The organism is Enterobacter cloacae complex sp. P38RS, assembly GCF_014930775.1.
Classification (GTDB): domain Bacteria; phylum Pseudomonadota; class Gammaproteobacteria; order Enterobacterales; family Enterobacteriaceae; genus Enterobacter; species Enterobacter bugandensis.
In genome coordinates this window covers 1-57,671 of the sequence record NZ_JADBRS010000008.1, presented here as the reverse complement: position 1 = coordinate 57,671, position 57,671 = coordinate 1, and the positions used below count along the sequence as shown (strand labels likewise).

At 56.0% G+C, this 57,671-nt stretch carries 51 protein-coding genes, 1 pseudogene and 1 other annotated feature (1 of these 53 running past the window's edge); of the genes and pseudogenes, 17 read left to right on the top strand and 35 right to left on the bottom strand.

The annotated features are described in order from the left end of the window. The 3 genes from polB to rluA form a co-directional block, all read left to right on the top strand. Positions 1-157, top strand: partial view of a DNA polymerase II gene (gene polB, locus IM303_RS12450; protein ID WP_193359991.1) — the final stretch only. Its footprint begins 2,201 nt before the window's first position; only the last 157 of its 2,358 coding nucleotides appear in the window; its start codon lies beyond the left edge, outside the window; it ends in the stop codon at positions 155-157. Positions 158-285: 128 nt separating this feature from the next. Then, on the top strand, positions 286-3,192 hold the full coding sequence (gene rapA / locus IM303_RS12445) for an RNA polymerase-associated protein RapA (protein WP_028015485.1): 2,907 nt from the start codon (positions 286-288) through the stop codon (positions 3,190-3,192). 12 nt (positions 3,193-3,204) lie between these two features. Next, positions 3,205-3,864, top strand: coding sequence for a bifunctional tRNA pseudouridine(32) synthase/23S rRNA pseudouridine(746) synthase RluA (rluA, locus tag IM303_RS12440; protein WP_028015484.1), 660 nt, complete (start codon positions 3,205-3,207; stop codon positions 3,862-3,864). 30 nt (positions 3,865-3,894) lie between these two features. Here rluA and djlA read toward each other — a convergent pair whose 3' ends face one another. Then, positions 3,895-4,710, bottom strand: coding sequence for a co-chaperone DjlA (gene djlA, locus IM303_RS12435; RefSeq protein WP_028015483.1), 816 nt, complete (start codon positions 4,708-4,710; stop codon positions 3,895-3,897). A gap of 239 nt (positions 4,711-4,949) precedes the next feature. On the opposite strand from djlA, the gene lptD reads away from it, so the two are divergent. The 6 genes from lptD to apaH are packed head-to-tail and all read left to right on the top strand — an operon-like array spanning position 4,950 to position 11,679. After that, a complete protein-coding gene (gene lptD, locus IM303_RS12430) occupies positions 4,950-7,301 on the top strand; it encodes an LPS assembly protein LptD (protein ID WP_048999034.1) in 2,352 nt (783 codons plus the stop codon). Positions 7,302-7,354: 53 nt separating this feature from the next. Then, complete coding sequence (gene surA, locus IM303_RS12425; protein ID WP_048999032.1) at positions 7,355-8,641, top strand: peptidylprolyl isomerase SurA; 1,287 nt, start codon at positions 7,355-7,357, stop codon at positions 8,639-8,641. Beyond that, entirely contained in the window at positions 8,641-9,627 is a 987-nt protein-coding gene (gene pdxA, locus IM303_RS12420; RefSeq protein ID WP_193359990.1) for a 4-hydroxythreonine-4-phosphate dehydrogenase PdxA, read from the top strand. The genes surA and pdxA overlap by 1 nt, the downstream gene beginning before the upstream one ends. Continuing rightward, a complete protein-coding gene (rsmA, locus tag IM303_RS12415; protein WP_028015479.1) occupies positions 9,624-10,445 on the top strand; it encodes a 16S rRNA (adenine(1518)-N(6)/adenine(1519)-N(6))-dimethyltransferase RsmA in 822 nt (273 codons plus the stop codon). The genes pdxA and rsmA overlap by 4 nt, the downstream gene beginning before the upstream one ends. Before the next feature lie 3 nt (positions 10,446-10,448). Then, positions 10,449-10,826, top strand: a complete 378-nt coding sequence (apaG, locus tag IM303_RS12410; RefSeq protein WP_014882505.1) for a Co2+/Mg2+ efflux protein ApaG — start codon at positions 10,449-10,451, stop codon at positions 10,824-10,826. 4 nt (positions 10,827-10,830) lie between these two features. Next, on the top strand, positions 10,831-11,679 hold the full coding sequence (gene apaH, locus IM303_RS12405) for a bis(5'-nucleosyl)-tetraphosphatase (symmetrical) ApaH (RefSeq protein WP_048957865.1): 849 nt from the start codon (positions 10,831-10,833) through the stop codon (positions 11,677-11,679). Between the two features lie 35 nt (positions 11,680-11,714). Here apaH and folA read toward each other — a convergent pair whose 3' ends face one another. The 13 genes and pseudogenes from folA to IM303_RS22265 form a co-directional block, all read right to left on the bottom strand. Further along, the gene (gene folA, locus IM303_RS12400; RefSeq protein ID WP_006173915.1) at positions 11,715-12,194 is read right to left on the bottom strand and encodes a type 3 dihydrofolate reductase; all 480 of its coding nucleotides are present in this window, start codon (positions 12,192-12,194) and stop codon (positions 11,715-11,717) included. A 114-nt stretch (positions 12,195-12,308) separates the two neighbouring features. Beyond that, entirely contained in the window at positions 12,309-14,174 is a 1,866-nt protein-coding gene (kefC, locus tag IM303_RS12395; protein ID WP_048999031.1) for a glutathione-regulated potassium-efflux system protein KefC, read from the bottom strand. Further along, positions 14,167-14,697, bottom strand: coding sequence for a glutathione-regulated potassium-efflux system oxidoreductase KefF (kefF, locus tag IM303_RS12390; protein WP_048999030.1), 531 nt, complete (start codon positions 14,695-14,697; stop codon positions 14,167-14,169). The genes kefC and kefF overlap by 8 nt, the downstream gene beginning before the upstream one ends. 103 nt (positions 14,698-14,800) lie before the next feature. Continuing rightward, a complete protein-coding gene (locus IM303_RS12385) occupies positions 14,801-15,034 on the bottom strand; it encodes a YgdI/YgdR family lipoprotein (RefSeq protein WP_003856439.1) in 234 nt (77 codons plus the stop codon). A 140-nt stretch (positions 15,035-15,174) separates the two neighbouring features. Continuing rightward, on the bottom strand, positions 15,175-18,399 hold the full coding sequence (carB, locus tag IM303_RS12380) for a carbamoyl-phosphate synthase large subunit (protein ID WP_041911263.1): 3,225 nt from the start codon (positions 18,397-18,399) through the stop codon (positions 15,175-15,177). 18 nt (positions 18,400-18,417) lie between these two features. Beyond that, positions 18,418-19,566 carry a glutamine-hydrolyzing carbamoyl-phosphate synthase small subunit gene (carA, locus tag IM303_RS12375; protein WP_193359989.1) on the bottom strand — a complete coding sequence of 383 codons (1,149 nt, stop codon included), beginning with the start codon at positions 19,564-19,566 and terminating at the stop codon, positions 18,418-18,420. Positions 19,567-20,020: 454 nt separating this feature from the next. Beyond that, the gene (dapB, locus tag IM303_RS12370) at positions 20,021-20,842 is read right to left on the bottom strand and encodes a 4-hydroxy-tetrahydrodipicolinate reductase (RefSeq protein WP_048999028.1); all 822 of its coding nucleotides are present in this window, start codon (positions 20,840-20,842) and stop codon (positions 20,021-20,023) included. Positions 20,843-21,047: 205 nt separating this feature from the next. Beyond that, positions 21,048-21,998 carry a 4-hydroxy-3-methylbut-2-enyl diphosphate reductase gene (gene ispH / locus IM303_RS12365; protein ID WP_048999027.1) on the bottom strand — a complete coding sequence of 317 codons (951 nt, stop codon included), beginning with the start codon at positions 21,996-21,998 and terminating at the stop codon, positions 21,048-21,050. A 1-nt stretch (position 21,999) separates the two neighbouring features. Then, positions 22,000-22,449 carry an FKBP-type peptidyl-prolyl cis-trans isomerase gene (gene fkpB / locus IM303_RS12360; RefSeq protein WP_003856450.1) on the bottom strand — a complete coding sequence of 150 codons (450 nt, stop codon included), beginning with the start codon at positions 22,447-22,449 and terminating at the stop codon, positions 22,000-22,002. A 57-nt stretch (positions 22,450-22,506) separates the two neighbouring features. Continuing rightward, positions 22,507-23,007 carry a signal peptidase II gene (lspA, locus tag IM303_RS12355; RefSeq protein ID WP_028015470.1) on the bottom strand — a complete coding sequence of 167 codons (501 nt, stop codon included), beginning with the start codon at positions 23,005-23,007 and terminating at the stop codon, positions 22,507-22,509. After that, entirely contained in the window at positions 23,007-25,823 is a 2,817-nt protein-coding gene (gene ileS, locus IM303_RS12350; protein WP_048999026.1) for an isoleucine--tRNA ligase, read from the bottom strand. The genes lspA and ileS overlap by 1 nt, the downstream gene beginning before the upstream one ends. A gap of 45 nt (positions 25,824-25,868) precedes the next feature. After that, complete coding sequence (ribF, locus tag IM303_RS12345) at positions 25,869-26,795, bottom strand: bifunctional riboflavin kinase/FAD synthetase (protein WP_028015468.1); 927 nt, start codon at positions 26,793-26,795, stop codon at positions 25,869-25,871. A gap of 7 nt (positions 26,796-26,802) precedes the next feature. Continuing rightward, positions 26,803-27,021 (bottom strand): annotated as a pseudogene (locus tag IM303_RS22265) (DUF2575 domain-containing protein). 101 nt (positions 27,022-27,122) lie between these two features. Here IM303_RS22265 and rpsT point away from each other — a divergent pair. Next, a complete protein-coding gene (gene rpsT, locus IM303_RS12340) occupies positions 27,123-27,386 on the top strand; it encodes a 30S ribosomal protein S20 (RefSeq protein ID WP_003856458.1) in 264 nt (87 codons plus the stop codon). 57 nt (positions 27,387-27,443) lie between these two features. Here the strand turns inward: rpsT and nhaR are convergent, their stop codons facing one another. From nhaR to dnaK, 4 genes are all read right to left on the bottom strand, one after another. After that, on the bottom strand, positions 27,444-28,343 hold the full coding sequence (gene nhaR, locus IM303_RS12335; protein ID WP_028015467.1) for a transcriptional activator NhaR: 900 nt from the start codon (positions 28,341-28,343) through the stop codon (positions 27,444-27,446). 58 nt (positions 28,344-28,401) lie between these two features. Continuing rightward, on the bottom strand, positions 28,402-29,577 hold the full coding sequence (gene nhaA / locus IM303_RS12330; protein ID WP_041911268.1) for a Na+/H+ antiporter NhaA: 1,176 nt from the start codon (positions 29,575-29,577) through the stop codon (positions 28,402-28,404). Positions 29,578-29,746: 169 nt separating this feature from the next. After that, entirely contained in the window at positions 29,747-30,892 is a 1,146-nt protein-coding gene (gene dnaJ / locus IM303_RS12325) for a molecular chaperone DnaJ (RefSeq protein ID WP_008502040.1), read from the bottom strand. Between the two features lie 87 nt (positions 30,893-30,979). After that, a complete protein-coding gene (dnaK, locus tag IM303_RS12320) occupies positions 30,980-32,893 on the bottom strand; it encodes a molecular chaperone DnaK (protein ID WP_193359988.1) in 1,914 nt (637 codons plus the stop codon). Positions 32,894-33,190: 297 nt separating this feature from the next. Here dnaK and satP point away from each other — a divergent pair, with 297 nt between their 5' ends. Next, positions 33,191-33,757 (top strand): acetate uptake transporter, encoded by a 567-nt coding sequence (gene satP / locus IM303_RS12315; RefSeq protein WP_041911269.1) that lies wholly within the window; start codon positions 33,191-33,193, stop codon positions 33,755-33,757. On the opposite strand, the gene IM303_RS12310 is transcribed toward satP, so the two are convergent. The 3 genes from IM303_RS12310 to tal all read right to left on the bottom strand — a co-directional run bounded on the left by IM303_RS12310 (position 33,734) and on the right by tal (position 36,830). Continuing rightward, positions 33,734-35,056: an MFS transporter gene (locus IM303_RS12310; protein WP_028015463.1), complete on the bottom strand. Its 1,323-nt coding sequence runs from the start codon at positions 35,054-35,056 to the stop codon at positions 33,734-33,736. The two genes, satP and IM303_RS12310, sit on opposite strands and share 24 nt — an antisense overlap. A 122-nt stretch (positions 35,057-35,178) precedes the next feature. Continuing rightward, positions 35,179-35,766: a molybdopterin adenylyltransferase gene (gene mog, locus IM303_RS12305; protein WP_028015462.1), complete on the bottom strand. Its 588-nt coding sequence runs from the start codon at positions 35,764-35,766 to the stop codon at positions 35,179-35,181. Between the two features lie 110 nt (positions 35,767-35,876). Beyond that, positions 35,877-36,830 carry a transaldolase gene (gene tal, locus IM303_RS12300; RefSeq protein ID WP_003856481.1) on the bottom strand — a complete coding sequence of 318 codons (954 nt, stop codon included), beginning with the start codon at positions 36,828-36,830 and terminating at the stop codon, positions 35,877-35,879. A 262-nt stretch (positions 36,831-37,092) separates the two neighbouring features. Here tal and IM303_RS12295 point away from each other — a divergent pair, with 262 nt between their 5' ends. Together IM303_RS12295 and yaaA are read left to right on the top strand one after the other, a co-directional pair. After that, complete coding sequence (locus IM303_RS12295; RefSeq protein ID WP_192986812.1) at positions 37,093-38,523, top strand: sodium:alanine symporter family protein; 1,431 nt, start codon at positions 37,093-37,095, stop codon at positions 38,521-38,523. Positions 38,524-38,589: 66 nt separating this feature from the next. After that, positions 38,590-39,363, top strand: coding sequence for a peroxide stress protein YaaA (gene yaaA / locus IM303_RS12290; protein WP_028015460.1), 774 nt, complete (start codon positions 38,590-38,592; stop codon positions 39,361-39,363). A 32-nt stretch (positions 39,364-39,395) separates the two neighbouring features. Here the strand turns inward: yaaA and IM303_RS12285 are convergent, their stop codons facing one another. From IM303_RS12285 to yjjY, 7 genes are all read right to left on the bottom strand, one after another. Next, positions 39,396-39,689, bottom strand: coding sequence for a DUF2502 domain-containing protein (locus tag IM303_RS12285; protein WP_028015459.1), 294 nt, complete (start codon positions 39,687-39,689; stop codon positions 39,396-39,398). A gap of 248 nt (positions 39,690-39,937) precedes the next feature. Beyond that, positions 39,938-41,224 (bottom strand): threonine synthase, encoded by a 1,287-nt coding sequence (thrC, locus tag IM303_RS12280; protein ID WP_048999020.1) that lies wholly within the window; start codon positions 41,222-41,224, stop codon positions 39,938-39,940. A 3-nt stretch (positions 41,225-41,227) separates the two neighbouring features. Continuing rightward, a complete protein-coding gene (gene thrB, locus IM303_RS12275; RefSeq protein WP_041911275.1) occupies positions 41,228-42,157 on the bottom strand; it encodes a homoserine kinase in 930 nt (309 codons plus the stop codon). 1 nt (position 42,158) lies between these two features. Continuing rightward, the gene (gene thrA / locus IM303_RS12270; protein ID WP_193359987.1) at positions 42,159-44,621 is read right to left on the bottom strand and encodes a bifunctional aspartate kinase/homoserine dehydrogenase I; all 2,463 of its coding nucleotides are present in this window, start codon (positions 44,619-44,621) and stop codon (positions 42,159-42,161) included. A gap of 24 nt (positions 44,622-44,645) precedes the next feature. Beyond that, positions 44,646-44,763: a sequence feature (Thr leader region), on the bottom strand. Beyond that, positions 44,702-44,770 (bottom strand): thr operon leader peptide, encoded by a 69-nt coding sequence (thrL, locus tag IM303_RS12265; RefSeq protein WP_015572623.1) that lies wholly within the window; start codon positions 44,768-44,770, stop codon positions 44,702-44,704. (Overlaps the previous feature by 62 nt.) A 211-nt stretch (positions 44,771-44,981) precedes the next feature. Then, positions 44,982-45,668: a tRNA/rRNA methyltransferase gene (locus tag IM303_RS12260; protein ID WP_048999019.1), complete on the bottom strand. Its 687-nt coding sequence runs from the start codon at positions 45,666-45,668 to the stop codon at positions 44,982-44,984. Between the two features lie 399 nt (positions 45,669-46,067). Then, positions 46,068-46,208 carry a protein YjjY gene (gene yjjY / locus IM303_RS12255; protein ID WP_085928893.1) on the bottom strand — a complete coding sequence of 47 codons (141 nt, stop codon included), beginning with the start codon at positions 46,206-46,208 and terminating at the stop codon, positions 46,068-46,070. 95 nt (positions 46,209-46,303) lie between these two features. Here yjjY and arcA point away from each other — a divergent pair, with 95 nt between their 5' ends. After that, a complete protein-coding gene (gene arcA / locus IM303_RS12250; RefSeq protein WP_003856501.1) occupies positions 46,304-47,020 on the top strand; it encodes a two-component system response regulator ArcA in 717 nt (238 codons plus the stop codon). 46 nt (positions 47,021-47,066) lie between these two features. Here arcA and creD read toward each other — a convergent pair whose 3' ends face one another. From creD to creA, 4 genes are read right to left on the bottom strand one after another with little or no spacing between them, the layout of a single operon-like run. Further along, positions 47,067-48,419: a cell envelope integrity protein CreD gene (gene creD / locus IM303_RS12245; RefSeq protein ID WP_048999017.1), complete on the bottom strand. Its 1,353-nt coding sequence runs from the start codon at positions 48,417-48,419 to the stop codon at positions 47,067-47,069. A gap of 56 nt (positions 48,420-48,475) precedes the next feature. Beyond that, positions 48,476-49,900: a two-component system sensor histidine kinase CreC gene (gene creC / locus IM303_RS12240; RefSeq protein WP_048999015.1), complete on the bottom strand. Its 1,425-nt coding sequence runs from the start codon at positions 49,898-49,900 to the stop codon at positions 48,476-48,478. Continuing rightward, complete coding sequence (gene creB / locus IM303_RS12235; RefSeq protein WP_048999013.1) at positions 49,900-50,589, bottom strand: two-component system response regulator CreB; 690 nt, start codon at positions 50,587-50,589, stop codon at positions 49,900-49,902. The genes creC and creB overlap by 1 nt, the downstream gene beginning before the upstream one ends. Before the next feature lie 14 nt (positions 50,590-50,603). Then, on the bottom strand, positions 50,604-51,074 hold the full coding sequence (gene creA, locus IM303_RS12230; protein ID WP_014882476.1) for a protein CreA: 471 nt from the start codon (positions 51,072-51,074) through the stop codon (positions 50,604-50,606). Positions 51,075-51,285: 211 nt separating this feature from the next. Between creA and robA the strand changes: the two genes are divergently transcribed. Then, positions 51,286-52,155 carry an MDR efflux pump AcrAB transcriptional activator RobA gene (gene robA, locus IM303_RS12225; protein WP_028015450.1) on the top strand — a complete coding sequence of 290 codons (870 nt, stop codon included), beginning with the start codon at positions 51,286-51,288 and terminating at the stop codon, positions 52,153-52,155. Here the strand turns inward: robA and gpmB are convergent. Further along, on the bottom strand, positions 52,152-52,799 hold the full coding sequence (gene gpmB, locus IM303_RS12220) for a 2,3-diphosphoglycerate-dependent phosphoglycerate mutase GpmB (protein WP_008502057.1): 648 nt from the start codon (positions 52,797-52,799) through the stop codon (positions 52,152-52,154). The genes robA and gpmB overlap by 4 nt on opposite strands. A 50-nt stretch (positions 52,800-52,849) precedes the next feature. On the opposite strand from gpmB, the gene yjjX reads away from it, so the two are divergent. Next, a complete protein-coding gene (yjjX, locus tag IM303_RS12215; protein ID WP_041911281.1) occupies positions 52,850-53,365 on the top strand; it encodes an inosine/xanthosine triphosphatase in 516 nt (171 codons plus the stop codon). Here the strand turns inward: yjjX and trpR are convergent. Next, entirely contained in the window at positions 53,356-53,685 is a 330-nt protein-coding gene (gene trpR / locus IM303_RS12210; protein ID WP_024907404.1) for a trp operon repressor, read from the bottom strand. The two genes, yjjX and trpR, sit on opposite strands and share 10 nt — an antisense overlap. 55 nt (positions 53,686-53,740) lie before the next feature. Then, on the bottom strand, positions 53,741-55,678 hold the full coding sequence (gene sltY / locus IM303_RS12205; protein WP_048999010.1) for a murein transglycosylase: 1,938 nt from the start codon (positions 55,676-55,678) through the stop codon (positions 53,741-53,743). Between the two features lie 227 nt (positions 55,679-55,905). On the opposite strand from sltY, the gene ettA reads away from it, so the two are divergent. Beyond that, complete coding sequence (gene ettA / locus IM303_RS12200; RefSeq protein WP_003856515.1) at positions 55,906-57,573, top strand: energy-dependent translational throttle protein EttA; 1,668 nt, start codon at positions 55,906-55,908, stop codon at positions 57,571-57,573. The last annotated feature ends 98 nt before the right edge of the window (positions 57,574-57,671 follow it).

Here is a 57,671-nt window from a genome sequence, read left to right as displayed (position 1 = left end):
GACAACGAACGGGCCGGAGCCCGTTGATTACCAGCAGTCGTCTCTCGATTACGATCACTACCTGACCCGCCAGCTTCAGCCGGTTGCGGAGGGAATTTTACCGTTCATCGACGACGATTTTGCTACACTTGTGACAGGGCAACTTGGCCTATTTTGACGCGTGACGAAATGGCTGCCATCCAGTACCATAGCGCCCTTTCCATTCCCGGACCCATTTTTCGATGACCGTCTTTTTTGACGGGGGTCGAACTATTGCCTGCAATTAAAGATTAGAGCCGAACAACTATGCCTTTTACACTTGGTCAACGCTGGATCAGCGATACAGAAAGCGAACTTGGATTAGGAACCGTCGTTGCCGTTGATGCGCGCATGGTTACCCTCCTCTTCCCTGCTACCGGTGAAAACCGCCTGTACGCCCGCAATGACTCCCCTGTGACCCGCGTAATGTTCAATCCGGGCGACACCGTGACCAGCCACGAAGGCTGGCAGCTAAAGGTTGAAGACGTAAAAGAAGAGAATGGACTGCTCGCCTACATCGGAACGCGTCTTGATACCGAAGAGACGAACGTCATCCTGCGTGAAGTACTGCTCGACAGCAAACTGGTTTTCAGCAAGCCGCAGGACCGCCTGTTTGCCGGGCAAATCGACCGTATGGATCGCTTCTCCCTGCGCTACCGCGCGCGTAAGTTCCAGAGCGAACAGTACCGCATGCCGTGGAGCGGCCTGCGCGGTCAGCGCACCAGCCTGATCCCCCACCAGCTGAATATCGCCCATGACGTGGGCCGTCGCCATGCGCCCCGCGTGCTGCTGGCTGACGAAGTGGGCCTGGGTAAAACCATCGAAGCGGGCATGATCCTGCACCAGCAGCTGCTCTCCGGCGCTGCCGAGCGCGTGCTGATTGTGGTGCCGGAAACGCTGCAACACCAGTGGCTGGTGGAGATGCTGCGCCGTTTTAACCTGCGCTTCTCCCTGTTCGACGACGAGCGCTATGCCGAAGCGCAGCACGACGCGGACAACCCGTTTGAAACCGAACAGCTGGTGATCTGCTCGCTGGATTTCGTGCGCCGCAGCAAGCAGCGTCTTGAGCATTTGTGCGATGCCGAATGGGACCTGATGGTCGTCGATGAAGCACACCACCTGGTGTGGAGCGAAGATGCCCCAAGCCGCGAATATATGGCGATTGAACAGCTTGCCGAGCGCGTGCCCGGCGTCCTGCTGCTGACCGCAACGCCGGAGCAGCTCGGTCTGGAAAGTCACTTCGCCCGTCTGCGCCTGCTCGATCCAAACCGTTTCCACGACTTCGCTCAGTTCGTGGAAGAGCAGAACAACTACCGTCCGGTTGCGGATGCCGTCGCGCTGCTGCTGGCGGGTAAACGTCTCTCAAACGACGAACTTAACACCTTGAGCGATCTAATTGGCGAGCAGGATATCGAGCCGCTGCTGCAGGCCGCGAACAGCGACAGCGAGAATGCGGGATCCGCGCGTAAAGAACTGATCGACATGCTGATGGACCGTCACGGCACCAGCCGCGTGCTGTTCCGCAACACCCGTAACGGCGTGAAAGGGTTCCCTAAACGCGAACTGCACACCATCAAGCTCCCGCTGCCGACGCAGTATCAGACGGCGATTAAAGTCTCCGGCATTATGGGCGCGCGCAAAACTCAGGAAGAGCGCGCGCGTGACATGCTCTACCCGGAGCAGATTTATCAGGAATTTGAAGGCGATACCGGCACCTGGTGGAACTTCGACCCGCGCGTGGAGTGGCTGATGGGCTACCTGACCGCGCACCGCTCCCAGAAAGTGCTGGTGATCTGCGCCAAAGCTGCCACCGCGCTGCAGCTGGAACAGGTTCTGCGCGAGCGCGAAGGCATTCGTGCCGCCGTGTTCCACGAAGGCATGTCCATCGTCGAGCGCGACCGCGCGGCGGCGTGGTTCAGTGAAGAGGACAGCGGCGCGCAGGTGATGCTGTGCTCCGAAATCGGTTCTGAAGGGCGTAACTTCCAGTTCGCCAGCAATCTGGTGATGTTCGATCTGCCGTTCAACCCGGATCTGCTGGAGCAGCGTATCGGCCGTCTGGATCGCATCGGCCAGGCGCATGATATTCAGATCCACGTGCCGTACCTGGAAAAAACCGCTCAGTCGGTACTGGTGCGCTGGTTCCACGAAGGTCTGGATGCGTTTGAGCATACCTGCCCAACGGGCCGCACCATTTATGACCAGGTGCATGGCGATCTGATCGGTTACCTCGCCGCGCCGGAAAATACCGACGGTTTTGACGATCTGATTAAATCCTGCCGCGAGAAACATGAAGCGCTGAAGGCGCAGCTTGAACAGGGGCGCGACCGCCTGCTGGAGATCCACTCCAACGGTGGCGAAAAAGCGCAGGCGCTTGCCGAGAGCATTGAAGAACAAGATGACGACACCAGCCTGATCGGCTTCTCCATGAACCTGTTCGACATTGTCGGGATTAACCAGGACGATCGTGGCGAGAACCTGATCGTGTTAACCCCGTCAGACCACATGCTGGTGCCCGATTTCCCGGGCCTGCCGGAAGATGGCTGTACCATCACCTTCGAGCGTGACGTGGCGCTGTCCCGTGAAGATGCTCAGTTCATCACCTGGGAACACCCGCTGATCCGCAACGGGCTGGATCTGATCCTCTCCGGTGATACCGGCAGCAGCACCATCTCCCTGTTGAAAAACAAGGCGCTGCCCGTAGGCACGCTGCTGCTGGAGCTGATCTATGTTGTGGAAGCGCAGGCGCCGAAACAGCTGCAGCTCAACCGCTTCCTGCCGCCAACGCCGGTGCGTTTGCTGCTGGATAAAAACGGTACGAACCTGGCCGGCCAGGTGGAGTTCGAAAGCTTCAACCGCCAGCTGAGCGCGGTGAACCGCCATACCGGCAGCAAGCTGGTGAACGCGGTGCAGCAGGACGTGCACGCCATTCTCCAGCAGGGCGAAATCCAGATCGAAAAAGCGGCCCGAGACCTGATTGACGCCGCGCGCAATGAAGCCGACGAGAAACTTTCTGCCGAGCTGTCCCGTCTGGAAGCGTTAAAAGCGGTCAACCCGAACATCCGCGACGACGAACTGGCGGCAATTGAAAGCAACCGTCAGCAGGTGCTGGAAAGTCTGAATCAGGCAGGCTGGCGTCTGGATGCCCTGCGTCTTATCGTTGTGACGCATCAGTAAACGGAGCGCAAGATGGTGATGGAGCCGTATAATCCGCCGCAGGATCCCTGGCTGGTCATTTTGTATCAGGATGAACACATTATGGTGGTCAATAAACCGAGCGGCCTGTTGTCCGTGCCGGGCCGTCTGGATGAGCACAAGGACAGCGTGATGACGCGCATTCAGCGCGATTATCCGCAGGCCGAGTCCGTCCATCGCCTGGACATGGCCACCAGCGGCGTGATTGTGGTGGCGCTGAATAAAGCAGCGGAGCGCGAGCTGAAGCGTCAGTTCCGCGAGCGCGAGCCGAAGAAGCAGTATGTTGCCCGCGTCTGGGGCCACCCGGCGCAGGCGGAAGGGCTGGTGGATTTACCGCTGATTTGCGACTGGCCGAACAGGCCAAAGCAGAAGGTGTGTTATGAAACCGGCAAGGCCGCGCAAACCGAATATGAAGTGCTGGAGTACGCGCCGGATAACACCGCGCGCGTCCTGCTTAAGCCGATTACCGGACGTTCACACCAGCTGCGCGTGCATATGCTTGCGCTGGGTCACCCGATTCTGGGTGACCGCTTCTACGCCCCGCCAGAGGCCCTGGCGTTAGCGCCACGCCTGCAGCTTCATGCGCAGACGCTCACCATCACCCACCCTACTTTCGGTAACGCGATGACGTTTAAAGCCCCGGTGGACTTCTGAAAAAAAAGCCCGACATTGTCGGGCTTTTTCTTATTTGAAACCTTTCTTCTCTTTAATGAGCTCGTACGCCTTCTGGATTTCCTGCGCTTTTTGCTTCGCCATCTCCATCATTTCCGGCGGTAAGCCTTTCGCCACCAGCTTGTCAGGATGATGCTCGCTCATCAGCTTACGGTAGGCACGTTTAATCGTGGTTTGATCGTCCGTGGGCTTCACGCCAAGCACGTTGCAGGCATCTTCCAGCGTCGGGCCACGCTGCGCCTGCTGCCATGCACCGCCGGAAGACTGCTGGTGATAGCCGCCGCCAAACTGGGCGCCGCCCTGCATCATGCGCAGGAACTGGTCAAACTGCATACGGGAGATACCCAGTTCTTCCGCAATAACGTACAGGACATCGCGTTCATTGGGGTGAAGCGAGCCGTCGGCAAACGCCGCCTGGATTTGGATTTCCAGAAACATCCGAATTAAATCAAAACGTCCGAAGCAGATGCTGCGGAACTGGCGCATCTTTTCACGCAGCGGATAGTTATCCGATTTACCGATGCGAAACGCATTCTGCGCCGCCAGGCGGGACTCACCATGCAGGTTCATGCGATCCATAAAAACGCTGGCAATCTGAATATCCGCTTCGGTCACGCGGCCTTTGGATTTGGTTAAGTGCCCCATGACCTCAAAGGTGGTGGAGAAAAAGAGCGACTGGCGCTCGCGCTGATTGGCAAACCAGGCCATTTTGCGGCTGCGTGCTTTATCAAACATATGGCCAATGATAAGCCCAAGCACAATTCCCCAGAACCCGGCACCCATGATGATGGCGAACGCAACGCCGATTATTTTACCCCAATACTGCATATACTCCCCGGATAGTCATATTCCCTGCCGACGCAACGTCATCATCACAGTGTTCAAGCCACGGTCAATTGAAGGACATCGCCTATAATTTGCTTTATCATACTCGTCATTCGATAGCGAGCCTAACACTCTGGCGCGCAAACGGGCAGGATTAACGCTGGTACTGCGCTGATGAGTAAGATAGTCTCTGAGCGTTTGTAAGCCGTAGCCACTGATGACGGAACAATAAAATATAACGTATGAAAAAACGTATCCCCACCCTCCTGGCCACAATGATTGGCTCCGCCCTGTACAGTCAACAGGGGCTGGCGGCCGATCTCGCCTCGCAGTGTATGCTTGGCGTCCCAAGTTATAATCGCCCACTGGTGGAGGGCGATACAAATAGCTTGCCGGTAACCATTACTGCCGATAGCTCCAAAGGTACTTATCCTGACAATGCCACGTTTACGGGCAATGTGGATATTAACCAGGGCAATAGCCGCCTGCAGGCTGATGAAGTGCAGTTGCACCAGAAGCAGCCGGAAGGCGCGGTCGAGCCGGTACGAACGGTGGATGCGCTGGGTAATGTGCACTATGACGACAATCAGGTCATCCTGAAAGGTCCGAAAGCCTGGTCAAACCTGAATACCAAAGATACTAACGTCTGGGAAGGTGATTACCAGATGGTGGGTCGCCAGGGACGCGGTAAAGCGGACCTGATGAAACAGCGCGGTGAAAACCGCTATACGATTCTGGAGAATGGCTCCTTTACATCATGTCTGCCGGGTTCAAATACCTGGAGCGTGGTCGGGAGCGAAGTTATCCATGACCGTGAAGAGCAGGTCGCAGAGATCTGGAACGCACGTTTTAAGCTGGGTCCGGTGCCGGTATTCTACAGCCCTTATCTCCAGCTTCCCGTAGGTGACAAGCGTCGCTCGGGCTTCCTGATCCCGAATGCCAAATACAGCACCACGAACTACTTTGAGTTCTACCTGCCGTATTACTGGAACATCGCGCCCAACATGGACGCCACGATCACGCCGCACTATATCCACAAGCGCGGCAACATCATGTGGGAGAACGAGTTCCGCTATCTGACTCAGGCCGGTGCTGGCCTGATGGAGCTGGATTATCTGCCGTCGGATAAGGTCTTCCAGGATGAGCACCCTACAGAAGGCGATAAACACCGCTGGCTATTCTACTGGCAGCATGCCGGAGTGATGGATCAGGTGTGGCGCTTTAACGTTGACTATACCAAAGTTAGCGACTCATCTTATTTTAACGACTTTTCGTCTAAATACGGTTCGAGCACGGATGGCTATGCCACGCAGAAGTTCAGCGTAGGCTATGCGGTGCAGAACTTTGATGCAACCGTCTCAACCAAACAGTTCCAGGTATTCTCTGACCAGTCCACGCCTACCTATGGTGCAGAGCCGCAGCTGGACGTTAACTGGTATCAGAATAATGTAGGTCCATTCGACACCCGGGTTTACGCTCAGGCGGTACATTTCGTGAACACGGATTCGGACATGCCGGAAGCTACGCGTGTTCACCTGGAGCCGACGATCAATCTGCCGTGGTCTAACAACTGGGCAAGCCTGAATACCGAAGCCAAGCTGATGGCGACGCACTATCAGCAAAAAAATGTTGATAATTACAACACCACGAACAATGCGCATCTGGAAGAGTCGGTTAACCGAACGCTCCCGCAGTTCAAAATGGACGGGAAGCTGATCTTCGAGCGTGATATGGGCCTGCTGGCGGATGGTTATACCCAGACGCTTGAGCCGCGTATGCAGTATTTGTACGTGCCATATCGCGATCAGAGCAAGATTCAGAACTACGACTCGTCTTTACTGCAGTCTGACTACAGCGGCCTGTTCCGCGATCGTACTTACGGCGGTCTGGACCGTATCGCATCCGCTAACCAGTTAACGACCGGCGTCACAACACGCGTTTATGATGATGCCGCCGTTGAACGTTTTAACGTTTCTGTTGGTCAAATCTACTATTTCACCGAGTCACGTACCGGTGATGACAACATTCAGTGGGAGAAAGACAACAAAACGGGATCGCTGGTATGGGCGGGAGATACGTACTGGCGCATGACTGACCGTTGGGGCCTGCGCGGTGGTGTGCAATATGACACTCGCCTCGATAATATCGCCACAAGCAGTGCCGCTATTGAGTACCGTCGCGATGAAGACCGCATGGTACAGTTGACGTATCGTTATGCCAGCCCGGAATATATTCAGGCAACATTGCCTTCTTATGCAGGCGCAGAACAGTATAAAGACGGCATCTCGCAGGTTGGTGGTGCAGCAAGCTGGCCTATCGCCGACCGCTGGTCAATCGTAGGCGCTTACTACTTTGACACTAACGCGAATAAGCCAGCGGACCAGATGGTAGGTCTGCAATATAACTCCTGCTGTTACGCGCTGCGCGTCGGTTACGAGCGTAAGCTTAACGGCTGGGACACTGTAAACAATCAGAGCAAATACGATAACGTGATTGGCTTTAATGTCGAACTGCGCGGCCTGAGCTCCAACTACGGCCTGGGCACGCATCAGATGCTGCGTTCGAACATTCTGCCGTACAGTAGTTCTTTGTAATGTGCTTGATTTACAACGTAATCCGCTTTGCGGTTAATTGAAATGGAAAAAGTATGAAGAACTGGAAAACGCTGCTGCTTGGTGTCGCTATGGTTGCGAATACCAGCTTCGCGGCCCCCCAGGTTGTTGATAAGGTCGCCGCTGTCGTTAACAACGGCGTCGTGCTCGAAAGTGACGTTGATGGTCTGATGAAATCCGTGAAGCTCAATTCGGGCGAAGCGGGTCAGCAACTTCCGGATGACGCCACGCTGCGCCACCAGATCCTGGAGCGTCTGATCATGGATCAGATTATCCTGCAGATGGGTCAGAAAATGGGCGTGAAGGTGACTGACGAGCAGCTCGATCAGGCTATCACTAACATTGCAAAGCAGAACAACATGTCGCCGGACCAGATGCGCAGCCGTCTGGCCTATGACGGCATCAGCTACGCTACCTACCGTAACCAGATCCGTAAAGAGATGCTGATCTCGGAAGTGCGTAACAATGAAGTGCGTCGTCGCGTTACGATCCTGCCGCAGGAAGTGGATGCGCTGGCAAAACAGGTGGGCAACCAGAACGATGCGAGCACAGAGCTGAATCTGAGCCACATTCTGATCCCACTGCCAGAGAACCCAACGTCAGATCAGGCTGCTGAAGCAGAAAGTCAGGCACGTTCAATTGTCGACCAGGCGCGTAACGGCGGCGACTTTGGCAAGCTGGCTATCACCTACTCTGCTGACCAACAGGCCCTGAAAGGCGGTCAGATGGGCTGGGGACGTATCCAGGAGCTGCCATCTATCTTTGCTCAGGCGCTGAGCACGGCGAAGAAAGGCGATATCGTCGGTCCAATCCGTTCAGGGGTGGGCTTCCACATTCTGAAAGTGAACGATCTGCGCGGTCAGAGCCAGAATATCTCCGTGACTGAAGTTCACGCCCGCCACATTCTGCTGAAGCCGTCACCGATCATGACTGACGATCAGGCGCGTGCGAAGCTGGAGCAAATTGCCGCAGATATTAAGAGCGGTAAAACGTCGTTTGCCAATGCAGCGAAAGAGTTCTCTCAGGATCCTGGCTCTGCGAACCAGGGCGGCGATCTGGGCTGGGCGGCTGCGGACATTTACGATCCTGCCTTCCGCGATGCGCTGATGAAGCTGAATAAAGGCCAGATCAGTGCCCCGGTTCACTCTTCATTTGGCTGGCATCTGATCGAGCTGATGGACACCCGCAACGTGGACAAAACGGATGCGGCGCAGAAAGACAGAGCCTACCGTATGCTGTTTAACCGTAAGTTCTCCGAAGAAGCGGCAACCTGGATGCAGGAACAGCGCGCCAGTGCTTACGTGAAAGTCCTGAGCAACTAATGAAACAGCATCGTGTTGTTATCACTCCCGGCGAACCCGCCGGGATTGGGCCTGACCTCGTTGTCCAGCTCGCCCAGCGCAGCTGGCCAGTAGAATTGGTTGTCTGCGCGGATGCAACACTGTTACAAGACCGGGCGAATCTGCTCGGTCTGCCCTTAACGCTCATCCCCTACGTTGAAGGCCAACAGCCCGCACCACAGCAGGCCGGTACGCTCACTCTTCTTTCTGTTCCCCTTCGTACTCCCGTTGTTCCAGGCCAGCTCAGCACGGAAAATGGCCACTACGTCGTGGAAACCCTTGCCCGCGCCTGCGACGGTTGCCTGAAGGGCGAATTTGCCGCTCTGATTACCGGCCCCGTGCATAAGGGCGTCATCAACGAAGCGGGCATCCCTTTTACCGGGCATACGGAGTTCTTCGAAGAGCGCTCGCACAGCCCGAAAGTGGTGATGATGCTGGCGACGGAAGCGATGCGCGTTGCTCTCGTGACCACCCATCTACCGATCAAGGCCATTCCTGATGCCATCACCCCGGAACTGCTGCGGGAGATCATCGGGATCCTGCATCACGATCTGCAGACAAAATTCGGGATCCCGCAGCCGCATGTGCTGGTCTGCGGCCTCAATCCGCACGCCGGCGAAGGCGGGCACATGGGCACCGAAGAGATCGACACCATTATTCCGGTGCTTGAAGAAATGCGCGCCAAAGGGATGAATCTCAGCGGGCCGCTGCCTGCGGACACCCTTTTCCAGCCAAAATACCTGGATAATGCCGACGCCGTCCTCGCGATGTACCACGATCAGGGTCTGCCCGTGCTAAAATACCAGGGCTTTGGCCGCGGGGTGAATATCACCCTTGGTTTACCCTTTATTCGAACGTCCGTTGACCACGGCACTGCGCTGGATCTGGCAGGCCAGAAGAAAGCGGATGTCGGCAGTTTTATTACGGCGCTTAATCTCGCCATCAAAATGATTGTTAATACTCAATGACTAATCGAGTCCATCAGGGCCACTTAGCCCGTAAACGCTTCGGGCAAAACTTTCTCAACGATCAGTTCGTGATCGACAGCATCGTGTCTGCTATTAATCCGCAGAAGGGTCAGGCTATGGTCGAAATCGGCCCGGGCCTTGCCGCACTGACCGAGCCGGTAGGCGAACGCCTCGACGAGCTGACCGTTATCGAACTGGACCGCGACCTGGCCGCACGCCTGCAAACGCACCCGTTCCTCGGACCAAAGCTGACCATCTATCAGCAGGATGCCATGACCATGAACTTTGGCGAACTGTCGGAAAAAATGGGCCAGCCGCTGCGCGTGTTCGGCAACCTGCCGTATAACATCTCCACGCCGCTAATGTTCCACCTCTTTAGCTATACTGATGCCATTGCCGACATGCACTTCATGTTGCAAAAAGAGGTTGTTAACCGTCTGGTTGCAGGGCCGAACAGTAAAGCGTATGGTCGTTTAAGCGTGATGGCACAATATTACTGCAACGTGATCCCGGTACTCGAAGTACCGCCATCAGCGTTCACGCCGCCACCGAAAGTAGATTCTGCGGTTGTGCGCCTTGTGCCGCACAAAACGAAACCGTATCCGGTTAAAGATCTGCGTGTACTGAGCCGCATCACCACGGAAGCCTTTAACCAGCGCCGTAAAACGATCCGTAACAGTCTGAGCAATTCGTTTACCGTTGAGGTGTTAGCAGAGCTGGGGATCGACCCGGCAATGCGTGCGGAAAACATTTCCGTAGAGCAGTACTGCAAGCTGGCTAATTACATCAGCGAAAATGCGCCGCCGAAGGAGAGTTAAGCCATGATTGATTCGCCCCGCGTATGTGTCCATGTACAAAGCGTCTATGTTGAATCGCAATCATCGCCGGATGAAGAACGTTTTGTCTTTGCTTACACCGTGACCATTCGCAATCTGGGGCGGATGCCCGTGCAGCTGCGCGGGCGCTACTGGCTTATCACCAACGGCAATGGCCGCGAAATTGAAGTTCAGGGTGAAGGTGTGGTCGGTGAACAGCCCCACATCGCCCCTGGCGAAGAGTATCAGTACACCAGCGGCGCGGTAATTGAAACGCCGCTGGGTACCATGCAAGGCCATTATGAAATGGTCGACGTCGATGGCAATGTGTTCCGCGTTGCTATTCCTGTGTTCCGTCTCGCCGTAACCACACTCATTCATTAATCTAATGTCTACATATCTGATTGGCGACGTTCACGGTTGCTACGATGAACTGATCGCATTGTTAAAACAGGTCGACTTTACGCCAGGACAGGACACGCTCTGGCTGACGGGCGATTTAGTCGCGCGTGGCCCGGGCTCGCTTGAGGTTTTACGTTTCGTCAAATCTCTGGGCGACAGCGTGCGCATGGTGCTGGGCAATCACGATCTTCACCTGTTGGCCGTATTTGCCGGGATCAGCCGCAACAAACCTAAAGATCGCCTCTCTCCCCTGCTGGATGCGCCAGACGCGGACGAACTGATTAACTGGCTGCGCCGCCAGCCTTTACTGCAGGTCGATGAGGAGAAAAAGCTGGTCATGGCTCATGCCGGGATCACCCCGCAATGGGATCTTGAGACGGCTAAAACCTGCGCGCGTGACGTTGAGGCGGTGCTGGCGAGCGACTCGTACCCCTTCTTCCTTGATGCCATGTACGGCGATATGCCGAATCACTGGAGCGAGGATCTCAGCGGTCTGGCCCGCCTGCGCTTTATTACCAACGCTTTTACGCGCATGCGTTTCTGCTTCCCGAACGGGCAGCTGGATATGTATTCCAAAGAGACGCCGGAAAGCGCGCCTGCCCCGCTCAAACCGTGGTTTGCCATTCCTGGACCCGTGACAAGCGAGTACAACGTCGTCTTTGGCCACTGGGCTGCGCTGGAAGGAAAAGGCACGCCGGACGGGATCTACGGTCTGGATACCGGATGCTGCTGGGGCGGAGAGTTGACCTGCTTACGCTGGGAAGATAAAACTTACTTTGTTCAGCCGTCCAACCGACAGCTGGACTTAGGGGGAAGTGAGGCCGTTGCCTCCTGAATCATTCCCTCTCCCGGGCGGGAGAGGGACATCACTTAACGACGTTCCAGAATCTCGAAGCAGTAGCTGTGGGAGTTCTGTGCATCCGCGTCGTGGAACTCGCTGAATACCGATTCCCACTCGTCCGGATCGTAATCCGGGAAATGGGTGTCCCCTTCCACTTCCGCATCAATGTGGGTCAGATACAGCTTCTGCGCTTTTGGCAGGAACTGCTCATACACGCGGCCGCCGCCGATCACCATGATCTCTTCGGCGTCACCGCAGGCGGCAATCGCTTCATCAACGGACTTAACCCATTCGACGCGATCGTCAGTGCCCGGCTGGCTACTGATAACGATATTCTTACGGCCCGGCAATGGACGACCAATCGACTCCCAGGTCAGGCGGCCCATCACTACCGGCTTGTTTAACGTAGTACGTTTAAACCATGCGAGATCGGCAGGCAGGTTCCACGGCATGGCATTTTCCATACCGATAACGCGGTCCACCGCCAGCGCTGCAATCAGACTGATCATTGAAAATTTCCCGGATGCAAAAAATTGCCGCCACTATACGGAAAGCTTAATCTTTCGTCGACTGGCGGCAGAGTAAAGATAGAGAAATTTTTTATTATTGCTGGCAACTCCACTTCACGCGGAAGGTTTACTCTCGGGCTCGTCAGCCGGATCGCCGGTATGCTTGCCCTCTTCCGTGCCCTGCCAGCCATGGCGCTGGATCAGCGACAGGTGATTGCGGTCCTCGTTAATGATTTCTGTCAGCATGGCGCTGGTGCGTTTAAACACCGCCGCACGCTCCGTGGCCGTACTGCCGGCCATCGCCGCCATCTCTTCCACCATCCCGGTGTTAAAGCGGCGGAACAGGTCCGCACGTTCGCGCGCTTCATACGCGCCGAGCCCCAGATTCTCCAGCGCCAGGCGGCCAGACTTCAGCGCGCCTTCGAACGTTTCACGCTCCGGCGCTTCTACGCCCGCCTGACGCAGCCGGATGTAATGATCCACATCGCGCGCGCGGGAGATAATGGTCAGCCCCGGAAAATGCTCTTTTACCAGCTCCACCATCTGCATGCTGGTCTCAGGATCGTCAATGGCGTTAATCAATACCTCGGCTTTTGCCGCCCCGGCGGATTCCAGCAGATCGACGCGAGTCGCATCGCCGTAAAACACCTTCATATCAAATTTACGCAGGGTATCGACATGGTCAGGATCGTGATCGAGAATCACCATTTTCACCCCGCTTGACAGCAGTAAACGCCCGACGATCTGCCCGTAGCGACCAAATCCGGCGATGATGACGCGCGGCTGCTCCTCATCGATCTCGTCGGCTTCGCGCTCCTGCTCGCTGCCTGATTTTTCCAGACGCGTCAGCACCACCAGTAGAACAGGCGTTGCCGCCATCGAAAGCGCGACCGCCAGCGTCAGCGCTTTCGCCCACTCGGGATCGAGCACGTTTGCCATCTGCGCGGCACCAAAGACCACGAATGCAAATTCGCTCCCCTGACCCAGCAGTACGGCAAACCAGCGGCGCTGCTTGTTCGGCACCTTCAATGGACGCGCAATCAGCCACAGCATCACCATTTTAATCACCAGGAAACCGACGAGCAGGATGACGATCCGCAGCGGGTGCGTGACCAGCGTGCCGAAGTCGACGGACATCCCCACGCCGATGAAAAACAGCCCCAGCAGCAGCCCTTTGAACGGCTCGATATCGCTTTCCAGGGCGTGACGATATTCAGAGCTCGCCAGCAGAACGCCTGCGAGGAACGCCCCCATCGCCATCGACAGTCCGGCTTCCTCCAGCAGCAAACCAAAGCCAAACACCAGGAACAGCGCCACGGCGCTGAACACTTCGCGCAGGCCTGAACGGGCAACAAACCGCAGTAACGGGCGGGTCACGTAGCGGCCAAGCAGGACCACCAGCGCCAGCGCCCCCACGACTTTTAATGCCGACAGCGCAAACGCCCCCAGCGTCGTGGACGAGCCGCTTGCCGCCAGCAACGGGATCATCGCCACCAGCGGAATAGCGGCGATATCCTGGAACAGCAGCACCGAGAACGCGCTGCGTCCCATCTGCGAGACCGTCAGATTTCGCTCGTTCATCGCCTGCATGGCGATGGCCGTCGAGGAGAGCGCAAGCGTCATGCCGATAAGCTCCGCCACTTTCCAGTCCATGCCCAACAGGATGCAGAACCCACCGAGCAGCAGGCCGCAGGCCACCATCTGCAGCGCGCCTCCGCCAAATACCGAGGCGCGAAGTTTCCATAACCTCTGCGGATCCAGCTCCAGACCAATCACAAACAGCATCAGCACGACGCCAATTTCAGCGAAATGGAGGATCGCCTCCGCATCCGTTACCAGTCGAAAGCCCCAGGGCCCAATGACGCAGCCCGCAATCAGGTAGCCAAGAACCGACCCCAGCCCCAGACGTACCGCCACCGGCACAATCAGCGCCGCCGCGCCGAGATAAATCAGCGCCTGTATCAGCGTATGGCTATCCATGATGCGTCTCCTGCCACTCAAGCAAGCGTTGTTTATAATGGCGAGCCTGCGCCTGCAGCGTTTCATCGTCGCAAACAAAGGTGCAATGCATCGCAAAAGGCGGGAGCCAGTTCAGCCCGCAGTAAAGCGCCGTAGCCTGCAGCGGCTGCGCCAGAACCTCAAAACCCGGGAAGGAACCGATATCAAAGTGACTTTCTCCTCCGCCCGTAGTGACCGCCCACATCAGACTTTTGCCTTTTAGCGCATGGCCGTTGTGGCCATACGCCCAGCCGTGAGAGAAGACCTTATCGATCCACAGTTTCAGGAGTGGGGGCGTACTGTACCACTGCATAGGATGTTGCCAGATAATCAGATCGGCACGGGTTAGCGCCTCCTGTTCAGCGGCGATATCAATATTAAAATCGGGATAGAGTTGATAGAGGGAACGTATCTCTACGTTATCCAGCGTCCTTACTTGCTCAAGCATCCGCTTATTCGCATGCGAGTGCTGCGGATAGGGATGGGCATAAATTATAAGAATCATTGATTAGCCTGTTGTTACTGCCTTCTTTTAACAAAAGAGTGTAGTCAGTAATTCAACAGGCTAATAGTGAATATTATTGACGGGCTTACGTCAGAATTCTGAATTAGTTATCCAGCTCGCCCATGGATTTCACCTGGTCGCGATTAATCTGTTCAGTTTGACCGGTTTCGGCGTTTTTGTACGACACCAGGCCGGTATCGTCATCCACCTGCGGTTTCCCGTCGGTGACAATCGTTTTGCCATCGGTGGTTTTTACGGCCTGATTGGACGAACAGCCCGCGACGGTAAACATTGCGGTGGCAGCCAGAACGGAAGCGATCAGTAATTTATTTTGCATGGTGTTTTCCCCTGCTCTCAGTTGAATTTTCGTTATCGACCTAACTATTTTAGGCTAACTGACTGAAAGCGGATGAAAAACCAGAAGGTTCTTAAGATGGGAAAATTGCCCGGTAACCGAACGGTACCGGGCAATGGGGGTTACTTGCTAATCTGCGCGTGCATTTCCTGCACCGAAATCACCTTTTCGGTGGCATCCGCATTCAGCGCCATCGCTGTTGCGAAACCGCCGTTCAGGGTGGTGTCGTAGTGCACTTTGTATTGCAGCGCGCTGCGGCGAATCAGCTTGGAGTCTTCAATCGCCTGGCGTCCTGCGGTGGTGTTGATGATGTAGGTATATTCGCCATTCTTGATACGATCCTGAATGTGCGGACGACCTTCATGCACTTTGTTCACCAGACGCGGGTTAATACCGGCTTCACCCAGCACAATCGCCGTACCGTGGGTTGCGTCCAGCTCGAAGCCCTGTTTCAGCAGCTTGGCGGCCAGGTCAACCACGCGCTCTTTATCGCCTTCGCGAACGGAGAGCAGCGCACGGCCCGATTTTCTCATGGTAGAGCTGCTGCCCAGCTGCGCCTTGGCAAACGCTTCTGCGAAAGTGCGGCCCACGCCCATTACTTCCCCGGTCGAGCGCATCTCTGGCCCTAACAGCGGGTCAACGCCCGGGAATTTGTTGAACGGCAGCACCACCTCTTTCACCGAGTAATACGGCGGGATGATCTCTTTTGTCACGCCCTGCTGCGCCAGCGTCTGGCCAGCCATCACACGCGCCGCCACTTTCGCCAGCGGAATGCCGGTCGCTTTAGAGACGAACGGTACGGTACGCGCCGCACGCGGGTTGACTTCAATCAGATAAACTTCGTTGTCTTTCACCGCGAACTGAACGTTCATCAGGCCACGAACCTGCAGCTCAAAGGCCAGCTTCTGCACCTGCTGGCGCATCACGTCCTGAATTTCCTGGCTCAGCGTGTAGGCCGGCAGAGAACAGGCGGAGTCGCCGGAGTGCACGCCCGCCTGCTCGATGTGCTCCATGATGCCGCCAATCAGCACCATTTCGCCGTCGCAGATAGCGTCAACGTCCACCTCAACCGCGTCGTCGAGGAAGCGATCAAGCAGTACTGGCGCATCGTTGGAAACGCTCACCGCCGTCTGGAAGTAGCGACGCAGGTCGGCTTCGTCGTAGACAATTTCCATCGCGCGGCCGCCCAGGACGTAGGAAGGACGCACCACCAGCGGGTAACCAATCTCCTTAGCCTTCTCAACGGCCATTTCAATGGCGGTCACGGTGGCGTTCGCCGGCTGTTTCAGCTTGAGACGGTCAACCGCCTGCTGGAAACGCTCACGGTCTTCCGCGCGGTCAATCGCGTCCGGGCTGGTGCCGATAACCGGCACGCCTGCGGCTTCCAGCGCGCGCGCCAGCTTCAGCGGAGTCTGGCCGCCGTACTGCACGATCACGCCTTTTGGCTTCTCGATGCGCACGATTTCCAGCACGTCTTCCAGGGTAACCGGCTCGAAGTAGAGGCGATCGGAGGTGTCGTAGTCGGTAGAAACGGTTTCCGGGTTACAGTTGACCATGATGGTCTCGTAACCGTCTTCGCGCAGCGCCAGCGAGGCGTGCACGCAGCAGTAGTCGAACTCGATGCCCTGGCCGATACGGTTTGGACCGCCGCCCAGCACCATAATCTTGTCGCGGTCGACGGACGGATTCGCTTCGCACTCGTCTTCATAGGTGGAGTACATGTACGCGGTATCGGTCGAGAACTCGGCCGCGCAGGTGTCCACGCGCTTGTAAACCGGGTGCAGGTCATACTGGTCGCGCAGCTTGCGGATTTCCGCTTCGCGCACGCCCGCCAGCTTAGCCAGACGCGCATCGGCGAAGCCTTTACGCTTCAGCATGCGCAGGAAGTCTGCGTCCAGGCCGTTGATGCCCAGCTCCGCCACTTTCTCTTCCAGACGCACCAGCTCTTCAATCTGCACCAGGAACCAGCGGTCGATGTTGGTAAGGTTAAATACGCCGTCGACGGACAGGCCCGCGCGGAAGGCATCGGCGATGTACCAGATACGTTCTGCGCCCGCGTCTTTCAGCTCGCGGCGGATTTTGGTCAGCGCTTCCGGGTCGTCCAGGCTCACTTTCGGGTCAAAGCCGGTGGCGCCCACTTCCAGACCGCGCAGCGCTTTTTGCAGGGATTCCTGCTGCGTGCGGCCAATCGCCATCACTTCACCCACAGATTTCATCTGGGTCGTCAGACGGTCGTTCGCGCCCGCGAATTTCTCGAAGTTAAAGCGAGGAATTTTAGTCACAACGTAGTCGATGGACGGCTCGAAGGACGCAGGCGTGCGGCCACCGGTGATGTCGTTCATCAGCTCGTCGAGGGTGTAACCCACTGCCAGCTTCGCCGCCACTTTCGCAATCGGGAAGCCGGTGGCTTTGGAGGCCAGCGCGGAGGAGCGGGAGACGCGCGGGTTCATTTCGATAACAATCAGACGACCGGTTTTCGGGTTCACCGAGAACTGCACGTTAGAACCGCCGGTTTCCACGCCGATTTCACGCAGTACCGCCATCGAGGCGTTACGCATGATTTGATACTCTTTGTCGGTCAGCGTCTGGGCTGGCGCAACGGTGATGGAGTCGCCGGTGTGGATACCCATCGCATCGAAGTTTTCGATGGAGCAGACGATGATGCAGTTGTCGTTTTTATCACGCACCACTTCCATCTCGTACTCTTTCCAGCCAATCAGCGATTCATCAATCAGCAGCTCTTTGGTTGGGGATAGATCCAGACCGCGCTCGCAAATCTCTTCGAACTCTTCGCGGTTGTAGGCGATACCGCCACCGGTGCCGCCCATGGTGAACGATGGACGGATGATGCACGGATAGCCCACTTCAGCCGCAACGGCCAGCGCCTCTTCCATGTTATGCGCAATACCGGAGCGCGCGGTGTCGAGGCCGATTTTCTTCATCGCCACGTCAAAGCGGCGACGGTCTTCTGCTTTATCAATCGCGTCGGCGGTCGCACCAATCATGGTGACGCCAAATTCAGCCAGCACGCCCTGACGCTCCAGCTCCAGCGCGCAGTTCAGCGCCGTCTGGCCGCCCATGGTTGGCAGCACCGCGTCCGGACGCTCTTTCTCGATGATTTTACGTACCACTTCCCAGTGAATCGGCTCGATGTAGGTGGCATCCGCCATTTCCGGGTCGGTCATGATGGTGGCCGGGTTAGAGTTAACCAGGATGACGCGGTAACCCTCTTCGCGCAGCGCTTTACACGCCTGCGCGCCGGAGTAGTCGAATTCGCAGGCCTGGCCGATGACGATCGGGCCAGCGCCAAGGATCAGGATGCTTTTTATGTCTGTACGTTTTGGCATGGTCTTCTCGGCTCCTGATTATTTAGCGGTCTTACGGTATTGCTCGATAAGTTCGATGAAGTGATCGAACAGCGGCGCGGCGTCGTGCGGGCCCGGGCTGGCTTCCGGGTGGCCCTGGAAGCTGAACGCTGGCTTATCGGTTCGGTGGATACCCTGCAGGGTGCCATCGAACAGTGATTTGTGCGTCACGCGCAGGTTAGCCGACATAGAGGCTTCATCGACGGCGAAACCGTGGTTCTGCGCGGTAATCATCACCGTATTGTTATCAATGTCTTTCACCGGGTGGTTACCACCGTGGTGGCCGAACTTCATCTTGACGGTGTTCGCACCGCTCGCCAGCGCCAGCAGCTGATGGCCGAGGCAGATGCCGAATACCGGGATGTCGGTTTCCAGGAAGGACTTGATGGCGTCGATAGCGTAATCGCACGGTGCCGGGTCGCCTGGGCCGTTAGAGAGGAAGATGCCGTCCGGGTTCATCTTCAGCACCTCCTCAGCGGAGGTTTTCGCCGGTACCACCGTCAGGCGGCAGCCGCGGTCAACCAGCATGCGCAGGATGTTGCGCTTGGCACCAAAATCATAGGCCACCACGTGGAACGGCAGTTCGCTCTCTTTTTTCGCTTCCGGCAGGTCGCCTTCCAGCGTCCAGCTCCCCTGCGTCCAGCTGTAGGCTTCGGCGGTAGTCACTTCTTTCGCCAGGTCCATGCCGTTCAGGCCTGGGAAGGCTTTCGCTTTTTCCAGCGCCAGGGCCGCATCGAGGTTATCACCCGCGATGATGCAGCCGTTCTGTGCACCCTTCTCGCGCAGCAGACGCGTTAACTTACGGGTATCGATATCGGCAATCGCCACGATGTTATGGCGCTTCAGGTAAGAAGAGAGGTCTTCAGTGTTGCGGAAGTTGCTGGCAATCAGCGGCAGGTCGCGAATGACCAGGCCTTGCGCATGTACCTGAGAGGATTCTTCGTCAGCCGCATTGGTGCCGACATTGCCGATATGAGGATAAGTAAGAGTAACGATTTGGCGAGAATAGGAAGGATCAGTGAGGATTTCTTGATAACCGGTCATTGAAGTATTGAAAACGACTTCCCCAACCGCCGAACCCGTTGCCCCTATGGCCCGACCGATAAACTGGGTTCCGTCTTCCAGAACCAATAGCGCTGACTTAATCAAAACACCCTCCAGAGAATATTCACTCACTTTATTTGCATATTAATTCATGACTATGTCATAGATCAATGCAAATGTGTTGCCAGCGGATTTTTGGCAAACGGCGGCATTCTGGAGATTTGGTGGGTAAAAGTCAACTTAAAACGGATATTTTGTTTATTCTTTTGCAGGACTGGAAGCTTGAATAGGATTTAACGGGCAAAAAGATCAGGTAAATCATCCTGGAAAACGCTTGCGCGGTAGGTTTTATGGAAATTAAGAGACGAGAGCGACAAAAAGTGGACCAAATGGTCAAAATTTACATTCAATTCACATAATAATGGCATAAAACTCAGATTTATGACCATTAACAATCAAAATCCATCTAAAACAAATAAAATAAGAGGGCAATAAATTATTGCCCTATGCAATCAATACATTACGACTGCAATAACCACATCACGATGGGTAATAAAGCTTACAAATTGTTGAGATCCAGCACATCTCGCATATCAAAAAGACCCTTTTCTTTCGTTTTCAGCCACAATGCGGAGCGTACTGCGCCATTGGCGAACGTCATGCGGCTTGACGCTTTGTGCGTAATCTCAACACGTTCGCCAATATCGGCGAACATCGCCGTGTGTTCGCCGACGATATCGCCCGCCCGGACGGTTGCGAAACCAATGGTGCCCGGCACGCGTTCTCCGGTATGCCCTTCACGGGAATAGACCGCGATGTCTTTTAAATCTTTATCCATTGCATAAGCAATCGCTTCTCCCATCGCCAGCGCCGTGCCTGATGGAGCATCAACTTTATGGCGGTGGTGCGCTTCGATAATCTCAATGTCGGTGTAGTCGCCCATCACCTTCGCCGCTTTTTCCAGCAGCTTCAGCATGACATTAACGCCTACGCTAAAGTTCGCTGCAAAGACAATCGCAATGTCGGTGGCTGCATCCTGAATGGCCTGTTTACCCGCATCATCGAAGCCGGTAGTGCCAATCACCATCCCTTTACCGTGCTGGCGGCAAAACGCCAGGTGAGTCAGGGTGCCTTCGGGACGGGTAAAGTCGATGAACACGTCAAAGTCATCTTTCACCGCATCAAGGCTGCTCTGAACGGTAACACCTGTCTTGCCCGCGCCGGCCAGTTCACCCGCATCAGATCCCAGCAGGGATGAACCTTCACGCTCCAGCGCCGCGCCGAGTGCCACGCCATCCATTTGTATTGCCGCCTGAATCAGCTGGCGACCCATACGTCCACCCGCGCCCGCAATGGCGACACGGATCTGTGCATCATGCATAGTTATTCTCTTACGTTAAAATGATGTAAACCGTTTTCAGATTAACCAGCCTTCGTAAAGGCTGCCAACTGAAAACACCAATAATTAGAATTTAACGTGAAACCGACTCAGATATCAGTAAAAGACATGATTTTGTCGTCACGATAAAGTCCGGAGCAAAAAAAAGGCCAGCACAGGAGGTGCTGGCCTTTCATCAGAAAAGAAATTATTCCACTTCGCGAGCGTCGATACGCAGCTCTTTCGGCACTTCGAAGACGATATTCTCTTCGCGTCCTTCCAGCGGAACCGCTTCGCCCCCGCCCAGCTCCTGCAGACGAGCAATCACGTTCTGCACCAGGATATCCGGCGCGGAAGCGCCTGCGGTAACGCCAACGCAGGCCGCATTTTTCACCCACGCTTCCTGGATGTCCGTCGCGTCGTCGATTAAAAACGCCGCTTTCCCCATACGCTGCGCCAGTTCGGCCAGACGGTTGGAGTTAGAGGAGTTTTTAGAGCCGACAACCAGCACCACGTCCGCCTGTTCAGCCAGCGCGCGCACCGCTTCCTGACGGTTAGTGGTGGCGTAGCAGATATCATCCTTACGCGGCCCGACGATTTTCGGGAAGCGCTGGCGCAGGGCGTCAATCACGTCTGAGGTGTCGTCTACGGAGAGCGTGGTCTGGGTCATAAACGACAGATGCGCTTCGTTTTTCACGTTCAGCGTCAGAACATCTTCCGGCGACTCCACCAGGTACATTCCCCCTTCCGGGTTGCTGTACTGGCCCATGGTGCCTTCAACTTCCGGGTGACCGGCGTGACCAATCAGAATCGACTCTTCACCGCGACGGCTGGCGCGCGCCACTTCCATATGCACTTTTGTCACTAATGGACAGGTGGCATCGAATACGGTCAGATCGCGGCTTTTCGCTTCGTTACGGACCGCCTGAGAGACGCCGTGCGCGGAGAAGATCAGGATCGCACCGTCCGGCACTTCGCTGATCTGCTCGATGAAAATAGCACCGCGCTCGCGCAGGCTGTCGACCACGTAGCGGTTATGCACCACTTCATGACGCACGTAAATCGGCGCGCCGTAAATCTCCAGCGCGTTTTCAACAATGCTGATAGCGCGGTCTACACCGGCGCAGAAGCCGCGCGGGTTAGCCAACAGGATCTGCATTTCAGGCCTCCAGTGCCGGATCGATCTCCAGCACTTCAACATCAAAATGAACGGTACGCCCGGCAAGCGGATGGTTGAAGTCAACGGTGATCGAGTCGCCGTTAATCTCGCGGATCACGCCAGGCATTTCGCTGCCGTCCATAGCGGTAAAGAGCATAATCGCCCCGATTTCCGGTTCGCCAGCGTCCATAAACTCGCGGCGCGAGAAATACTGAATCAGGTCCGGGCTTGGCACGCCAAACGCGGCATCCGGCTCCAGCGAGAACGCTTTTTTCTCACCCTCTTTCAGGCCCAGGAGCTGCTGCTCAAGACCTTCAGACAGGGAGGTATCGCCGAGACGAAACAGGGCAGGTTTGCCGTTATTGCGGGTGGATTCAGCCGTGGAGCCGTCATCCAGCTTCAGCGTGAAGTGAACGAGAACCGCGCTGTTGCTCTGTACGGATTTAGACATACACATTGCTCTTTAATGTTGTGCCGGGTGGCGCAGCGCATCACCCGGCATTGACAATTACGCCTGCTCTTTCGCTGCGGGTTTAGGCAAGAAGCCTTCCAGCACGATTAACGCCGCACCGATGCAGATGGCGGTGTCGGCCAGGTTAAAGGTCGCGAAGTGCCAGTCGCCGACGTAGAAGTCGATCATATCGACCACAAAGCCGTGCCACAGGCGGTCAAACAGGTTGCCCAGCGCGCCGCCAATGATCAGCGCGTAGGCGATGTTATTCAGCTTTTGCGTGGCTTTCGAGCGGTACATCAGCACAGCCAGTACCACGCAGATACCGAGAGCGATACCCGCGAAGAACCAGCGCTGCCAGCCACCGCTGTCGGCAAGGAAGCTAAACGCCGCGCCGTAGTTGCGCGCATAGTGCAGGTTAAGCGACGGGAACAGCGAAACCGTCTCCCCCAGAGCGAAATTCTGGAGGATCAGGAACTTGCTGCCCAGATCGATAATCAGCACCACCACCACCAGCCACAGCCAGCGCAGTCCTGTTGAACAGAGAGTTTTACTCATCAGGCAAACTTACGTTTTTCGCCGTCACCGGCGACGTTGCTTACACAGCGTCCGCAGATGTCTGCGTGTTCCGCCACCTGGCCGATATCGGTAGTGTAATGCCAGCAGCGCGGGCACTTCTCACCTTCGGCTTTGCTCAGTGCGACTTTCAGGCCTTTGAGCAACTCGCTCTGCTGAGCATCAGCAGAAGCCTCGGCATAATCCGCAACTTTTGCACCGGAGGTCAACAGGACAAATCGTAATTCATCGCCCAGCGCGGTCAGCTTCGCCGCCAGCTCCGGTTCGGCGTACAGGGTCACTGCCGCTTCCAGAGAGCCACCGACTTTCTTATCCGCACGCGCCTGCTCGATAACCTTGTTCACTTCGCCACGCACTTTCAGCAGCTCGTCCCAGAAGGCATCGTTCATTGCTTCGGTGCTGGAGAGATCGAACAGACCTTCATACCACTCGCCGGTGAAGACATACTTCTCACGGTCGCCCGGCAGATAACCCCAGATTTCATCCGCGGTGAAGGACATGATCGGCGCCATCCAGCGCACCAGCGCTTCTGCGATGTGGAACAGCGCGGACTGGCAGCTACGGCGCGCCACGCTGTCCGCTTTCGCGGTGTACTGGCGATCTTTGATAATGTCGAGGTAGAACGAGCCCATCTCGATGGAGCAGAAGCGCATCAGGCGCTGCACCACTTCGTGGAAGTCGTAAGACTCATATGCCTTAACGATGTCTTCCTGCGCCGCTTTCGCGCAGCCTACCGCCCAGCGGTCCAGCACGACCATCTCTTCCGGTTTCACCATATCTTTCACTGGATCGAACCCGTTCAGGTTCGCCAGCAGGAAGCGCGCGGTGTTACGGATACGACGATAGCTGTCGGCAGCACGCTTCAGGATCTCGTCAGACACCGCCATTTCGCCAGTGTAGTCGGTTGAGGCTACCCACAGACGCAGGATGTCCGCGCCCAGCTTGTTCATCACGTCCTGCGGCGAAACGGTGTTGCCGATAGATTTAGACATCTTACGGCCCTGACCATCCACGGTGAAGCCGTGGGTCAGTACCTGACGGTAAGGCGCTTTACCTTTCATCGCGGTGGAGATCATCAGAGATGACATGAACCAGCCGCGGTGTTGGTCGGAACCTTCCAGATACATGTCGGCAGCGTGACCGGCAAACTCCGGGCGCACGTCAACTACGGAGGCGTGAGTAGATCCGGAGTCGAACCACACGTCCAGGGTGTCTGGCACTTTCTCATAGTTGTCCGCGTCCGCGCCCAGGATGTCGCGGGCGTCGAGATCCCACCACGCCTGAATGCCGTCAACTTCGACGCGCTTCGCCACTTCTTCCATCAGTTCCAGGGTGTTCGGGTGCAGCTCATGCGTCTCTTTATGCACGAACAGCGACATTGGCACGCCCCAGGTACGCTGACGAGAGATACACCAGTCAGGACGGTTAGCCACCATGGATTCGATACGCGCCTGGCCCCAGTCCGGGATCCACTGCACGCCTTTGATCTCTTTCAGAGACTGCTCGCGCAGGCCTTTCTGATCCATGCTGACGAACCACTGCGGGGTCGCACGGAAGATGATCGGCGTCTTGTGGCGCCAGCAGCACGGATAGCTGTGCTGCATTTTCTCAACGTGAAGCAGCGCGCCGCTGGTGCGCAGCATGTCAACGATGATGTCGTTGGCTTTGAAGACGTTGATACCATCCAGCGCCGGATAGGTGCCAGGCAGGTAAGACCCGTCCGGGCCTACCGGGTTGGCAATTTCCAGGCCGTATTTCAGGCTGATGTTGTAGTCGTCAGGACCGTGGCCACCGGCGGTATGTACCGCACCGGTACCCGCGTCCAGCGTGACGTGGTCGCCCAGGATCGCCGGAACGTCGAAGTCCAGGAACGGGTGTTTGAAGCGCATCAGCTCCAGCGCGTCGCCTTTTACGGTGCCCAGCACGGTGTAGTCGGTGATATTCGCGCGTTTCAGCACGCTTTCAACCAGATCTTTCGCCAGGATAACCGCGCGGCCATCAATCTGGACCAGCGCATATTCGAACTCGCCGGAAAGAGAGATTGCACGGTTGGCTGGCAGCGTCCACGGGGTAGTGGTCCAGATCACCAGAGAGATCGGGCCGCTAACGCCAGGCAGACCGAATTTACCTTTAATGGCATCCTGATCGACCGCTTCGAAGGCCACGTCGATAGAAGGTGAAGTTTTGTCGTAATATTCCACTTCCGCTTCTGCCAGCGCAGAACGGCAGTCCACGCACCAGTGCACAGGCTTGGCGCCTTTATGCAGGTGACCGTTACCGATGATTTTGCCCAGCGCACGGATGATGTTGGCTTCGGTTTTGAAGTCCATGGTCAGGTACGGGTGCGACCAGTCGCCCAGCACGCCCAGACGGATAAAGTCAGCGCGCTGGCCTTCAACCTGGGTGGCCGCGTATTCGCGGCACTTCGCGCGGAACTCTGCAGCGGTGAACTTCTCACCTGGCTTGCCAAACTCTTGCTCCACTTTCAGCTCGATCGGCAGACCGTGGCAGTCCCAGCCCGGCACGTAAGGCGAGTCAAATCCCGCGAGTCCTTTGGACTTCACGATAATATCTTTCAGAATCTTGTTTACTGAGTGACCAATATGAATGCTGCCATTCGCATATGGAGGGCCATCATGCAGAATGAAGGTTTTTTTGCCTTTTTTGGCTGCACGAATGATGCCGTACAGGTCATCATCGGTCCAACGCGCCAGCATTCCCGGTTCACGCTTGGCGAGATCGCCGCGCATCGGGAACCCTGTTTCCGGCAAATTCAGGGTTGATTTATAGTCACTCATCAGATTCTCGGTTCCGTATTTATCACGTAGGCAGTTAAGCCGGTTCTAAAGCCCAAAAAACTCGCGGGCCGTTAATTCATCTCGCGCGATTTGCGCCTTAAGTTCATCCAGCGAAGCAAATCGCTGCTCGTTGCGTATTTTTTTACGCAGTATTACATCTATATGGCGACCATAAAGGTCCATTACAACGTCCAGCAGGTGCACTTCTAGCTGTTGACGCACACCGGCAACGGTAGGACGCGTGCCAATGTTGGCAACGCCGTAAAACGACTTATCGCCCAGTCCTGCCACTTCCACCGCATAGACCCCTTTAACCGGGGAAACCTGACGACGCAGCGGTATATTCGCCGTCGGGAAACCAATCGTGCGGCCCAGCGCATCGCCATGAACCACGCGGCCAGAGATGGTGAACGGATGGCCCAGCAAATTTTCTGCCGTCTCCAGTTCATCATTAGCCAGCGCCTGACGCACCGCCGTGCTGCTGACGCGCACGCCGCCTTCACAGAAGGTCATCGCGCTGGTGACGTCAAAACCGTACTCCAGACCAGCCTTCTGTAATAGCAAGAAATCGCCCTGACGACCAGCGCCAAAGCGGAAATCATCCCCCACGGCGAGAAACTGAACGCCAAGACGCTTAACCAGCAGGTCGCTGACAAAATTTTGTGCTGTCAGTGCGGCAAAGCGGCGATCGAAACGCACACACAATACGTAGTCCACGCCGGACTCCGCCAGGTAGCGCAACTTTTCGCGCAGGCGAGTGAGGCGAGCGGGAGATTTATCGCCCGCGAACAGCTCCAGCGGCTGTGGCTCGAAAATCATCACCACAACGGGCAGGCCACGGGCCTCCCCTTCTTTACGCAATCCCTGCAACAGCGCCTGATGACCACGATGCACGCCGTCGAAATTACCAATGGTCAGCACGCACCCGTGTGGCGCTCTGCTGAGATTATGTATGCCGCGTATCAGCTTCATGTCTGGCTCAAAACAGTGAAAATCGCCAAAGTATACCTTGTACAGCGGTTAAGGTTAACCGGCGATTGTTCGCGCAAAACAGAAAGCCGTAATGATTTCATCAGGCTGACCTTTCACAGCGAAAAAATCTGCCCGTGAACTGCGATTTTTACGCCGAAAGGCTGTATTCACGAAAGACAAGCTGGTAGAATCCTGCGCCATCACTACGTAACGTAGCGTCGCTAATTAACGGCGCTTATTTGCACAAATCCATTGACAAAAGAAGGCAAAGAGGGCATATTCCTCGGCCTTTGAATTGTCCACATAGAACATATTTGGGAGTTGGACTTGGCTAATATCAAATCAGCTAAGAAACGTGCCGTTCAGTCTGAAAAGGCTCGTAAGCACAACGCAAGCCGTCGCTCTATGATGCGTACTTTCATCAAGAAAGTATACGCAGCAATCGAAGCTGGCGACAAAGCTGCAGCGCAGAACGCATTTAACGAAATGCAACCAATCGTGGATCGTCAGGCTGCTAAAGGTCTGATCCACAAAAACAAAGCAGCGCGTCATAAAGCAAACCTGACCGCGCAGATCAACAAACTGGCTTAATCGCTACTTGTTGTTGCTTGTTTAAAGAACCCGCTTAACGCGGGTTTTTTTATGTCTTCAGAATGCCGGTGGCGTAAACAGCGCCGAGTAGTCACGGTTGCAGATTCGCTGCACCGCCGGGTGTTGAATCATCCTTTCGGCGAATATGGCGTGGTACTCCTCCATCACGTTATCTACTCTGCCAATCTCCGTAATCTTATCGTCTGAATAGAGATCGTGCGCGTAGAGCGTTGGCGCCACGAAGATCGCATTATGCGCTTCGCCAAAGGCCTTCATCAGCGCCGCATCGTCGAACTCACCGAGAATCTCCACGTTCAGCCCCTGCGAATTAAACCAGTTCAGCAGCTTGCGTCCCAGCATGGAACGCCTTCCCGGCACCAGCAGGCGACGCTCTTCCAGACAGGCCGGGAAAGGTTTCTCCGGCGGTGGATTGATGCACCAGAAGCTCACGCCGCATTCGCCAATTTTCACCGAGAACAGCCCCTCCTGCTGCGTGGAGTCGATGGGGCAATCCGAGATAATCATGTCCAGCTTGTGCTGGCTCAGCTGCTCCAGCAGCATCTCGTGGGTGGATTCAAAGCAGCGCAGATGGATTTGTTCATCCTCTACCACGGCGGCATCCAGCACGCCGCTTACCAGCCGTTTGGACAGTGCATCCGCCACCCCCACGTCAAAGAGCAGGTTCGACTCTTTGCGGTAGTTGACGATATCCAGCATCTCCTGGCTGAGGGTGAACATTTTGTCCGCATAGCGGAAAACCAGTTCCCCCAGTTCGCTGGGTTCAATCCCACGGCCCTTGCGCTTGAAGAGCTTACCCTGCAGCCGTTCTTCAAGGGCTTTGATTTGCCCGGTGATGGTTTGCGGCGTCAGGTAAAGCGCCTCTGCAGCCCCCACGACCGAGCCCTGTTTGTAAACGTGCCAGAAGTAGTAAAGATGGTTGTAATTCAAATGAGGCATCGCGTCTTCGCTCCCTGAGTGTGTATCGGGAGAAGAGTGACCTTCCCCCGGTGTTCCGTTATGCCTGGACGGCCTGTCCGGACAACTTCACCTTCAACAAAGTATACCCAATCACTGCCGCCAGTAATGACCCGATGAGAATGCCGAGCTTCGCCCAGACGATGAGCTCTGGCGCGTTTGCACCAAACGCCAGCGTCGAGATAAAGATCGACATGGTGAATCCAATACCGCACAGTATGCCGACGGCCATGATCTGACTAAAGGTTGTACCGTTCGGCAACGATGCCAGCTTCATCTTCAACGCCAGCCAGCAGAAGAGGCTGATCCCCAGCGGCTTACCGATAAACAGCCCGGCAATAATGCCCAGCGGCAGGACAGACGTCAGCCCGTCCAGCGTGACCCCCTGCAGGGAAACGCCCGCGTTGGCAAACGCAAACAGCGGCAGGATCATAAAGGCGACCCACGGGTGCAGCACGTGTTCCAACTGTTTAGCGGGTGACTTACCGTCCTGCGGCTTAAGCGGCACGAAGAAGCCCACAATCACGCCGGCCAGCGTGGCGTGCACGCCGGATTTCAGCACTGCCGTCCACAGCACCATCCCCACCAGGATATAGATACCGATGCGGCGAACGTTGAAGATGTTCAGCACCGCCAACACCGCAATCGCCCCTGCGGCTACGCTCAGGGACAGGATCGACAGATCGCTGGTGTAGAACAGCGCGATAATCACAATGGCGCCCAGGTCATCAATGATCGCCAGCGCCATCAGGAAGATTTTCAGCGCAACCGGCACGCGGCTGCCGAGCAGAGCTAAGACACCGAGCGCAAAGGCGATATCCGTTGCGGCCGGGATCGCCCAGCCGTCACGCGCAACAGGATCCTGCCAGGTAAATGCGAGAAAGAGCAGCGCTGGAACGACCATCCCACCGAGCGCGGCAATAACCGGGAACGCCGCACGCTGGCGGCTGGCTAGCGAACCTAGCACCAGCTCGCGCTTAACCTCAAGACCAACGAGCAGGAAGAACACCGCCATTAGCGCATCGTTGATCCACAGCAGCATGTTCTTGTTAATTTCCAGCGCCCCGACCTTCAGCTCGACGGGCGTTTCCAGAAATGCGTGATAGAGATCGCGGGTCATGCCCAGGTTAGCCAGCACCATCGCGGCGGCCGCGGCAATAATCAGGATCACACCACCGGACGCCTCACTGCTAAAGAAACGGTGTAGTAATTTCATTTATGTTCTCTCTTTTACAACGATACCTCGATAAAACCATAATACCAAGCCGAATACCTCGGCAAAAACAGATTAATATTGGGTATAGACTCAGTTTTACCGATCTATAACTGTAAAAAAAAGCCCGGAATCGCTTCCGGGCTTTTTGAAGTTAGACACAGCTAACGAATTAGCGGGTCAAATCATCGAAGAATTTTTTGACGCCATCAAAGAAGCTTTTGGAGCGCGGGCTGTTTTTCTCACCCGTTGGGCCGCCAAAGCTCTCCTGAAGCTCTTTCAACAGCTGTTTCTGCTTGTCGTTCAGGCCAACCGGCGTTTCCACGACGACGCGGCACAGCAGGTCGCCCTGCGCACCACCGCGAACGGATTTCACGCCTTTGCCGCGCATGCGGAACAGCTTGCCGGTCTGGGTTTCACCAGGGATTTTCAGATTGACGCGACCGTCCAGCGTCGGCACTTCGATTTCACCGCCGAGAGCCGCCATCGCGAAGTTGATCGGCACTTCACAGTACAGGTTATTGCCTTCACGCTCGAAGATGGCGTGCTGCTTCACCTGAACCTGAACGTACAGATCGCCTGCCGGCGCGCCGTGCTCGCCTGCTTCGCCCTCACCCGCCAGACGGATGCGGTCGCCCGTATCAACGCCAGCCGGGATCTTAACGGACAGGGTTTTGGTTTTCTCAACGCGACCGTGGCCGTGACACTTGGTGCACGGATCTTTAATCAGCGTACCGCGACCGTGACAGTGCGGACAGGCCTGCTGTACCGCGAAGAAGCCCTGGCGCATCTGTACCTGGCCGGAGCCATGACAGGTTGGACAGGTCTGTGGCTGGGTACCCGCTTTCGCGCCGCTGCCGTGGCAAACGTCACACTCTTCCAGCGTCGGGATACGGATCTCTTTCGTGACGCCACGAACGGCCTCTTCAAGAGTGAGATCCATGTTGTAGCGCAGGTCTGCGCCGCGCGCTGCGCGCTGACGACCACGACCGCCGCCGAAGATATCGCCGAACACGTCACCAAAGATGTCGCTGAAATCCGCACCGCCGCCAAAGCCGCCGCCACCGAATCCACCGCCGCCCATGCCGCCCTGTTCAAAGGCCGCGTGGCCGTACTGGTCATAGGCCGCACGTTTTTGTGCATCGGTCAGGACTTCGTAGGCTTCTTTGATCTCTTTAAATTTTGCTTCAGCCTCTTTGTCACCCTGGTTACGGTCCGGGTGGAATTTCATGGCCAGGCGCTTATACGCCTTTTTGATTTCACGCTCTTCCGCAGTTTTCGGAACGCCTAAAATCTCGTAATAGTCTTGCTTTGCCATTGGTTTTTTTAAGCCCCTTAACATGCGAGCACGGGCGTGGAGAGTTCTCCTACGCCCGTGCCGATTAATTACCCTGCATCAGGGCGATTATTTTTTGTCTTTAACTTCTTCGAACTCAGCGTCGACAACGTCGTCGTCTTTCGCGTTGTTCGCAGAAGCGTCAGCGCCTGCCTGCTGCTGTGCGTGCTGCTGCTGAGCGATTTCCATCAGCTTCTGGGAAGCCTGTGCCAGCTCCTGCATCTTCGCTTCGATATCCGCTTTGTCTTCGCCTTTCAGAGACGTTTCCAGCGCGGTCAGTGCAGCTTCGATAGCAGTTTTGTCTTCCGCTGGCAGTTTATCGCCCGCTTCTTCAACCTGCTTACGGGTGCTGTGCAGCAGATGGTCACCCTGGTTACGGGTCTGAACCAGCTCTTCGAACTTACGGTCGGATTCCGCGTTAGCTTCGGCATCGCGAACCATTTTTTCGATTTCCGCTTCATTCAGGCCAGAAGATGCCTTGATGGTGATCTTCTGCTCTTTACCGCTGTTTTTGTCTTTCGCAGACACGTGCAGGATACCGTCAGCATCGATGTCGAAGGTAACTTCGATTTGCGGCATACCGCGCGGTGCCGGGTTAATGCCGTCCAGGTTAAACTGACCCAGAGACTTGTTATCAGACGCACGCTTACGCTCACCCTGCAGCACATGGATGGTTACCGCAGACTGGTTGTCTTCAGCGGTAGAGAACACCTGGCTGTGCTTGGTTGGGATGGTGGTGTTTTTGTTGATGAGCGCAGTCATCACACCGCCCATAGTTTCGATACCCAGAGACAGCGGGGTAACGTCCAGCAACAGTACGTCTTTCACTTCACCGGTCAATACACCACCCTGAACCGCAGCACCGATAGCTACCGCTTCGTCCGGGTTCACGTCTTTACGTGGCTCTTTACCAAAGAATTCAGCCACTTTCTTCTGAACCATTGGCATACGGGTCTGACCACCCACCAGGATAACGTCCTGGATGTCAGGTACGGACAGGCCAGCATCCTGCAGTGCAACTTTCAGCGGCTCGATAGAACGGTTCACCAGGTCTTCTACCAGGCTTTCCAGTTTCGCACGGGTCACTTTGATGTTCATGTGTTTAGGACCGGTCGCGTCTGCGGTGATGTACGGCAGGTTCACGTCGGTCTGCTGAGCAGAAGACAGTTCGATCTTCGCTTTCTCAGCGGCTTCTTTCAGGCGCTGCATCGCCAGCGGGTCGTTACGCAGGTCAATGCCCTGATCTTTCTTGAACTCGTCAACGAGGTAGTTGATCAGACGGGTATCGAAGTCTTCACCACCCAGGTGGGTATCACCGTTGGTTGCCAGAACTTCGAAGGTTTTTTCGCCGTCAACTTCGTCGATTTCGATAATAGAGATATCGAAGGTACCACCACCCAAGTCGTAAACCGCGATAGTACGGTTGCCGACTTCTTTATCCAGACCGTAAGCCAGTGCAGCCGCGGTTGGTTCGTTGATGATACGTTTTACTTCCAAACCTGCGATACGGCCAGCATCTTTGGTTGCCTGACGCTGAGCATCGTTGAAGTAGGCAGGTACGGTGATAACAGCTTCAGTTACCGGCTCACCCAGGTAATCTTCAGCGGTTTTCTTCATTTTTTTCAGCACTTCAGCAGAGATCTGCGGTGGTGCCGTTTTGGTGCCTTTCACATCAAGCCACGCATCGCCGTTATCTGCTGCGATGATTTTGTAAGGCATGATAGAAACGTCACGCTGAACTTCTTCGTCCTGGAAGCGGCGGCCAATCAGGCGTTTGATCGCAAACAGGGTGTTTTGCGGGTTTGTCACTGCCTGACGTTTAGCCGGCTGACCAACCAGAGTTTCACCATCCTGGGTATAAGCAATGATAGAAGGCGTGGTGCGATCGCCCTCGGCGTTCTCCAGCACGCGTGCAGTAGTGCCGTCCATAATCGCTACACAAGAGTTGGTAGTACCCAGGTCGATACCAATAATTTTACCCATCTAAACGTCTCCACTAAAAAATCAGTCAACATGTGGTTGTGTACCTGTAATAAGGGCAGAACGTGCTTTTTCAACTGCCCAGATTTGATTTTTTTCAGGTCCACACACTGCGGTTGACTACAAGATGGGGTCGCGACGGCATCCATCAAGGGGCAAGCATAAAAAAAATTTTAATTTCACCCTGATGAGATCATAGACGGCGTCGATGCCGCCCATTATGATGCCGCGCCCCGTCAGGGAGTATTGACGCGGGTTTAACCATTTCACCATTTTAATGATGATTTTTTTTGAGGACTTATGGGCAACACTAAGTTGGCTAATCCGGCTCCGCTGGGCCTGATGGGTTTTGGCATGACCACCATTCTGCTGAACCTGCACAACATCGGGATGTTCCCGATGGACGGCGTAATCCTGGCGATGGGCATTTTTTACGGCGGTATCGCGCAAATCTTCGCGGGCCTGCTGGAATATAAGAAAGGCAACACCTTCGGCTTAACCGCCTTCACCTCTTACGGCTCGTTCTGGCTGACCCTGGTCGCCATCCTGCTGATGCCTAAAATGGGCCTGGCAGACGCGGCAAACGCCCACTTCCTGGGCGTCTATCTGGGCCTGTGGGGCGTCTTTACCCTGTTCATGTTCTTCGGCACCCTGAAAGGCAACCGCGCGCTGCAGTTCGTCTTCCTGAGCCTGACCGTACTGTTCGCCCTGCTGGCGATTGGCCACCTGGCGGATAACGAAGGCATCGTTCACGTAGCAGGCTGGATTGGCCTGGTGTGCGGCGCAAGCGCTATCTACCTGGCAATGGGTGAAGTGCTGAACGAACAGTTTGACCGCACCATTTTACCTATTGGTGAAAAACACTGATCCCTCTGTCGTGCCCGCCTCGCGGGCACGATATTCTCCCGCCTGACGAAGCCAAACGCCTAATCCCAGCCCCATCAGCGAGAGCGCGAGTACATACCAGGCAGGCGCCATCGGCGACACCCCCATCATGACCGTGACCACTATCGGCGTCAGCCCGCCGAAAATGGCATACGCGACGTTATAAGAGAACGATATCCCGGTGAAGCGAACCTCCGGCGGAAAAGCGCGCACCATGACGTAAGGCACTGCCCCCACGACGCCCACGCACAGTCCGACCACGCCGTACAGCAGGAACAGCTGTTCAGGATGGCTGCCCGCAAGATGGTAGAACGCCCAGCTCGACGCGGCCAGCAGCAGGCTGCCGACAATAAAGGTCAGGCTGGCACCGAAACGATCCGCCGCCAGCCCGGCGGCCAGACAGCCAAAGCAGAGCATGATTGTCGCAATACTGTTTGCCTGTAAGGTCACGGCAGGGGCGAAACCGTACTGTTTCTGCAGCCACACCGGCGACATCAAAATCACCACCACGATGCCCGCCGACAGCAGCCAGGTGAGCAGCATCGACACCACCACCGCTTTTTTATGACGCACTACAACGGCTTTGACCGGCAACTCCTGCGCCAGCGCTTTACGCTGCTGCATTTCGAGGAAAATCGGCGTCTCCTGCAGCCAGCGGCGCAGGTACATTGCCACCAGGCCAAACGCCCCGCCCAGCAGGAACGGAATACGCCAGCCCCAGTCGTGCACGGCCTGCTGCGTCATGCTGGTGTTGACTATCGTCGCCACTACCGACCCCAACAGGATCCCGACGGTCAGCCCCGCCGTTAACGTTCCGCAGGCGATCCCGATGCGGCGGGCAGGAACGTGCTCCGCCACAAACACCCAGGCCCCCGGCACTTCCCCGCCGATGGCCGCGCCCTGAAGAATGCGCATCAGCAGCAGCAATAGCGGGGCGAGAATGCCCATGGAGGCATAGGTGGGCAGCAGCCCGATCGCCAGCGTCGGCACCGCCATCAGCAGGATGCTCAGGGTAAACATCTTCTTACGCCCGACAAGATCGCCAAAGTGGGCCATGACGATGCCGCCCAGCGGACGTGCCAGATACCCGGCAGCAAAGATGCCGAAGGTTTGCACCTGACGCAGCCATTCTGGAATATCCGCCGGGAAGAAGAGCGCCCCCACCACGGCGGCGAAGAAGACAAAGATGATGAAGTCGTAAAACTCCAGCGCGCCACCTAAGGCGGCGAGCGTAAGCGTTTTGTAGTCCTGTCGATTCAGAGGTCGGGTGTTATGTGACATAGCGAACCATTGTGCATGTGTTGTGGATTATTTTTTACAGCAATCGTAAAGAAAAAATTACTATATCGTAAATCCATTTACACGCTACTGCGGCTGGCGCTAATGTCACATTTTAGTAAATTTCAGGAGATTGTCTCGCGGCGTGCGCTTTTAGGACGAAATGCTGCTACCACTTTGTCGTCAGTTTCCACGTACGGCCCGTCAAGCAACTGTATACAATACGGTACACTTGCAAATATGCCGTGCACGATGACGCGACCGTCCTCGGCTTTTAATCCTTCCAGCGTCTCTTTGATCGACTTTGGCTGCCCCGGCAGGTTCAGTATCAGCGCCTGTTTGCGGATCACCCCCACCTGGCGGGAAAGGATTGCCGTCGGGACAAAGTGTAGACTGATCTGGCGCATCTGTTCGCCGAAGCCCGGCATTTCACGATCGGCGATAGCCAGCGTCGCGTCCGGCGTCACATCACGACGCGCGGGGCCGGTTCCACCCGTGGTGAGCACAAGGTGACAGCTCATCTCATCCACCAGCTCGCACAGGGTCTGCTCAATGATCGGCTGTTCGTCGGGGATAAGGCGAGTCTGGATCTCAAACGGGGTGGTCAGCGCGCTTGCCAGCCACTCTTCCAGAGCGGGGATGCCTTTATCCTGGTAAACGCCGCTGGAGGCGCGGTCAGAAATCGACACTAAGCCGATGCGTAAGGTATTCATATTCATTCCATTCAAAAAGTACTGATTAAAGGGAATGATACACGCAGAGGGAAAATTCAGACAGAGGACAGAAGAAGACGCGTGACCGGGAGCCCGGTCACGCAGAATGATTACAGCAGGTCGCCGATCATTTTTTCCAGTTTTTCCTGGTCGATAGCAAACTTACGGATACCGTCCGCCAGTTTGTCTACCGCCATTGGATCCTGGTTGTGCTGCCACAGGAACTCGGATTCGGTGATGCGCTCCGGGCGCGCCTTCACTTCGCCGGTGTAAGACAGCTTACGCTCGATAGCACCTTCGCTTTCTGCCAGCTCTTTCAGCAGCGCAGGGGCGATGGTCAGACGGTCACAGCCAGCCAGCTCAATGATTTCGCCCACGTTACGGAAGCTTGCACCCATAACCACGGTCTCATAGCCATGCTGTTTGTAGTATTCGTAGATTTCAGTCACGGAAATCACGCCTGGATCTTCAGACGCTGCGTACTCTTTCTTGTCGGTGTTGGCTTTGTACCAGTCCAGAATACGGCCCACGAACGGAGAAATCAGGTACACGCCTGCTTCCGCACATGCACGCGCCTGCGCGAAGGAGAACAGCAGGGTCAGGTTACAGTTGATGCCTTCTTTTTCCAGCTGCTCGGCAGCGCGAATGCCCTGCCAGGTCGACGCCAGTTTGATCAGGATACGGTCGTTGCTGATGCCCGCGTCGTTGTACAGTTTGATCAGGCGTTTTGCTTTCGCGATTGACGCTTCGGTGTCGTAGGAGAGACGTGCATCCACTTCGGTAGAGATACGGCCCGGAACTAGCTTCAGGATTTCCAGACCGATGTTCACTGCCAGTTTATCGGTAGCATCCACAACCTGCTGCGCACGGTCATTGCTCTGTGCTTTCGCCCAGGTCACAGCCTCGTCAATCAGTTTGCGATACTCAGGGATCTGTGCGGCGTTAAGGATCAGAGAAGGGTTAGTTGTGGCATCCTGCGGCTGGTACAGCTTCATTGCCGCGATATCTCCGGTGTCAGCTACGACAGTGGTGAACTGACGAAGGGAGGTCAATTTATCCGTCATGATAGTGTTTCTCTTTTAACGTGCCCTGGATAATTCACGCTACCGACAGCATGCCTGCAGCGGAAAAATGACAGGTTTACTTGTTAGGGGGATGTAACCGGTCTGCCCTGATGATAACACGACGGAGGGGTAGCGCAACCGCAGACAGTGCGCTTAGGCAGAGTATGATAAACTCAAAATATTAACAGGCTGCTAAGCAACAGCATGCCCAATCAGTGGTAGCGCTTACATATTCACGTTGGCATCAACAAGAGGGACGTTAATGCCTGATTTCCTTTTCTTTATTAACGAAGTCCTCTGGGGTTCGATAATGATCTACCTGCTTCTGGGAGCAGGTATCTGGTTTACGCTACGCAGTGGGTTTATCCAGTTTCGCTATATTCGCAAGTTTGACAGAAGTCTGAAAAACAGCGTCACGCCCCAGCCGGGCGGATTAACGTCGTTTCAGGCGCTGTGTACCAGCCTGGCTGCCCGCCTCGGTAGCGGAAACCTGGCGGGCGTTGCGCTGGCCATCAGCGCCGGTGGGCCAGGCGCGGTGTTCTGGATGTGGGTCACGGCGCTTCTCGGAATGGCTACCTCTTTTGCCGAAAGTTCGCTGGCGCAACTCTATAAAGAGAAAGACAGAAACGGGCAGTTTCGCGGCGGTCCGGCCTGGTATATGGCGCGTGGCTTAGGAATGCGCTGGATGGGCGTTCTGTTCTCGCTTTTTTTACTGCTCGCGTACGGTCTAATTTTTAATACCGTGCAGTCAAACTCCGTCGCCCATGCCCTGCGCTATACCTTCTCCTGTCCGGAGTGGATCACCGGCATCGGTTTAGCCCTCTTTGTTTTGTTCACCATTTCTGCCGGCCTGAAAGGCGTTGCCCGCCTGATGCAGTGGCTGGTTCCCATCATGGCGCTGCTCTGGGTTGCCGCGAGCCTGGTCGTCGCTGCGCTGCATGCCGACCAGGTTCCGGACGTGATTGCGACCATCTTTAAAAGCGCCTTTGGCTGGCGTGAGGTGGCGTCAGGCGCGCTGGGCTACACCCTGAGCCAGGCGCTGATGGCAGGTTTTCAGCGAGGCATGTTCTCCAATGAAGCCGGGATGGGCTCCACTCCCAACGCCGCCGCGGCCGCCTCTTCCTGGCCGCCGCACCCGGCAGCGCAGGGTATCGTGCAGATGATAGGCGTGTTTATTGATACCGTTATTATCTGTTCCGCCAGCGCCATGATCCTCCTGCTGGCCGGTCCTGTGGCGCATGACTCGGATATCGACGGAATACAGCTTCTCCAGCAGGCGCTGGTGAATCTGACCGGCGGCTGGGGTTCGGGATTTGTCTCGCTCATTCTGATACTGTTCGCCTTCAGTTCGATTGTGGTGAATTACCTGTACGCCGAAAATAACCTTATCTTCCTGAAATACGACTCTCGTCCTGCCATCTTCTTGCTTCGCCTGGGCGTAGTACTGATGGTGATCGCGGGCTCCCTTCTGAATATGCCGCTGGTCTGGCAGCTGGCGGATGTCATTATGGCGCTAATGGCAATCACTAACCTGACGGCGATCCTGCTGCTCTCGCCCGTTGTGAACCTTATTGCCAGGGATTATCTTCGCCAGCGCAAGCTGGGCGTTCCCCCGGTATTTGATGCCGCACGCTATCCCGAAATTCAGTCACAGCTTGCCCCCGGCACCTGGGATGATTTGCCCCGGCGATAACAGCTATCGATCAATTCAGGGCGATTTTTTGTTAAAGTCGCTCTAAATTTCCTGCAAGGACTGGATATGCTGATTCTGATTTCACCTGCAAAAACGCTCGACTACCAGAGCCCGCTCGCTACCGAGCGTTATACCCAGCCAGAACTGCTGGACTATTCGCAACAGCTGATCCGCGAAGCGCGCAAGCTCTCTGCGCCGCAAATCGCCTCGCTGATGAGCATCAGCGACAAGCTGGCAGACCTGAACGCGACCCGGTTCCACGAGTGGCACCCGGATTTCACCCCCGCTAACGCGCGCCAGGCGATCCTGGCGTTTAAGGGCGATGTTTACACCGGCCTGCAGGCGGAAGATTTTAGCGAAGCCGACTTTGATTTTGCCCAGCAGCATCTGCGCATGCTGTCGGGCCTGTATGGCGTACTGCGCCCGCTGGATCTGATGCAGCCATATCGTCTGGAGATGGGGATTCGCCTGGAAAACGCCAAAGGCAAAGACCTTTACCATTTCTGGGGCGACATCATCACCGACAAGCTGAACGCGGCGCTGCATGCTCAGGGTGATAACGTGGTGGTCAACCTGGCATCCGATGAGTACTACAAGTCGGTGAAGCCGAAAAAGCTGAACGCGGAGATCGTTAAGCCGGTCTTCCTTGATGAGAAGAACGGCAAGTTCAAGGTCATCAGCTTCTATGCGAAAAAAGCGCGTGGCCTGATGAGCCGCTATATCATTCAGAACCGCCTGACGAAGCCGGAGCAGTTAACGGGATTCAACACCGACGGCTATTTCTTTGACGAGGCGTCGTCAGGGAAAGGTGAGCTGGTATTTAAGCGCCACGAGCAGTAAAACTAAACCCCGCCATCTGGCGGGGTTTTGCGTTAATGGTGCTTCCAGTCCGGGCCCGGACGGTGGTCGTCGTGATGATGGTCGTGTCGGTCATCACGATCGCGATGCTCGTCATGCGGACGCCAGTGGTTATCGCGCCAGTCATAATGCGCCTTCCACCAGTCGTGGTCGCGCCAGCGGCCGCCATCCCAGTAATGCCCGCTATTGTCCCGATCGCCAATCTGCAGTTTTACCGCAGGTACGAGAGTAATTTCAGATGCCTGTACCGCCATGGGGGCGACCAGCACCAGAGAAAGCGCGATGAGTGCAGGTTTTAGTGTAGACACAGGTGACTCCTTATTCTTCTTGCCCAACGTGGGCCGATGTAAGGAGAGTACGCGAGGGGAACGGTGGATGTTATTCTCTGCAATCCTAAACGCTAAGTGACCGCATTTAATGGGAATTTCTGCTTTTTTCCTGCAATTTTTCTCCTTAATTTCTTCATAAAAAAGCCGGGTGGCGCTGCGCTTACCCGGCCTACGGTCATCTCGTCGTTGTAGCCCCGGTAAGGCGTAGCCGCCACCGGGCAACACAATCACGCGCGCGTCATCATCAGCTTACGCAGCGCGGCAAAATCTGCCGGCAGCTCATGGGACAGCAGCGGCAGGTCGGCGCGCTCGGCCAGCTCTTTTGGCAGCGGCAGCGTTTCGCCCAGAATATCTTCCACGCTCTCTTTGAACTTCGCCGGATGCGCGGTGCCCAGGAACAGGCCATATTCACCCGGGTTAAGCTGGTCGCGCAGCGCGCGGTACGCAATTGCCGCGTGCGGCTCAGAGGTGTAGCCCACCGCCTTCAGCTCGCGCATGGTGGCTTTGGTGGTTTCGTCCGTCACCGCAGCGTAGCCCAGGTCACCCAGACGCCACACCTTGCGGCGGAACAGCTCTTCCACGCGCGGCCAGTTGTTCGGCTGCGACACGTCCATGGCATTGGAGAGCGTCGCCTGCGTGGCGTTAGGCGCCCATTTGCCGTCTTTCAGGAAGCGCGGCACGGTATCGTTGGCGTTGGTGGCAGCGATAAAGCGTTTCACCGGCAGACCGAGAGATTTCGCCAGCAGCCCCGCCGTCAGGTCGCCGAAGTTGCCGCTTGGTACCGAAACTACCAGCTGATTGCGCGCTTCCTGCGGCAGCTGAGCCACCGCTTCGAAGTAGTAGCAGATCTGCGCCAGCAGGCGGCTGATGTTGATGGAGTTCGCCGAGTTCAGCCCCAGCGCGGCCTTCAGCTCTTCATCATCGAACGCCTGCTTGACCAGCGCCTGGCAGGCATCGAAATCGCCGTCGATCGCCACGGTTTCAATGTTGCCGCCGAGGGTGCAGAACAGTTTTTCCTGCAACGGGCTGATCTTGCCTTTCGGATAGAGGATCACCACGCGGACGTTTTTCAGGCCGTAGAACGCGTGTGCCACCGCCGCACCGGTATCACCGGAGGTCGCGGTCAAGATGGTCACCGGCTTGTCGCCGCTGATGTGGGTCAGCATCTGCGCCATAAAGCGGCCGCCGAAGTCTTTAAACGCCAGGGTCGGGCCGTGGAACAGCTCCAGACAACCGACGTCAGGCTCCACCTGCTTAACCGGAGCCGGGAAAGCAAACGCCGCACGCACGCGCTCTTCCAGCAGCTCCTGCGGGATTTCATCGCCAATAAACGCAGACAGAATTTTGGTGCTGCGGGTGACAAAGTCCAGCTTCAGCAGCTCATCGATTTCGGTCAGCTGAAATTCCGGCAGGTCGTGCGGGAAAAACAGCCCCTGATTTTTGCCCAGCCCCTGAGTCACCGCCTGCGCGAAGCTGACCTGCTCGTTATGATCTTTAAGGTTGTAGAGTTTCATTCGTTATCCCAGTACTCGTGCGCCAGCCGTGTCCAGACGGCAAATATGAACAAAGCCTTCCTGATTTTGCAGGTAGTGTTTAGAGAGCCAGTCCGCCACGCGCTGCGCGGTGTCTGGCTTATCGCACAGGGCGAACAGCGTCGGGCCGGAGCCGGAGATGCCGCACGCCTGCGCGCCGATATCCATTGAAGCCTGTCGCGCCTCGTTAAAGCCGGGCAGCAGCTTCGTACGGTACGGCTCGGCAATGACGTCTTTCATCAGCTTCGCCGCCAGCTGCGGCTGACGGGTGTAGCAGGCGTGGATAAAGCCCGCCAGATGACGCCCGTGGGCGATACAGTCCTGGCGACGATACTGCGCAGGCAGGATCGCACGCGCTTCCGCGGTAGAGACCTTGATGCCCGGATAGGCCAGCACCCACAGCCACTCATCAAACCCTGGCACCTGCTGGCTGATGATGCCATTTTCTTCAATCATCAGCTGCATGCCGCCGAGGAAGCACGGTGCCACGTTATCATAGTGAATACTGCCGGAGATGCGCCCTTCCAGCTCGCCCATCAGCGCCAGCAGACGGCTATTGTTCAGCGGCTTGCCGCAGTGCTCGTTCATCGCCACCAGGGCGGCGACAACCGAGCAGGCGCTGGAGCCCAGGCCCGAACCAATCGGCATGCTTTTTTCCAGCGTCATGGCGACCGGCACGTTTTTGCCGATCTCCTGACAGAAGCGCTCCCAGCACTGATAAACGATATTCTCGCGTGGTTCAGGCGGCAGCTTACTGGCGAAACGGCCGACGTTATTCAGGCTGAAGCTTTCTGCCGCCTCAACCGTTACCGTATCGCCCAGCAGCGAACCGTCCACCGGCGTCACCGCCGCACCCAGCACGTCAAATCCGACGCTCATATTGGCGCTGGAAGCCGGGGCATATACTTTAACCATCTTAAACTCCTAACTTCCATGACAGGGTACGCAGCAGGTCGGCAAACACGCCCGCCGCCGTCACATCATTCCCTGCGCCATAGCCGCGAAGCACCAGCGGCAATGGCTGATAATAGTGGCTGTAAAACGCGAGGGCGTTTTCGCCGTTTTTGACTTTGTACAGCGGGTCGTTACCATCCACTTCGGCAATCTTCACCCGGCATACGCCGTCCTCTTCAATGTTCCCAACATAGCGCAATACCTTACCTTCATCACGGGCTTTCGCAACGCGTGCGGCAAAGGCATCGTCAAGCTGAGGTAAATTCGCCATAAAGGTGCTGACATCGCCGCTGGTGTCAAACTCGGCTGGCAGCACCGGTTCAATCACGATATCCGAAAGCTCCAGCTCGCGGCCCGTTTCGCGCACCAGGATCAGCAGCTTGCGCGCCACGTCCATCCCGGAGAGATCGTCGCGCGGATCTGGCTCGGTGTAGCCCAGCTCGCGCGCGGCACGGGTGGCTTCCGACAGGCTCATCCCTTCATCCAGCTTGCCGAAGATAAACGACAGGGAGCCGGAGAGGATGCCGGAGAAACGCTGCAGTTCGTCGCCCGCGTTCAGCAGGTTTTGCAGGTTCTCGATGACCGGAAGGCCGGCACCGACATTGGTGTCGTACAGGAACTTGCGGCGCGACTTGCTCGCCGCCAGGCGCAACTGGTGATAGTAATCCATCGACGAGGTGTTGGCCTTTTTGTTCGGCGTCACCACGTGGAAGCCTTCGCGCAGGAAGTCGGCGTACTGGTCGGCCACCGCCTGGTTCGAGGTACAGTCAACGATAACCGGGTTAAGCAGGTGATACTCTTTCACCAGACGGATCAGGCGCCCCAGGTTGAACGGCTCTTTCGCCTCTTCCAGCTCCGCCTGCCAGTTCTCCAGGTTCAGACCGTGAACGTTAGTAAGCAGCGCTTTCGAGTTCGCAATTCCGCAGACGCGCAGATCGATGTGCTTTTTCTTAAGCCACTCCTGCTGGCGCTTCACCTGCTCCAGCAGCGCACCGCCGACGCCGCCCACGCCAATCAGGAATAGCTCGATAACCTGATCGGTGTTGAACAGCATCTGGTGAACCACGCGTACGCCGGTGGTGGCGTCATCGTTATCCACCACCACGGAGATTGAACGCTCGGACGAGCCCTGGGCAATCGCCACGATGTTGATATTGGCCCGCGCCAGCGCGGCAAAGAATTTGGCGGAGATACCGCGCAGCGTGCGCATACCGTCGCCAACCACGGAAATCACCGCCAGGCGCTCCTGAATGGAGAGCGGCTCCAGCAGTTCCTCTTTCAGCTCCAGATAGAACTCTTCTTCCAGCGCGCGGCGGGCGCGCAGACAGTCGACCTGAGGCACGCAGAAGCTGATGCTGTACTCGGAAGAGGACTGGGTGATCAGCACCACCGAGATACCGTTGCGTGACATGGCCGCAAAAACGCGCGCCGCCATGCCGACCATCCCCTTCATCCCCGGACCGGAGACGCTGAACATTGCCATATTATTCAGGTTGGAAATGCCTTTCACCGGCAGACCATCTTCATCGCTGCTGGCACCAATCAACGTGCCTGGCGCCTGCGGGTTACCGGTGTTTTTAATCAGGCATGGGATCTGGAACTGGGCAATGGGGGAGATGGTACGCGGGTGAAGCACTTTGGCGCCGAAGTAGGAAAGCTCCATCGCTTCCTGGTACGACATCGACTTCAGCAGCCTGGCGTCCGGCACCTGGCGCGGATCGCAGGTATAGACGCCGTCGACGTCAGTCCAGATCTCACAGCAGTCAGCGCGTAAACAGGCGGCCAGCACGGCGGCAGAGTAGTCGGAGCCGTTACGGCCCAGCACCACCAGTTCACCCTTCTCGTTCCCGGCGGTAAAGCCCGCCATCAGGATCATGTGGTCAGAGGGGATTTTGCTCGCGGCAATACGGCGGGTTGATTCGGCAATATCAACGGTAGATTCGAGGTAGTGGCCCGCTGCCAGCAATTTCTCAACCGGATTGATCACGGTAACGTTGTGGCCGCGCGCTTCCAGCACGCCCGCCATGATGGCGATGGAAAGTTTTTCGCCCCGGCAGATCAGCGCCGCGTTGACGCTGTCCGGGCACTGGCCCAGCAGGCTGATGCCGTGCAGCACATGCTTGATCTGAGCAAACTCCTGCTCAACGAAAGACTTCAGCTGCGCGAGCGGGAAACCATGCTGCGCCTCTGCCAGCCCCTGCAGCAGCTCGGCGAAGATACGCTCGGCATCGCTGATGTTCGGGAGTGCATCCTGGCCACCGATGGTCTTTTCAATCATCGCCACCAGATGGTTTGTGATTTTTGCCGGGGCAGAGAGCACGGTCGCAACCTGCCCCTGCCTGGCGTTGCTCTCCAGGATATCGGCAACACGCAGAAAACGTTCTGCATTTGCCACTGATGTACCGCCGAACTTCAACACTCGCATGGTTCTACCTCGTTTCCTTTAGCCGAAAAAAAAGCCCGCACTGTTCAGGTGCGGGCTTTTTTCTGTTTTTCCTGTACGCGTCAGCCCGCATCGTTACCTGTGGTAATGATGATGGTTGTGGTAATGGTGGTGATGCTGATGCGTTTCATGGATGTTGTGTACTCTGTCATTATTATCTGTCTGTGCTGTATTCTTTTAGGGTTAAAGGATCGGGCACCTTAAGTCAATGAATTTTTAATTTGATCACAATTCCGCGGACGTTCACGTCACGCTGCGTGACGTTTTATTTTCATCCGAATCCCCCAGTCGCAACCCTCCACGACAGACCATTTCGCCATAGTAAAAACTTATGACAGCATTTTACTCGGCCAATTTTTTTTCAATATCGTGCAGCAAACGGTGCAACATGGCGGTGTCCCGCTGCTCAAGACGTCCAAGGCGCTGCTGTAGCCAGTCGTCCATTTTTTGATCGTCCGCAACGCCAAGGCTCGATAAAAGACGCTCTACGCGAGCACGAAGCGCGGCCAGCTGATTTTCATTGGCGGCTTCCGTCTGGGGTTGAGGGATTTGCATTAGGGAAGCTAATTGATAGCAATAGACCATTACCGCCTGGCCTAAATTCAGGGAAGGATAATCGGCTACCATCGGCGCACCGGTGAGAACGTCCGCCAGCTCAAGCTCTTCGTTGGTGAGCCCGGAATCTTCACGACCAAATACCAGCGCGGCTTTCTCAAGCCACTGGCTTTTCTCTTCCAGCATGGGCACCAGTTCAGCAGGCGTGGCGTAGTAGTGGAACTTCGCCCGGCTGCGTGCTGTGGTGGCAACGGTAAATGAAATGTCATGCAGCGCGTCGGCAAGCGTAGCGTAAGTCGTTATATTATCGAGAATATCCCCCGAACCGTGCGCCACCCAGCGGGCGGCAGGCTCCAGGTGCGCAGTGCTGTCCACAATACGTAAATCGGTAAAACCCATGGTCTTCATGGCACGCGCCGCAGCGCCTATATTTTCGGCTCTGGCTGGAGCGACCAGTACAATCGACAGATGCATTTATGCTCTCTTTTTAATCAGTTAGCGGAGAAAAGTGTGATGCACTTCAACATATTACGCAGCACGAATTTACAAATTTGCAACACAAATCACCGAAATAGCGTTTCATAACAAATTAAAGACGCTAAACTATTTTGTGTCTGAACAATCAGTTAGAATGTTAACAGAAGCCTATTATCCCTATGTTTTATAATGATAATGGCAACGTGAATACCCTGTTCTGATTGGATTCGCTTTGTTTATAAATCAATCTCCGCAACTAGTTGGTTTATTGAAAAATTGTGACAAAGGCTAGCATTCGGCTACGATGATTTCATCAAACTGTTAACGTGCTACAATTGAACTTGATATATGTCAACGAAGCGTAGTTTTATTGGGTGTCTGGTGTCACTTAGCCTGTTATGTTGCTGTTAAAATGGTTAGGATGACAGCCGTTTTTGACACTGTCGGGTCCAAAGGGAAAGTACCCAAGACCAAGCTAATGATGTTGTTGACGTTGATGGAAAGTGCATCAAGAACGCAATTACGTACTTTAGTCACGTTAAGCCGATCATGTTAATTTGCGACATGTATCAGGCAGGTCAGGGACTTTTGTACTTCCTGTTTCGATTTAGTTGGCAATTTAGGTAGCAAACATGCAGACCCCGCACATTCTTATCGTTGAAGACGAGTTGGTAACACGCAACACGTTAAAGAGCATTTTCGAAGCAGAAGGCTACGATGTCTTTGAAGCGACCGATGGCGCAGAGATGCATCAGATCCTTTCTGAAAATGATATCAACCTGGTGATCATGGATATCAACCTGCCGGGCAAAAACGGTCTTCTGCTGGCGCGCGAACTGCGTGAACAGGCGAACGTCGCGTTAATGTTCCTGACGGGCCGTGATAACGAAGTTGATAAAATTCTTGGCCTGGAGATCGGTGCGGATGACTACATCACCAAACCGTTCAACCCTCGCGAGTTAACCATTCGTGCACGCAACCTGCTGTCCCGCACCATGAACCTGGGCACGGTCAGCGAAGAGCGTCGTAGCGTCGACAGCTACAAATTCAACGGCTGGGAACTTGATATCAATAGCCGTTCGCTGATTAGCCCGAACGGTGAGCAGTATAAGCTGCCGCGCAGCGAATTCCGCGCGATGCTGCACTTCTGCGAAAATCCGGGCAAAATTCAGTCCCGTGCAGAACTGCTGAAGAAAATGACCGGTCGTGAGCTGAAGCCTCATGACCGTACCGTAGACGTGACCATCCGTCGTATTCGTAAGCATTTCGAATCGACGCCTGATACGCCGGAAATCATCGCCACCATCCACGGCGAGGGGTACCGTTTCTGCGGTGATCTGCAGGAATAATCCCGCAGTTAACGCATGAAAAACGGCGCATTTGCGCCGTTTTTTTTTATTTCCAGATCCGCATTGTGTCGTTATCAGGTTCTGCGGGCGGCGCAGGTCGCTTCGGCTGTGAAAGCGAATACCAGTCGAAATGACGAGTCAGGTACATGACGGCGAACAGCGCCAGCGCGAGAACCGCAGACCCCAACAGCAGTGCACTATCCTCCGAGCGCAGCAGGAACCACATCACCACATCCAACCCCAGCAAGGCCAGCACAAACAGTCCGCTGCGCTTCCAGCTTTTCAGCACGGCCTGCAGGTACATTCCGTTCATCGCCGCACCAACCAAACTTGCAACTACCCAGGCTGGCGTAAACCCGACATGTTCTGATAGCGCCAACAGCACCAGATAGAACAGCACCAGCGACAGCCCCACCAGCAGATACTGCATCGGGTGCAGGCGCAGCCCGGTTAAGGTCTCGAAAACAAAGAAGGCCATAAACGTCAGCGCAATCAGCAAAATGGCGTACTTGATCGCCCGGTCAGTCAGCTGATACTGATCGGCGGGCGTGGCTACCGTAACGCTGAAGGCGGGGATCGACTCCCATGACGGCGACTCGCTTCCGTTGAACCAGCTCTCAAGATTGTTCGCAAACCAGCTGCTCTGCCAGTTCGCCTGAAACCCGGTGTCACCAATTTTATGCTTCACCGGTAGATAATTACCCATAAAGCCAGGATGCGGCCAGTTGCTGTTCAGCGCCATTTCACTGCTACGTCCTACAGGTACCACGGCAAAACTTCCTGTTCCCGTCAGATTCAGCGAAATATCCATAGCAAACGTTTTTAATTCCAGCGCCTTGTCAGTCAGCGGGATATGGATACCGGGAAGCGCGCCATACACGCCTGTACCCGGCTCCACACTTAGCGTCTCGCCGTTGATACTGGAGACTTTCACCGTGCCAATGCCTCGAGCATCGCCCACGCCAACAACGATAAACGGCTGCCCCAGGGTCATCGACTCCCCTTTCAGCTGCGTCATTTTTTCCGTGTTGAATCGGGCTTTTATGTTGAGGTCGGTATTCCAGATCTGTCCGTCATAGATGCCGACATTTCGCGACTCAACGCGCTGGTTACCCTCAACGCGCAGAGACTCCGGCAGGATAAAATGCATATAGCTTTTCTTGTACTCGACTTTTTTCTCATCCTCTAACTTGTAAAAAACCTCGGTTACCGGGATCGCAATCAGCGGGCCGACCAATTTTTGCGGCCCGCTGGTGCTCTGGCGAAGCGTATTTTCGACATCGTTGCGGTAGCTTTCACGCTCTGAAATGAGGTTACTCACCATAAACAGTGGGACTAACAACAGCAGGATGCACCCCAGCAGGGTGCTTACTTTCCAGAACAGGGGGGATTTCATCATTACGTCTCCTTTGTGATGTGGAGAGCGTAACCAGGCTGTGTGGGGCCAGTTTGAAGTTATGTGAAGGGACGGTGAAGTGTCAGCGTGGCTATCACGCCACCTTCATCACGATTACGCAATGTAATCTCTCCGTGGTGCAGACGCGCCACCTCCTGAACAAACGCCAGCCCGAGTCCGCTACTTTTCAACCCATTCTCGCGCGGCAGGGAATAAAAGCGCTCAAAAATACGCTCCAGCGCATAATCCGGGATCCCGCTTCCGCTGTCGGTGACGCTCAGCCGTATCTGCCCCTGCTCTTCCCGGGCCGCCAGTTCAATGGCACCACCCTGTGGGGTAAAATCGATAGCATTATCCAGTAAATTACCGAGCGCCTGTTCAAGCAGGTCGGGATCGCCTTCAACAAGAAGCGAAGCGGGCTGGAGGGTCAGCGCAATCTCTTTTACCGCCAATAGCGCCGAACGCGCGTCGGCAAGCCGTGTAAACAGCAGGTCGACGCGGACGGCCTGGGGCGTAATCTCGACCCGATTTTCAAGCCGCGCCTGAGTCAGCAGTTTTTCAACCAGCGACTGCATACGCGCGTTTTGCACCAGAATATTATCGATAAACCGCGCGGCCACCTGCGGCGGCGGCTGCTCGGTGAGAATTTCTGCCGCGCCGCGTATGGCGGCTATTGGGCTTTTCAGCTCGTGGGTCAGCGCATGGACATAATGTTCAATGTAGTTTTTCCCTTCAAGGCGAATACGCATATTTTCCAGCGCCTGAGCCAGCTTGTGCAGTTCGCTACTGCCTGGATTAGGCAGCGGGAGAGGCGTATCAGTGGTCACCGAGTCGGCATAGCGCGATAACGTACTGATGGAACGATTGATCCACCAGGCGACGAGAAAACCGATCAGTAAAGCAATGCCAAGCAGCGCCCCGCCAGCCCACAGAATCCGCCTCTCGCTGCGTTGGATAACCGGCGCCATCGCGCTGTTCGGTTTCCCCACCGACAGCACGCCGATAATCTTGCCCTGCTCCACAACCGGTGCGGCAACATACATCACCGTGCTCTCCGGATCGTCGGGATGGCTCTGGGTACTGCGCGCGCCGTATTGGCCGCGAAGCGTCAGCCAGACATCGTTCCAGCGAGAGTAATCTTGCCCCACGGCCAGGCCGGCAGAATCAAACACGACGCGGCCCTGCGCATCGGTCATGTAGACGTGATACTCGTTGCGCACCTTATGAATGCCGCCGATATTGGCGCGGAAAGGCCGCTGATGGAGCTGTAAAAAGGCCTGCGCCAGTCTGCCCTGCTGAGCATTGCCCGAAAGAAGATCCTCACGCCCAACTTCGGCGAGCAAGGTCGCGGTATCGATCAACGTGCCCTCGGTTGCCCTGCGCACGCCGGGCTTCACTTCCTGAACAAAGATCGACAGCACAAACCATGCGGCGATGGCGACGATCAGGAAGTACCCCAGCAGCAAACGCATTCCGATGCGCATTAATAAAGCCCCAGGCTATAGCCCATACCGCGATGGGTGCTGATGGGTGACAGTTCCTCATTCACTGCCCGCAGCTTGGCGCGCAGGGTCTTGATGTGAGTGTCCACGGTACGATCGTAACTGTCGCCGTCTTCGCCCCACACCTTGTCCATTAACTGTTGCCGAGAGAAAACCCTTCCCGGAGCCTGTAGTAACGTTTTAAGCAGCAAAAACTCATAGCGCGTGAGCGGTAATGCTTCACCGCACCAGCTAATTCGGGCAGCAGCTTCGTTCAGCTCAAACTTTCCGATACGCACCGTCTCCGCTGGGGCGGCGGATTTTTGCATCCGCCGTAAAATGGTCCTTACCCGGGCGCACACCTCACGCGGGGAGAAAGGCTTGGCGACGTAGTCGTCTGCGCCCATTTCCAGGCCGAGGAGTTTATCCACTTCGTCACTGCGTGCCGTCAGAAACAGCACGGGCAGTGACGGATGCTGCGCCAGAAGCTGGCGGCAGAGCTCAAAGCCGCTGATGTCCGGCAGCCCGACGTCAAGAATGGCGATCGCCGGAGCCTGCTGGCGCGCCGCCTCCAGCACCGGTAAACCGCGCTCAAACGCTTTTACTGCAAATCCTTCCTGCTGAAGCATGTAGATTAGCGTATCGGCGATACTGGTTTCGTCTTCAACCAGCCAGACTACAGGTCGTTGCATGGTTCATCCCTGAATTAATGCCACGGCATAATCGGCACCGCACTAATGGCGTTTTTCGGTGACCCTTCCACCACTTTATCGGAATACGCCAGGTAGGCCAGGGTGTTGCGTTTTGCATCATAGAAACGCACCACCTGCAGCTTTTTAAACACCAGCGAGGTCCGTTTCTGGAACACCACATCGCCCTGCGCTTTGCCGTTTTTGATTTTATCGCTCAGCTCAACCGGCCCCACCTGCTGACAGGAGATCGCCGCATCGGAAGTGTCTTCCGCCAGCCCCAGGCCGCCTTTAATACCGCCCGTCTTCGCGCGGCTAACGTAGCAGGTGACGTTTTTCACGTCCGGATCGTCAAACGCCTCCACCACAATTTTGTGGTCCGGACCGAACATTTTGAACACGGTATCGACAGAACCAATCTGTTCCGCCTGCGCCGCACGGCCCGCTACCAGCAGCAGGGCAGTAAGAAGCAAAGTCTTGTATTTCATATTGTTACCATTCTTTAAAATTGCATTGAGCGATTATTCAACACGTTAGTCAAAAATGTAGCAAGATCACAGGATTAGAATATATTCACCCAAAATGAGAGAGAAAAGGCATTAATGCGCAAAAAAAACACTGAATGCTAAAACATCAAAAAATGCTATTATCCGCTAACCTGTTATCAGGCACCTGCTGTTTTAAGGATGAGGATAGTATATGGATCAGGCTGGAATTATTCGCGACCTGCTCACCTGGCTGGAAGGTCATCTCGACCAGCCTTTGTCACTGGATAATGTGGCGGCTAAAGCGGGCTATTCCAAGTGGCATCTGCAAAGGATGTTCAAGGATGTCACCGGTCATGCTATCGGTGCCTATATTCGCGCACGTCGTTTATCGAAATCTGCGGTGGCATTGCGCCTGACCGCGCGGCCAATTCTGGATATTGCCCTGCAGTACCGTTTTGATTCGCAGCAAACCTTCACCCGCGCCTTTAAAAAACAGTTCTCGTTGACGCCAGCGCTCTATCGCCGCTCGCCTGACTGGAGCTCGTTTGGCATGCGTCCGCCGCTGCGTCTGGGCGAGTTCGCGATGCCGAAATACGAAATGGTCACTCTGCCGGAAACCCATCTGATCGGTACTACCCAGAGCTACTCGTGCTCTCTGGAGCAGATTTCTGAGTTCCGCCATCAGATGCGCGTCCAGTTCTGGCGCGATTTCCTGAGCCATGCGCCGGCCATTCCGCCGATCCTGTATGGCCTCAACGAAACGCACCCAAGCCAGGAAAAAGACGACGAGCAGGAGGTGTTTTACACCACCGCGCTGACGCCGGAGCTGGCGAATGGCTACATTCAGGGTTCGAAGCCGGTCGTGCTGGAAGGCGGCGAGTACGTGATGTTCTCGTATGAAGGACTGGGTACGGGCGTCCAGGAGTTTATCCTGACCGTTTACGGGACCTGCATGCCAATGCTGAATCTGAATCGCCGTAAAGGTCAGGATATCGAGCGCTACTACCCGGCGCAGGATGCCAAACCGGAAGAAGGCCCAATCAATCTGCGTATGGAATTCTTGATTCCTGTCCGTCGTTAACGCTGCAGTTCATCAAGCGCAGGGGCATCGAGATGCGAAATGTCCCCTGCCATCTCCACGACCCAGCCCGACGCCAGCCACGCGCTTTCCTGATAATCAATCCGGGAAATGGAGCAGTTACGCAGGCGTAACCGACGCTCAGCGTAAGCCGGTAACCCCAGAATGGTGCTCACCAGGCAGCCGAGCGCGATACCGTGACTCACCAGCAGCGGACGGCTGCCTGCCGGAAGCTTGAGGCATTCCGCCAGCGCGGCATGCATACGCACGCTCAGCTCCTGCATGGATTCCCCTTCAGGAATACGACCATCTTCGGTACCGTTCACCAGCGTGCGGCGCCAGCCCTCTTCCGTTTCCGTCAGCGTATCAATATGGCGCTTTTCCAGCACGCCCATATCCAGCTCGCGCAGGCGCGGCTCAAGCATCACATCGCAGCCGCAGGCGTCGGCAATGATGCGCGCCGTCTGCTGTGTGCGACCTAAATCGCTGGTAATAACGTGGGTAATGCCCAGCGTTCTGGCGCGTTCCGCCACCTGCCACGCTTGCTGCACACCCTTCTCGGTGAGAGGACTGTCTGACTGGCCTTGAATACGTCGCTCGGCGTTCCACTGCGTTTCACCGTGGCGAACAAGGTATACCTGTAACATGCTTTTTTTCCGTTATACTGCGATGAGTTTTTTTTGAATTGAGCTTAATTATGCACCATGTTGTCTCTGCTACCACCAATCCTGCCAAAATTCAGGCAATTCTAAAGGCTTTTGAAGAGATTTTCGGCGAAGGATCCTGCCATATTGAGGCCATCGGCGTCGAGAGTGGCGTACCTGAACAGCCGTTTGGCAGCGAGGAAACGCGCGCTGGCGCACGAAATCGCGTGGCAAATGCAAAAGCCGCGGCCCCGAAGGCTGACTTCTGGGTCGCCATTGAAGCAGGCATCGACGAAGGCGCAACCTTTAGCTGGGTGGTGATTGAAAGCCGTGAGCAGCGCGGCGAAGCGCGCTCAGCCACCCTGCCGCTGCCGGAGATCATTCTGGAAAAAGTCCGTGCAGGTGAAGCGCTCGGGCCGGTGATGTCACAGTACACCGGCATTGATGAGATTGGGCGTAAAGAAGGGGCGATTGGCGTCTTTACGGCGGGTAAGCTCACGCGTTCAGGGGTTTACCATCAGGCGGTGATCCTGGCGCTGAGCCCGTTTCATAACGCCATTTATCGTTGATCGCTCAATAAGACTGACTCGAGCCACTGGCGCAGCTCAACCGGCGCGGACTTCAGGCTGTTCGATCCACGGGTGATCGTCGCGATGCCCGCGCCCAGCTCGTTTTTCAGCTCGCGCTGGCTCATCTCACCGCGCAATAGCTCTTCAATAATCCGCACGCGCGTGCCCAGCGCCTCACGCTCGTCCGGCGTAAGCATCAGCTGCATGAGGGGTAGGTGCAAATCCTGCTCGTAAGACTGGCGAAGCAGCTCCACAAAACGAAGCCACTCCTGGTGACGCTGTTCGGCCATTGCCGAGGAATACGGGGAATGCTGGGTCATGTTATGCTGCCTCTTGTACTCTTTAGCGAGTACAGCATAACACAACCCATGCCGATCAGTAACGTCTCTGCCACTCGGCATCGCTCATCAGGGTATCTTTCTGCCCCATGAAGTAGCGATAGTAGGCGTCATAAGCCAGCACGTTCTTCACGTAGCCGCGCGTTTCCGAGAACGGAATGCTCTCCACGAACGCCACTGCGTCAATGCGTCCTGCACTGTTGCCAAGCCAGGTGCGCACGCGCCCCGGACCGGCGTTATACGCCGCCGACGCGAAGATGCGGTTATTGCCAAACTGCTGATAGACATACTGCAAATAGCTGGTGCCGATGTTGATGTTGGTATCCGGATCGAGAAGCTGTGACGGGCTGCTGTAACCTGGAATGTTGAACATCTTCACCGTATGCGTCGCCGTCCCCGGCATAATTTGCATCAGCCCGCTGGCACCCACCGGTGAACGAACTTTCGGGTTCCAGGCGCTCTCCTGACGGGCAATCGCCATGGCGTAGCTTTGCGGGATATCTTTGCCGCTGGTGTAGCGGTCAAACAGATCTTTATACGCCAGCGGGAAACGCTCTTCGAGATGGTCCCACAGCTTGCCTGAAATCGTCGCCTGCACGCTCAGATCCCACCAGCGATTATCAAACGCATAGCGGGCAAGCTGCGCTTTTTCATCCGTGGTGCGGCTGGTCACCAGGTTGGCCCACTCGCTGCGCGCGGTGTTATCCATGTTCCAGTACATCAGCTCGCGCACGCGCGCCATCTCTGGCCCCTGCGTCAGAGCGGGGTTCGCGTTAGCGGGCGCTTTGTCGATCTTAAGCGTGTACTCCTCGCCCAGCCGTTGCGCCGCCGCCATCGGGTAGAACCCGCGCTGCTGCATCAGCGAGTGAAGAATCTCTTTGGCTTCGTCTTCACGACCGCGCTCCAGCAGCAGATCGGCCTGCCAGTAGCGCCATTCGTCTTTTTCTTTGGCATCCATCGGCAAACGCGCGAGCCAGGTGTTAAGGCCACGGCGGTCGCCGGTGCCCAGCGCCATACGCACGCGGCGCTCGACAAGCGAGGTCGAGTTTGAGCGCATGATCGCATCGTCACGCCAGCGCGCCTGTTCGTCGGTCACGTCCGTGCCCATCAGTCGCCAGGCCACGATGTCGCGCAGCTCCTGGGTTTGATCTTCATTCAGCTGCTGCGCCTGCACCAGCTGCGGGATCATCAGCCGCGCGTTTTCGACATCGTCACGCGCCACGCTGGCAAAAGCCACCGCCGCCATCTGGCGGGTAAAATCGGTCGAGCCCGTGCTGCGGGCAAAGGTCAGGACGCTGTTAGGATCGTTTGCCAGCGCGATAACCGCCGAGGAGATCGTCTGGTAGTCGGACGGCATCTGCCCTGCCAGCGCGGTTACCAGACGCGTGTTGCCGGCTTTCATCGCCAGGCGGATGCGCTCAAGGTAGGCCAGCGGATCCTGCTTGCCGGAAGCGCGCCATGCGCCGAACAGGGAATCACAGGCGTTCGGCTGGCTTTTGCCGGTCAGCCACAGATCTTTCGCCCCGGCCCAGGCCTCTTCCTGCTGCCCGGTCGCCCATTTCGCATAGTAGTAATTACACTGCGCTTCGGTGGTATTCGGCTTGTCAGGGCTAAACGCCAGCAGGCCGCGCCAGTCTTCACGCCGCGCCAGCTCATTCACAAAACGAGACTGGAGATTTCGGGCAGGCGGCAGGGTCGGGTTCGCCTGAATGAAATTATTCACGGTGACGGTCGGCTGGTTCATCAGATCGTCGGTAATCTGGCGATACTCCAGATATGGATACAGCGGATAATCCTTGAGCGTCGGCATCAGCGCCTGCACGGTATCCATCTGCTTGTTGTCCCACGCCTGTTTAATCTGGGCGTAGCGGTTACGTTGTTCATCCAGTGAATCGGCATGCACCGCCTGGCTTACCGCCATTACGCATACGCTGGCAGCCAGCAGACGCCAGACCACCCGTTTGGCTTTTTCCACAAGCTCTTCCTCATTGTTTTTTCGTCAATTGCAGCGTCTTGCCACGTCAAAGTCACAACAACTTATGCTAACCAGGCATCCAGCAACGCGCCACGTCATGGACACTTTTTTACCTTTCTTGCGCGTTTTAACACTCCCGACGTTCCTGGCTGGGATTAGGGCGTGAAAAAGGCTACACTTCGAGGCTGAAATTCCTTCTCATTTACGATAAAAGAGGCGAAGTCCACGTGGCTCAATTCGTTTATACCATGCATCGTGTCGGCAAAGTTGTCCCGCCGAAACGTCATATTCTTAAAAATATCTCGCTGAGCTTCTTCCCGGGCGCAAAAATTGGTGTGCTGGGTCTCAACGGTGCCGGTAAGTCCACCCTGCTGCGCATCATGGCCGGCATCGATACAGACATCGAAGGTGAAGCCCGTCCGCAGCCAGGCATCAAGATCGGCTACCTGCCGCAGGAACCTCAGCTGAACCCGGAACACACCGTACGTGAATCCGTTGAAGAAGCGGTATCCGAAGTGGTTAACGCGCTGAAAGGTCTGGATGAAGTGTATGCCAAATACGCCGAGCCGGATGCGGACTTCGACAAACTGGCCGCTCAGCAGGGCAAATATGAAGAGATCATCCAGGCGCACGACGGTCACAACCTGAACGTGCAGCTGGAGCGCGCGGCCGATGCCCTGCGTCTGCCGGACTGGGATGCGAAAATCGCGAATCTCTCCGGTGGTGAACGCCGCCGCGTGGCGCTGTGCCGCCTGCTGCTGGAAAAACCAGACATGCTGCTGCTCGACGAACCGACTAACCACCTGGATGCGGAATCCGTGGCGTGGCTGGAGCGCTTCCTGCACGACTTCGAAGGCACCGTTGTAGCAATTACCCACGACCGTTACTTCCTCGACAACGTCGCCGGCTGGATCCTGGAGCTGGACCGCGGTGAAGGTATTCCGTGGGAAGGCAACTACTCCTCCTGGCTGGAGCAGAAAGATCAGCGTCTGGCGCAGGAAGCGTCTCAGGAAGCGGCCCGTCGCAAGTCTATCGAGAAAGAGCTGGAGTGGGTTCGTCAGGGCGCGAAAGGCCGTCAGTCTAAGGGCAAAGCCCGTCTGGCACGCTTTGAAGAGCTGAACAACACCGAATACCAGAAACGTAACGAAACCAACGAACTGTTTATTCCACCTGGAGCGCGTCTGGGGGATAAAGTGGTTGAAGTGACCAACCTGCGTAAGTCCTACGGTGACCGCGTGCTGATCGACGATCTGACCTTCTCCGTACCGAAAGGCGCTATCGTTGGCATCATCGGTCCGAACGGCGCGGGTAAATCGACCCTGTTCCGCATGATGTCCGGTCAGGAACAGCCAGACAGCGGCTCAATCACCCTGGGTGAAACCGTGAAGCTGGCCTCCGTAGACCAGTTCCGTGACGCGATGGATAACAGCAAAACCGTGTGGGAAGAAGTCTCCGGCGGTCTGGATATCATGCGTATCGGCAACACCGAGATGCCAAGCCGCGCCTACGTTGGCCGCTTTAACTTTAAGGGCACCGACCAGGGCAAACGCGTGGGCGAGCTGTCCGGCGGCGAGCGTGGTCGTCTGCACCTGGCGAAGCTGCTGCAGGTGGGCGGTAACGTTCTGTTGCTCGATGAACCGACCAACGACCTGGATATCGAAACCCTGCGCGCACTGGAAAACGCCCTGCTGGAGTTCCCGGGCTGCGCCATGGTTATCTCGCACGACCGCTGGTTCCTGGACCGTATCGCGACCCACATCCTGGACTACCAGGACGAAGGTAAAGTGGAGTTCTTCGAAGGTAACTTCACCGAATACGAAGAGTACAAAAAACGCACGCTGGGCGCAGACGCGCTGGAGCCGAAGCGTATTAAGTACAAGCGTATTGCGAAATAAAAGCAAAACGGCAACCTCGGTTGTAATGCCAGTCAGTTAAGACTCTGACTGGCCCTTTTTCGGGGCTGTGGGGTATCTCCAGGGCCTTTCCTTTACCA

What these genes read in the sequence shown, in the direction of transcription:
- rapA (WP_028015485.1), top strand. Translation starts at nt 286, where the DNA reads ATGCCTTTTACACTTGGTCAACGCTGGATCAGCGATACAGAAAGCGAA.
- rluA (WP_028015484.1), top strand. Translation starts at nt 3,205, where the DNA reads ATGGTGATGGAGCCGTATAATCCGCCGCAGGATCCCTGGCTGGTCATT.
- djlA (WP_028015483.1), bottom strand. Translation starts at nt 4,710, where the DNA reads ATGCAGTATTGGGGTAAAATAATCGGCGTTGCGTTCGCCATCATCATG.
- lptD (WP_048999034.1), top strand. Translation starts at nt 4,950, where the DNA reads ATGAAAAAACGTATCCCCACCCTCCTGGCCACAATGATTGGCTCCGCC.
- surA (WP_048999032.1), top strand. Translation starts at nt 7,355, where the DNA reads ATGAAGAACTGGAAAACGCTGCTGCTTGGTGTCGCTATGGTTGCGAAT.
- pdxA (WP_193359990.1), top strand. Translation starts at nt 8,641, where the DNA reads ATGAAACAGCATCGTGTTGTTATCACTCCCGGCGAACCCGCCGGGATT.
- rsmA (WP_028015479.1), top strand. Translation starts at nt 9,624, where the DNA reads ATGACTAATCGAGTCCATCAGGGCCACTTAGCCCGTAAACGCTTCGGG.
- apaG (WP_014882505.1), top strand. Translation starts at nt 10,449, where the DNA reads ATGATTGATTCGCCCCGCGTATGTGTCCATGTACAAAGCGTCTATGTT.
- apaH (WP_048957865.1), top strand. Translation starts at nt 10,831, where the DNA reads ATGTCTACATATCTGATTGGCGACGTTCACGGTTGCTACGATGAACTG.
- folA (WP_006173915.1), bottom strand. Translation starts at nt 12,194, where the DNA reads ATGATCAGTCTGATTGCAGCGCTGGCGGTGGACCGCGTTATCGGTATG.
- kefC (WP_048999031.1), bottom strand. Translation starts at nt 14,174, where the DNA reads ATGGATAGCCATACGCTGATACAGGCGCTGATTTATCTCGGCGCGGCG.
- kefF (WP_048999030.1), bottom strand. Translation starts at nt 14,697, where the DNA reads ATGATTCTTATAATTTATGCCCATCCCTATCCGCAGCACTCGCATGCG.
- IM303_RS12385 (WP_003856439.1), bottom strand. Translation starts at nt 15,034, where the DNA reads ATGCAAAATAAATTACTGATCGCTTCCGTTCTGGCTGCCACCGCAATG.
- carB (WP_041911263.1), bottom strand. Translation starts at nt 18,399, where the DNA reads ATGCCAAAACGTACAGACATAAAAAGCATCCTGATCCTTGGCGCTGGC.
- dapB (WP_048999028.1), bottom strand. Translation starts at nt 20,842, where the DNA reads ATGCATGATGCACAGATCCGTGTCGCCATTGCGGGCGCGGGTGGACGT.
- ispH (WP_048999027.1), bottom strand. Translation starts at nt 21,998, where the DNA reads ATGCAGATCCTGTTGGCTAACCCGCGCGGCTTCTGCGCCGGTGTAGAC.
- fkpB (WP_003856450.1), bottom strand. Translation starts at nt 22,449, where the DNA reads ATGTCTAAATCCGTACAGAGCAACAGCGCGGTTCTCGTTCACTTCACG.
- lspA (WP_028015470.1), bottom strand. Translation starts at nt 23,007, where the DNA reads ATGAGTAAAACTCTCTGTTCAACAGGACTGCGCTGGCTGTGGCTGGTG.
- ileS (WP_048999026.1), bottom strand. Translation starts at nt 25,823, where the DNA reads ATGAGTGACTATAAATCAACCCTGAATTTGCCGGAAACAGGGTTCCCG.
- ribF (WP_028015468.1), bottom strand. Translation starts at nt 26,795, where the DNA reads ATGAAGCTGATACGCGGCATACATAATCTCAGCAGAGCGCCACACGGG.
- nhaR (WP_028015467.1), bottom strand. Translation starts at nt 28,343, where the DNA reads ATGCCTCATTTGAATTACAACCATCTTTACTACTTCTGGCACGTTTAC.
- nhaA (WP_041911268.1), bottom strand. Translation starts at nt 29,577, where the DNA reads ATGAAATTACTACACCGTTTCTTTAGCAGTGAGGCGTCCGGTGGTGTG.
- dnaJ (WP_008502040.1), bottom strand. Translation starts at nt 30,892, where the DNA reads ATGGCAAAGCAAGACTATTACGAGATTTTAGGCGTTCCGAAAACTGCG.
- dnaK (WP_193359988.1), bottom strand. Translation starts at nt 32,893, where the DNA reads ATGGGTAAAATTATTGGTATCGACCTGGGTACTACCAACTCTTGTGTA.
- satP (WP_041911269.1), top strand. Translation starts at nt 33,191, where the DNA reads ATGGGCAACACTAAGTTGGCTAATCCGGCTCCGCTGGGCCTGATGGGT.
- IM303_RS12310 (WP_028015463.1), bottom strand. Translation starts at nt 35,056, where the DNA reads ATGTCACATAACACCCGACCTCTGAATCGACAGGACTACAAAACGCTT.
- mog (WP_028015462.1), bottom strand. Translation starts at nt 35,766, where the DNA reads ATGAATACCTTACGCATCGGCTTAGTGTCGATTTCTGACCGCGCCTCC.
- tal (WP_003856481.1), bottom strand. Translation starts at nt 36,830, where the DNA reads ATGACGGATAAATTGACCTCCCTTCGTCAGTTCACCACTGTCGTAGCT.
- IM303_RS12295 (WP_192986812.1), top strand. Translation starts at nt 37,093, where the DNA reads ATGCCTGATTTCCTTTTCTTTATTAACGAAGTCCTCTGGGGTTCGATA.
- yaaA (WP_028015460.1), top strand. Translation starts at nt 38,590, where the DNA reads ATGCTGATTCTGATTTCACCTGCAAAAACGCTCGACTACCAGAGCCCG.
- thrC (WP_048999020.1), bottom strand. Translation starts at nt 41,224, where the DNA reads ATGAAACTCTACAACCTTAAAGATCATAACGAGCAGGTCAGCTTCGCG.
- thrB (WP_041911275.1), bottom strand. Translation starts at nt 42,157, where the DNA reads ATGGTTAAAGTATATGCCCCGGCTTCCAGCGCCAATATGAGCGTCGGA.
- thrA (WP_193359987.1), bottom strand. Translation starts at nt 44,621, where the DNA reads ATGCGAGTGTTGAAGTTCGGCGGTACATCAGTGGCAAATGCAGAACGT.
- IM303_RS12260 (WP_048999019.1), bottom strand. Translation starts at nt 45,668, where the DNA reads ATGCATCTGTCGATTGTACTGGTCGCTCCAGCCAGAGCCGAAAATATA.
- arcA (WP_003856501.1), top strand. Translation starts at nt 46,304, where the DNA reads ATGCAGACCCCGCACATTCTTATCGTTGAAGACGAGTTGGTAACACGC.
- creD (WP_048999017.1), bottom strand. Translation starts at nt 48,419, where the DNA reads ATGATGAAATCCCCCCTGTTCTGGAAAGTAAGCACCCTGCTGGGGTGC.
- creC (WP_048999015.1), bottom strand. Translation starts at nt 49,900, where the DNA reads ATGCGCATCGGAATGCGTTTGCTGCTGGGGTACTTCCTGATCGTCGCC.
- creB (WP_048999013.1), bottom strand. Translation starts at nt 50,589, where the DNA reads ATGCAACGACCTGTAGTCTGGCTGGTTGAAGACGAAACCAGTATCGCC.
- creA (WP_014882476.1), bottom strand. Translation starts at nt 51,074, where the DNA reads ATGAAATACAAGACTTTGCTTCTTACTGCCCTGCTGCTGGTAGCGGGC.
- robA (WP_028015450.1), top strand. Translation starts at nt 51,286, where the DNA reads ATGGATCAGGCTGGAATTATTCGCGACCTGCTCACCTGGCTGGAAGGT.
- gpmB (WP_008502057.1), bottom strand. Translation starts at nt 52,799, where the DNA reads ATGTTACAGGTATACCTTGTTCGCCACGGTGAAACGCAGTGGAACGCC.
- yjjX (WP_041911281.1), top strand. Translation starts at nt 52,850, where the DNA reads ATGCACCATGTTGTCTCTGCTACCACCAATCCTGCCAAAATTCAGGCA.
- trpR (WP_024907404.1), bottom strand. Translation starts at nt 53,685, where the DNA reads ATGACCCAGCATTCCCCGTATTCCTCGGCAATGGCCGAACAGCGTCAC.